We start from the raw sequence: 55,815 nt of genomic DNA on the forward strand, positions 1-55,815 counted from the left end.
TCAACACGGCGCAAAATCTGAGCAGCGCCAAGAAGGCCAGCGACAAACCCGCAAGGCAGCGGTCGGGAGCCTGAGCTGCCGCGCGTCAGCCTGCGGAAGAGCCTTGCGCGTTTTCCGCCAGGATCATCTCCATGGCATTGGCAAAGCCTTCGTCCTGGTTGGACGTGGTGATGCGCTTGGCTTTGCTCTTCACCTCGTCGCTGGCATTGCCCATGGCGATCGACAATCCGCTCACCTCGAACATCGCGACATCATTGTGCATGTCGCCGATGGTCGCGACCTGGTCGAGCGGAACGCCGAGCCGCTTGGCCATCGCCGTGACGAAGGTGCCCTTGTTGCGCCCGGGCGGAGTGATGTCGAGATAGTAGCTCTGCGAGCGGACCGCCGTCGCCTCGGTCCCCAGCGTCTGCTGCATCTGGCTCTCGCAGTGCGCCAGCAGCTCGAAATCGCTGCTGGCGCCGACGATCTTGCAGGCGTTCGACAGATAGGGGGAGAAATCGTCGACGATCGTCGGCTCCGCGCGTATCGCGCGCCGCTCGTTCGGGACGTATTCGCCGTCCGGATTGCGCGTCAGCCAGGCATCATTGGTGAAGACCCAGATGTCGACCCTGGATTGTTGGAGAAGATCGACGCAGCGCGCGGCGGCGGCGGGCGGGATCAGGCTCTGCTCGAGCGGGCGCATATCGGCGTCGATGATCGAGCTGCCGTTGAACGGGCCGACCGGAAGGCTGATCTGCAGCGGCTCGATCAGAAAGCGCATTCCGATCGCTGGGCGGCTCGAGGTGAGCGTGAAGGCGACGCCACATTCGTGCAGCCGTCGCGCCACCTTCGCGGCCCGCTCGGTCAGAACCTTGTCCTTGGTCAGCAGCGTGCCGTCGACGTCGGATACGACGAGAGCGATGCGGGTCATGAGCCAGCCCTTCCTGTTCGCGGGTCAGGCGCAGCCCCGACCGGCGTGAAGCTGTTGCATGATGTCGTCCACGATCGCCGCGACTGGCGCGTCGACCGAGACTGTAATGGGACGCTCGGCGGCGTCAGGTGGTTCCAGGGTGGCGAATTGGCTGGCGAGCAGGCCCGGCGGCATGAAGTGCCCCTTGCGATGGCTCATCCGTCCGCCGATCAGCTCCTGACTGCCTTGGAGATAGACCATGCGGACATCGTTACAGCCGCCGACCAGGATATCGCGATAGGCCTTCTTGAGTGCAGAGCAGGCGATGATGATGTGCTGGCCCGCAGTACGGCAACGCGCGATCTCCTGGGCAATCGCCTGCAGCCAGGGCCAGCGATCCTCGTCCGTGAGCGGGTGGCCGGCGCTCATCTTGGCGACGTTTGCGGGCGGGTGAAAGCTGTCGCCATCCTCGAAGCGCCAGCCGAGGCGTTGCCCCAATGTTTTCCCGATCGTGCTCTTGCCGGAGCCGGACACGCCCATGATGACGAGCGCATGGGGCAGGTCAGATGTCGCCACTTCGCCCCTCCGGCCAGGCCTCGCTGTCGATGAGCAGGATCGTCTCCCGATTTGAGCGGGCGCGATTGGCCGGCAGGTCCTCACCGGCCAGCACCCGCGTCATGATCGCGCGCTTGTCGGTACCGGCGATCTCAAACAGCATGGTTCGGCAGGAGGCGAGCGCAGGCAAGGTCAGGCTGATCCGCGGCACGAAGGGAGCGACGTGAGCCTTGTCGACGCCGACGACCCAGCGATCGGCGACATCAACGGCGGGAAAACCGGGGAATAGCGACGCGACATGGCCGTCGGGGCCGATGCCGAGCAGCACAAGGTCGAACAGCGGCCGCGCGGGGGCGAGCCGCCCGGCGCCGTAGAACGCTTCCAGCGTGCGCTGATAGTCGCGGGCACTGGCCTCCGGGTCCGACCTATCGGTCGCGATCGGGTGGATGTTGGCGGCCGGCGCGCAGGCATCGAGGAACGCGTGGCGGGCCATGGTCATGTTGTGCAGGGGATCTCCGGCCGGAACATAGCGCTCGTCGCCGATGAACCAGTGCACGCGCGGCCATGCAATCCGCTCGCGATAGGCGTCCGTCGCCAGCAGCTGATAAAGCTGCCTCGGGCTCGATCCCCCGGTGAGGCAGACGGCTATGGTCCCCGGATTTGCGTCGATGCGGGCCAGGAGATGTTCGGCCGCGACCCTCGCCATCGTCGCCTGGTCCGCGACTCGCACGAGTTTGCGGTTCTGCGGCCCGACCACGGCTAAACCAGCTTGCGCCAGCTGCGGCCGTCGCGGGCCAGGAGATCGGCCGCCGCCTCAGGTCCCTCGCTGCCGGCCGCGTAGGAATGCAGGCCATCGCGGCCGGCCTTCTTCCACGCCCCGATGAACGGCTCGACGGCCTTCCAGCCGGCCTCGACGCTGTCGGCGCGCTGGAACAGGATGTTGTCGCCGATCATGCAGTCATAGATCAGCGTCTCGTAGCCGGTGGCGGGCTCGGCCTGGAAATAGTCCTTGTAATTGAACTTCATCTGCACGCCATCGGTGCGGATGGTGGGGCCGGGCACCTTGGTGTTGAACTGCAGCGTGATGCTCTGGGTCGGCTCGATGCCGATGACCAGATAGTTCTCGGCCAAGGTCTCGATCGGCGTGCAACTGAACATCGCGAACGGCGCCTGGCGGAACTTGATCGCGACCTCGGTGCGCTTGGCGCCGAGCGCCTTGCCGGTGCGCAGATAGAACGGAACGCCGGCCCAGCGCCAATTGTCGATCGTGAGCTTGAAGGCGGCATAGGTCTCGGTGGTGCTGTTGGGGCGGACGTCCTTGCTCCTCAGATAGTCGGGCAGCTCGGCGTCGCCGATCATGCCAGCCGTGTACTGGCCGCGCACCGAATTGAGCAGCGCCTCCCGTTCGCTCAACGGCTGGATCGCCGACAGCACCTCCGCCTTCTCGGAGCGGACGGTATGCGCATCGAACCGTGCCGGCGGCTCCATCGCCACCAGCGACAGCAATTGGAAGAGATGGTTGGGGACCATGTCGCGCAGCGCGCCGGTCGCGTCGTAGAAGCTGCCGCGCGTGCCGACGCCGAGCTTCTCCTCGACGGTGATCTGCACGTGGTCGATGTGATGCCTGTTCCAGATCGGCTCGAACATGCCATTGGCGAAACGCAGCACCAGGATGTTCTGCACCGTCTCCTTGCCGAGGTAATGATCGATCCGGTAGATCTGGTGCTCGGTCACGAGCTGCAGAAGCTCGTCGTTCAGCTTCTTGGCCGAGGCGAGGTCGGTGCCGAACGGCTTTTCCACCACGAGGCGGCGCCAAGCCTTGCCGTCCTCGCGCAGCAACCCGACGCGCCCGAGCTGTTGCGCGATCGGCGCAAAGGCGCTCGGCGGCGTCGCGAGATAGAACAGCCGATTGCCGTGGGTCTCCCGCGCGGCTTCCAGCTTTTCCAGCTTCGCCTTCAACTGATCGAAGCTTTCCGGCTCCTTCGGATCGGCCTCAATCGCAGTCACGCATTGCAACAGGCGCTGCGCGATCTCATCCTCGATCGGGCGTGTGGCGTATTTGCGTAGGCCTTCCATGAGATTGTCGCGCAGTTGCTCGCTCGACATGCCCTTGCGGGCAATGCCGACGATGCAGAACCTGTCCGGCAGCAGATGATTGGCCGCGAGATTGTAAAGCGATGGCAAGACGAGCCGATGGGTCAGATCGCCGGTCACACCGAAGATCACGAAGGCGCAAGCGTCAGGCTTCTGATGTTGCGGCTGGTGCGGATGCAGCGGGGTCACGCGCGGTCGTCCCTGGGCTTGACGATCTCGGGCGCGCTCTGGCGCGCCGGGTCTGGGTGCTGTTCAGGCTCCTTGTGCCCGCCAAAGCCTTCGCGCATCGCCGAGAGAATCTTTTCCGCGAAGGTGTGCTCCTGGCGCGAGCGGAAACGGGCGAACAAGGCGGCGGTCAACACCTCGGCCGGCACCGCTTCGTCGATCGCCGCATTCACGGTCCAGCGGCCCTCGCCGGAATCCTCGACGTAGCCGGAATATTTCTCCAGACCGGGCTGCCGCGCGAGCGCGCTGGCGGTGAGGTCGAGCAGCCAGGACGGAATGACGCTGCCGCGGCGCCACACCTCGGCGATGTCAGCGAGATCGAAGTCGAAGCGATGCGCCTCGGGCAGCGCCGCGCTGTTCGCATTCCTGAGGATGTCGAAGCCCTCGGCATAGGCCTGCATCAGGCCATATTCGATGCCGTTGTGGATCATCTTGACGAAATGGCCGGCGCCAGTCGGCCCCGCATGGATGTAGCCCTGTTCGACGCGCGGGTCGCGGCCGTCACGGCCCGGTGTGCGCGGGATGTCGCCGATGCCTGGCGCTAGCGTCGCGAAGATCGGATCGAGCCGGTCGACGACCGGCTTGTCGCCGCCGATCATCATGCAGTAGCCGCGGTCGAGGCCCCAGACTCCGCCGGAGGTGCCGACGTCGACGTAGTGCAGACCGCGCTCCTTGAGCGCCTTGCCGCGGCGGACGTCGTCCTGCCAGAAACTGTTGCCGCCGTCGATGACGACGTCGTCTCGGCTCATCAGCTTGGTGAGCTGCTCGACGGTGGCTTCCGTGATCTTGCCGGCCGGCAGCATGACCCAGGCGTGCCGCGGGAGGGCGAGTTTGCCGACGAACTCCTCGAGGCTCGCGGCGCCGGTGGCGCCCTCGGAAACCAGCGCGGCGACGGCCTTTGCGTCGCGATCATAGACCACGCAGGCGTGTCCGGCGCGCATCAGGCGGCGCACGATGTTGCCGCCCATCCGCCCGAGACCGATCATTCCCAATTGCATCGACGATGCCCTTCCTAGCTCAGCGCTTCACTGATCGCGCTGTCGAGCATCTTCAGGCCCGATTTCAGATTGCCCTTGAGATGGACCCGAAGAGCCCTACGCCCGCGCTCGGTGAGTACGTCGAAGTCGCCGCGCGCCTGCGCCGCCTTGATCACGCCGAAGCTCGCCTTCTGCCCGGGGATCGGCAGATCCTGGGCATCGTCGGCCGTGATCTGGAGAAACACGCCGCTGTCCGGACCGCCCTTGTAGGCCTGGCCGGTCGAGTGCAGGAAGCGCGGACCGAACTCGGCGCAGGTGGCGAGGTGCTTGGCATCGCGCAGCCTCAGCCGGATCCGCTGCAGCGTGTCGATATTGCCTGCGTTGCGGTCGATATAGCCGAGCAGGGCGATGTAGTCGCCGTCGCCGGCGCGGCCGAGATGCGCCTTCAGCCAGGACGCGAGCGTGCCGTCGGCGCCATGCTCGCGCAGGCTCTCGACGTTCTGTGCATCCGTGTAGAGCTCGCAGCCCTTGATCGAGACCACCGGCTCCTCGGCCGGCAGCGCGCCGCTCTGCTCGAACGCCGCCGTCAGCTCGCGGGTCTTGATCTTGGCCGATTCGACGTCGGGCTGGTCGAACGGGTTGATGCCGAGCACGGCGCCGGCAACGGCGGTCGCCATTTCGAAGCGGAAGAATTCCTGGCCGAGCTGGTCGATCGACTTCATGACGATGCGCACGACCGGATGGCCGGCCTCCTCGAGCGCGGCGAGCTTTGCATCATGGCCGGCCACGTCGTCGCCGCCGATCCTGATGTCGATGAAGAAGCGATCATGACCGTAGACCTCGGGCGAGGCGACTGGCTCGCCATCGATCGGGATGAGGCCCTTGCCTTCCTTGCCCGTGGACTCCGCGATCAACTGCTCGGCCCAGGCACCGAAATCGGCGATCTTGGGCGAGGCGAAGATCGTTATCTTGTCGCGGCCTTCGAGGCCGGCGAGACCCATCGCCAAGCCGAGCTGAACGCCCGGGTTCTGCGGCGGCGGCACGTCGGGCCCGCAGGAGCGCACCATTGACAGCGCCTGCGTAATCAGCCTGCGCACGTCGATGCCGGCGGTGGCGGCCGGCACCAGGCCGAACGGCGACAGCACCGAATAGCGGCCGCCGATGGTCGGCTCGCCGTGGAAGATGCGGGCGAAGCCTTGCGCCTTGGCCGCCTTCTCCAGCGACGAGCCGGGATCGGTCACGGCAATGAAGCGATGGCCGGCCTTCTTCGGCCCGATCGCCTCGGAGACGCGCGCGAAGAAGTAGTCCTTCATCGCGTTCGGCTCGGTGGTGCCGCCCGACTTCGAGGAGACGATGAACACCGTACGGGTGATGTCGATCGCCTTCTCCATCGCGCGCACCTGCGCGGGGTCGGTGGAATCGAGCACGTGCAGCCTGGGGAAGCCGGCCCTGCGCGGGAACGTCTCGGCGAGCACTTCCGGCCCGAGGCTGGAGCCGCCCATGCCAAGGACCACGGCGTCGGAAAACTTCTGTCCCTTCACCCGCTGCGCATAGTCCTCATAATCGGCGATATCGGCTTTCTCCGCGCTGGTCAGCCAGCCCAGCCATTTGTGCTCGTCATGGCCGGTCCAGACCGTCGCATCCTTATGCCAGAGCCGGCGGATCCTGGCGTCCTTGCGCCAGTCCTCGGTCGCGGAGGCGACCTTCTTCTCGAGATCAGCAGCAACGGCGATCGTCTGCTGCCCAAGTCCTGTCCCCAGCACGACGGCGCGCTTGTGCGCAACCGCGCCGTAGAGCTTGTCGGCGGCGTCCGCGAACTGCCTGACGCCGTCGACCACGAGATCTGCGGTGATGTCGTCGAGCGAGATGCCGGTCTTCGCCAGATCCTCCAGGGCGGCCTGGGCGGCGTCGACGTCTTCCTCCAGGCTGTCGCGCACCTCTCCGTGATCGCGGAAGGCGTCCAGCGTGGCCGGCGGCACGGTGTTGACGGTGTTCGGCCCGATCAGCTCCTCGACATAGAGGACATCGCTGTAATCCTTGTTCTTGGTACCTGTGGAGGCCCAGAGCAGCCGCTGCGGCTTGGCGCCTTGCTCGGCCAGCCGCTCCCAGCGCGCGCCTGCGAACAGCCGCTTGTAATCCTGATACGCCATCTTGGCGTTGGCGATGGCGATCCTGCCCTTGAGCGCCGCCAGCCGCTCCTTCTCCGAGGGATCGTTGGCCTGGGCGATCTTCTCGTCCAGCTGCTTGTCGACCACGCTGTCGATGCGGCTGACGAAGAACGAGGCCACGCTGGCGACGTGCGACGGATCGCCGCCGGCGCCGACGTAGGCTTCGAGGCCGGCAATGTAGGCTTCGGCAACCTGCTGATAGACGTCTTGCGAAAACAGCAAGGTGATGTTGACGCTGATGCCCCTGGAGATCAGGTGCTGAATGGCCGGCAGGCAGGCGTCCGTCGCCGGCACCTTGATCATCAGATTCTTGCGGTCGACCGCCGTCCAGAGCTGCTCGGCCTCGGTGATCGTGCCCTTGCTGTCCATCGCCAGATACGGCGAGACTTCGAGGCTGACGAAGCCGTCATTGCCATCGAAGCGGTCATAGACGGGCCGCAGCACGTCGGCGGCATTCTGGATGTCCTCGACGGCAACGGCCTCGAACAGCTGCGTCGGCGATCGATCGCCGTTCTTCAGCGCCGTGGCGATCGGTGCGTCATATTCGTCGGAGCTGCCGATCGCCTTCTCGAAAATCGCGGGATTCGAGGTGACGCCCTTGACGCCATCCTCGTCGATCAGCCGCTTGAGGTCGCCCCTGGCGACGAAGCCGCGTGCGAGGAAATCGAGCCAGACCGCCTGGCCGTGTTCTTCGAGAGCTTTGACCGGATTCATGATGCCTATCTATGTGCGTCGGCTTGCTTTTTTGGGTTCCCGCCTGGCAGCCTGCCAGGTCGTGGACCTCACATGAACAACTATGCGCCAGCCCACAGGAGAACGCCATTCATAATGGATTGATCCCTCTGGAATCCCAAGAGCTTCGCGCCGGGCTCGACGTGCCGGCGGCGCGCGCCCGCGGGAGACGTGCAGGCAGCCTGAAGCCTGCTGCCGACCGTTCGACCAAGGCGTGGGGAAGGTTCGCCAAGCGCGGCCAGCGTTCGGCTCGCGTCGGCCTCCGCGACACCCGCGCGCCGGAGGTCTCCCATCGTGGCGAGCAAATGCCGTCGATCAAACCTTCTCCGCCTTGCAATGCCGGAAAGCGGCCACATGTGTTCTGGGTAATGGTGCCTCACGTCACGGATCAAGGCGAGCGTCTTGCGATTGTCGCGTCGGCTGCGGCTCGTGATCGGCGGATAACCCATGATGCTTTCTGCTTGCAGACATTCGGTGGCGAGCCGCAACCTGATCATGGCAATGATCAGCATCGAGTGATCCGTCCGGTTTCGGCCGCGCGTTACGTCACGGCATTCGGTTCTAGCGGTGAACATGTGCGAATGGCTGTGAGATGCGCGCGTTCATCGCTCGCCTGATCACGATGGCGTCGCGTGAGCGATGGTTGACGTGCGCGCAGCGGGGCCATCTGTTCGACCACCGTGGCCGGCGCGCATCATGTCGCGCCGCGAATGAGACATTCGCTGCCTGGCGCAGCTGCGCGACCGTTGGCGTTCACTCGCGGTTCACTTCCGGAAGACAGACTGATCCCGGTGCTGTCTCGCCGCCAGTTCACGTGGCTTCACAACACCTTGTGCGGCGCAGGAAGACTACGGTGCCGGGGTATTGCGGATGTTGCGAAGCAGAGACAATGGGGTACAAATGGAGAGAGTCGGCCGGCTTTTGCCGAACTATTGAGCGAAGTGCATGTTGATAGGGCATATGCTGCATGCACTTTGCGTTGCGGAAAAGGACGAAGACGGTGCCCAATGGGGGCTAGCGCGCTTCACTCTGAGTCGGTTCGGGATCAGCAGGAACGTACTTGGATCTCGGCCCGTTGCAGCAGTGCAGCGGAACCTACGTGGAGAGGGATCATGTACAACGATTCGTTGTTCAACGCGTTCGCAAGGTCGTTCGAGGCACGCAGCCAGACCGACATGTCGATGCAGGAATATCTAGAATCGTGTCGAACCGACCCGATGCGATACGCGAACGCCGCTGAACGACTACTAGCTGCGATCGGTGAGCCTCAGATGATCGATACGGCCAAGGACCCACGCCTTGGCCGTATTTTTTTGAACCGGACGGTTCGGCTGTATCCCGCGTTCGCCGGCTTCTACGGCATGGAAGACACGATCGAGCGCATCGTCGGCTTCTTCCGGCACGCCGCGCAGGGTCTCGAAGAGCGCAAGCAGATCCTCTATCTGCTCGGACCGGTCGGCGGCGGCAAGTCGTCGCTCGCCGAACGGCTGAAGCAGTTGATGGAAACTCATCCGATCTACGTGCTCAAGGCGGGAGATGAGTTGAGCCCCGTGTTCGAGTCGCCGCTCGGCCTGTTCGATCCCGACACGCTGGGCCCGATGCTCGAGGAGAAATACGGCATTCCGCGCCGCCGCCTGTCGGGCCTGATGAGCCCGTGGTGCTACAAGCGGCTCGAAGCCTTCGGCGGCGACATCTCGCAGTTCCGCGTCGCCAAGATCCAGCCGTCGCGGCTGCGCCAGATCGGCATCGCCAAGACCGAGCCCGGCGACGAGAACAACCAGGACATCTCCTCGCTGGTCGGCAAGGTCGACATCCGCAAGCTCGAAACCTACGCCCAGAACGATCCCGACGCCTACTCCTATTCGGGCGGCCTCAACCGCGCCAACCAGGGCATCCTCGAATTCGTCGAGATGTTCAAGGCGCCGATCAAGATGCTGCATCCGCTGCTGACGGCGACGCAGGAGGGCAACTATATCGGCACCGAGAACATCGGCGCGATTCCCTACAATGGCGTGATCCTCGCCCACTCCAACGAGGCGGAGTGGCAGAGCTTCAAGACCAACAAGAACAACGAGGCCTTCATCGACCGCATCTGCGTCATCAAGGTGCCGTACTGCCTGCGCGTCACCGAGGAGCGCAAGATCTATGAGAAGCTGATCCAGGGCTCCGAGCTCTCCGCCGCGCCCTGTGCGCCGGCGACCTTGGACACGCTCGCCAGATTCTCGGTGATGTCGCGCCTGCGCAAGCACGAGAATTCGACGTTGTACGCCAAGATGCGGGTCTATGACGGCGAGAGCCTCAAGGAGTCCGATCCGAAGGCGCGCAGCGTGCAGGAATATCGCGACGCTGCCGGCGTCGACGAGGGCATGGACGGCATCTCCACCCGCTTTGCCTTCAAGGTGCTGGCTGCGACCTACAATCACGACACGGCGGAAGTGTCGGCCGATGCCGTGCATCTGATGTACGTGCTGGAACAGTCGATCAAGCGCGAGCAACTGCCCGAGGAGATCGAGAAGCGCTACCTCGAATTCATCAAGGCGGATCTGGCGCCGCGCTACGCCGAGTTCATCGGTCACGAGATCCAGAAGGCCTATCTGGAATCCTACTCCGATTACGGCCAGAACCTGTTCGACCGCTACGTCGACTACGCCGACGCCTGGATCGAAGATCAGGACTTCAAGGATCCCGATACGGGACAGCTGCTCAATCGCGAGCTGCTGAACCAGGAGCTGACCAAGATCGAGAAGCCGGCCGGGATCGCCAACCCGAAGGATTTCCGCAACGAGGTTGTCAAGTTCTCGCTGCGCTTCCGGGCCCAGAATGGTGGCAAAAATCCGTCCTGGACCTCCTACGAAAAGATCCGCGAAGTCATCGAAAAGAGGATATTCTCGCAGGTCGAGGATCTGCTTCCGGTCATCTCGTTCGGTACCAAGAAGGACGGCGAGACCGAGAAGAAGCACGACGACTTCGTCGCGCGCATGGTCGAACGCGGCTACACCGAGCGGCAGGTCCGCCGGCTGGTCGAGTGGTACATGCGCGTGAAGCAGGCGGGTTGATCGTGGTCCGGCGCCGATGTTCACTGCAGGTGCGGCAGGCCATCGGTCTGACGTCGGCGCCAGGGCTACGAAACGAGCGAAACGTTCGACGCTGAGCTTCGCTGGGAGGCGTCGGACAGGCAGAGGGTGCCGTTGCAGTGTCGGGTCCGATACTGCACCGCGGCATCGCGGCGGGGGAGAGCAGGAGTCGAAGCCGCTGCAGCAGGAGGCGTATGGAACGTGGTCATGCACATCATTGATCGGCGCCTGAATCCGGGCGGCAAAAGTCTCGAAAATCGCCAGCGATTTTTGCGCCGCGCCAAGGCCCTGGTTCAGGGAGCGGTCAAGAAGACCTCGCAGGACCGCGACATCAAGGACGTGCTGGAGGGCGGCGAGGTCTCGATCCCGCTCGACGGCATGGACGAGCCTCGCTTCCGCCGCGAGGGCGGCACCCGCGACATGGTGTTGCCCGGCAACAAGAAGTTCGTCGAAGGCGACATCCTGCCGCGCTCCGGCGACGGCAGCGGCCGCAAGTCGGCGCCCGGACAAGGCGACAGCGAGGACGCGTTCCGCTTCGTGCTGAGCAAGGAGGAGTTCGTCAACCTCTTCCTCGACGATCTCGAGCTGCCCGATCTCGCCAAGCGCAAATTCGCCGAGGCCGAGAGCGAGGGGCTGGTACGCGCGGGCTATTCGACCTCGGGTTCGCCGGCCAATATCTCGATCAGCCGCACCGTCACCCGCGCCTTGGCCCGCCGCGTCGCGCTGCGCCGTCCGCGGCCGGAGGCGATTGCCGAACTCGAAGCCCAGCTGGAGCAGGAGACCGACGACGACAAGCGCGCCGCGCTTCTGGCCGAGATCGAGGCGCTGAAGGCGAAGGCCAAGCGCATCCCCTTCATCGATCCGATCGACATCCGCTACCGGCGCTTCGAGGCCGTGCCGAAGCCGATCGCACAGGCCGTGATGTTCTGCCTGATGGACGTGTCCGGCTCGATGTCGGAGCACATGAAGGACCTCGCCAAGCGGTTCTACATGCTGCTCTACGTGTTCCTGACCCGGCGCTACCGCCATGTCGAGATCGTCTTCATCCGCCATACCGATCGCGCCGAGGAGGTCGACGAGCAGACGTTCTTCTACGGACCGGCGTCCGGCGGCACCTTGGTGTCGAGCGCCCTGCAATGCATGCACGACATCGTCCGCTCGCGCTTCCGCCCCTCGGACTGGAACATCTACGCGGCGCAGGCCTCCGACGGCGACAACGCCACCTCGGATTCCGAGAACGTCGCGCGGCTCTTGACCGACAACATCCTGCCGGTGTCGCAGTTCTTCGCCTATCTCGAGGTCGGCGAATCCGGCACCTATTCGTTCGAGATGCCTGACTCGGCGCTGTGGTCGCTGTATGAGCGGCTGCGCGCCAATGGCGAGCCGCTGTCGATGCGCAAGGTCCGCGACCGCAGCGAGATCTTCCCGGTGTTCCACGACCTGTTTCAGCGTCGCGGCACCACGCAGGAGAGGGCGGCGTCATGAGCGGGCTGCTGTTCGAGGGCGCAGACTGGAATTTCCTCACCCTGCAGCGCATCCACGATGCCTGCGAAGCCGTCGCCGAGAAGGAGCTCGGGCTCGACACCTATCCCAACCAGATCGAGGTGATCACGGCCGAGCAGATGCTCGACGCCTATTCCTCGGTCGGCATGCCCCTGTTCTACAAGCACTGGTCGTTCGGCAAACACTTCGCCTATCACGAGGCCTCGTACCGCAAGGGCCTGATGGGCCTCGCCTATGAGATCGTGATCAACTCCTCGCCCTGTATCTCCTATCTGATGGAGGAGAACACGGCGACGATGCAGACCTTGGTGATCGCGCACGCGGCGTTCGGCCACAACCATTTCTTCAAGAACAACTACCTGTTCAAGCAGTGGACCGACGCCGACGGCATCCTCGACTATCTCGATTTCGCCCGCGGCTACATCGCGCAATGCGAGGAGCGTTATGGCCGGCTCGCGGTCGAGCATACGCTCGACGCGGCGCATGCGCTGATGTCGCACGGCGTCGACCGCTATCCGGGCAAGAAGAAGCTCGACTTCCGCGAGGAGGAGAAGCGCGCCGGCAAGCGCAGGCTCTACGAGGAGGGCCAGTTCAACGATCTCTGGCGCACGGTGCCGACCGGCCCGGTCAAGACCAATGCGATGCTGAACGTCGAGCGCCGTCGCGCGCTGCTCGGCCTCCCGCAGGAGAACCTGCTCTATTTCCTGGAGAAGACCGCGCCGCGGCTGGCGCCCTGGCAGCGCGAGTTGCTGCGCATCGTTCGCCACATCGCGCAGTATTTCTATCCGCAGGGCCAGACCAAGGTCATGAACGAGGGCACGGCGACCTATGTGCACTATCGCATCATGAACCGGCTGCACCAGGACGGCCGCCTCACCGACGGCAACTTCCTGGAGTTCCTGCAGTCGCACACCAACGTCGTGTTCCAGCCGGAGTTCGACGATCCGCGCTTCTCCGGCTTCAACCCGTATGCGCTCGGCTTTGCGATCATGCAGGACATCGAGCGCATCGTGAAGGACCCGACCGACGAGGATCGCGAGTGGTTTCCGGACATCGCCGGCACCGGCGACGAAATGGCGGTGCTGCGTGACGTCTGGGCGAATTATCGCGACGAGAGCTTCATCAGCCAGTTCCTCAGCCCCAACCTGATCCGGCGCTTCAAGCTGTTCCATTTGCATGACGATCCGGCCGAACGCGCCGGCATCCTGGTCGACGCCATCCACGACGAGCGCGGCTATCGCCGCATCCGGCGCGAGCTGTCGAAACAGTACGATGTCGGCTACATCGATCCTAACATCGAGGTGGTCGATGTCGATCTCGCCGGCGATCGCCGCCTGATGCTGCGACATACGGTGGTCAAGGGCGCCCAGCTCAACGAGACCGACACCAAGCGCGTGCTGCAGCATCTCGCCGATCTCTGGAGCTACGACGTGTCGCTGGTCGAAGTCGACGCCGCCACCGACAAGGTGCTGAAGGAGTACGTGCTCAATCCCCGGATACAACCGGCGGCCGCCTAGCGCGGCCGCCAAGCCCTGAGCGACGTCAGATTTCCGCGAAGATCTCCAGCAGATTGCCGTCGGGATCCCTGAAGAACAGCGTCCGATGGCCGAAGGGCTGGTCCCTCGGCTGCTCCAGGAGCGCGACGCCCTTCTCCGTCAGCTCGGCCGCGCAGCGGTCGACGTCGTCGCGTCCCACCTTGAAGGCGAGTTGAAGCGCCGCGCTTCCCGGCGGTGTCGGCCGGTCCGATGTCAGCCGCTGCGGCCGAGCGAGCGCGAGCGTGTTGGGGCCGATCTGAAATTCGATCCACCCCTGCGACAGTTCCCGGAGCAGCGGAAAGCCCAGGACCTCCTCGTAGAACTGCCGCATGACGTCCCAGTCGCGGGCGAGGATCACCGTGTAGTCGATGGCGCGAATGGCGCGAAATGCGGACACCCTCTTTACATCATTGGTCACGATCTCTCCCTCCCGGCCGGCCTCACCAAGCTTTTCCATCCCGCGTCGAGTGGCGCAAGGCTGATGAGCCCGCTATGGTGCCCGCCGTTGGCCGGGTGGTTGCAGCCGGCCGTTGCGGACGATGATCAAAGCTCGGGCGTAAGGCGCGTGGTTGGACCAAAGCAGACGGCGGCAACGGATCGGCGGGACCGGTTCATTCCGATACGCAAGTCCGACGTCCTGGACGCCGTCATTTCGCATGGCGGCCTGGAAGACGCCCTGGCGGCCGACCTTCGCCAGCTGGCGCACATGCTCGGCGCCATCCTGCACCACGAATATTTCGACGAGCTCGATCGGCTGCGCGACGTCTATTTCGACTTCGATCCCGAGGTCCCCACCAGCCGCCATCGCTCCGCTCAGGAGCTCGACACCGCCTATTGCAACCTCACCGACGAATTCGTCCGGGTGCTGGGCGAAGCGAACTTCATCGAGATCAGCCACGATGAGATCGAGCGCGCCTTCGCCGAGCACGCGCTTGTCAGGGTCAAGCTGAGGGCGCCGGTCTCCGACTTTCGCGCCGTCCGCATGTTCCGGCGCGGCACGCATCAAGAGACCATCGAGGTCCCCATGCTGTATGGCCTGCGGCGGCGCAAGCAGGAGATCGAGGTCTACGACGACATCATCCTGATGGTCGCGACCAAGCCAGACGAGCCGTCTCAGAAGAAGCGCAAGACCGCCGCCTGGCGTGGCCGCAACAAGATTCGCGGCGGCGCGGTGCTGTTCAAATATTTCCGCCACATCGCGCGCTTCGACCTCGAGGCGCTGCTGCCGAACGTCCGCGTCGTCATGGGCCTGCGCGAGCAACTGACGCTGGGCGTGCCGGCGCTGGTCGGCGGCGTACCGATCCTGCTCAAGCTGGCTTCGACGCTCACCGTGCTGTTCATCGTCGCCGGCTTTTATCTCGGCCTCAGCGGCACCGTGCACGACAACGATACGGAGCAGGCGCTGGCGGCGCTGTCGGGATTGTTCGCGCTCGGCGCCTTCATCCTGCGGCAATGGGGCAACTTCCATCGCCAGTCGCTGATCCATCAGAAGCAGGTCACCGACAACATCTACTTCCGCAACGTCAACAACAATTCCGGCATCTTCAATTATTTGATCGGCGAGGCCGAGGACCAGGACTGGAAGGAAGCGATGCTGGCCTATGGCGGCCTGCTGCTGGCGTCGGTGCCGCTCTCGCGTGCTGCATTGGGCAGCCATGTCGAGGAGTTGCTGCAGCAGATGTTCGGATTGAGCCGCGCGTTCAATGTCGAGGAGGCCTTGATCAGGCTGCGGGAGTTTGGGCTCGTCAGCGGTGATGACGAGGCGCTGTCGGCGCTGCCGCTACGAGAGGCAATCACGCAGCTCGAACGCGTCTGGGCGAAGTCGCTGGGGCCGCAGCCGTAAGAGTGGTCAGAGAGAGAAACCGGCCTCATGGTTCGAGACGCGCCGAAGACGGCGCTCCTCACGATGAGGAGCGAGGGCGCGGCTCACCAGGATATGCCGAGCTGTCGCAACGAACGATCTGACAGTTAGTTACTCCGTCATGGCCGGGCTTGTCCCGGGCATCCACGTGGTTATCAGCGTGCCGAACGACGTAGATGGCCGGGACAAGCCCGGCCATGACGTGGAGATAGACAAGCGCAAAACTCCGATTGTGAAATGCGGTCGCCCCGCCAGAAGCGGGCGCAATGCACTTCACCCTTGTCCTGAGGAGCCCGCCGGAGGCGGGCGTCTCGAAGGACGGCTACAGAGCACACGCTTTCCACGCAGCGGTCTGCCTAGCGCAGACTCGCATTGATTTTGTCGAGCGCGGCCTGCCCAGGGCACAGATCCGCTGCCTCCAGCCGGTTGAGCGGTCGCTCCACCGTGTTGAGGTGGCTGTGCAGATCGTCGGCCTCAGGGTCGACATAGAGCAGGCCGGTCACGATCTGGCCTTGCGCGGCATGTTTCTGGAGGAAGGTCATGGCGCCGAGCCGGTCGTGCGGGTCGTAGTCGGCGTCGATCTTGCGCAGCGCCAGCCTGGAGCCGTCGTGCTGCTCGACGATCTGCACCGTGCCCGGATCCTGGTCGATCTCGATCGGATCGCGTCCGGTCAGCACGTCGAGCCGGTTCACGGCATCGTTGTGCTCGCGGACATAGTCGAAGCTCTTGGTTGAGCCGGCGTGATTGTTGAACGCGATGCACGGGCTGATGACGTCGATGAACGCCGCGCCCTTGTGCCGGATGGCGCCCTCGATGATCGGCACCAGCTGCTTCTTGTCGCCGGAGAACGACCGCGCCACATAGGTGGCCCCGAGCTGCAGCGCGATGCCGACCAGGTCGATCGGATTGTCGGTGTTGGTGACGCCCTTCTTCGACTTCGACCCGCGGTCGGCGGTCGCCGAGAATTGGCCCTTGGTCAGGCCGTAGACGCCGTTGTTCTCGACGATATAGGTCATGTTCACGCCGCGCCGGATCGCGTGGGCGAACTGGCCGAAGCCGATCGAGGCGGAATCGCCGTCGCCGGAGACGCCGAGATAGATCAGCTCGCGGTTGGCGAGGTTGGCGCCGGTCAGCACCGAGGGCATGCGGCCGTGCACGGTGTTGAAGCCGTGCGAATTGCCGAGGAAATAGTCCGGCGTCTTCGACGAGCAGCCGATGCCGGAGATTTTTGCCACCCGATGCGGCTCGATCGACAGCTCGAAGCAGGCCTCGATGATCGAGGCCGTGATCGAATCGTGGCCGCAGCCGGCGCACAAGGTCGAGATCTTGCCCTCGTAGTCGCGATGGCTGTAGCCGAGTGCGTTCTTCTTGATGCCGGGATGCTGGAATTTCGGCTTTGCGATGTAGGTCATGAGAGCACCCTGTCGCCCAGTGCCGTCATGGCCGGGCTTGTCCCGGCCATCCACGTGGGAGTCCGAGGAAAGAGAGGCGTGGATGCCCGGGTCAAGCCCGGGCATGACCGTGGAGAGAGTGGCTGTAAAGTCATGACACCGCCTTGCGCAGCGGTGTGACCTTGATGTGGTCCTGGTGGTCGCCGATCGCATCCGCGATGAAGCGCGCCGTGATCGGCGTGCCGTCATAATGCAGGATCGGCACCAGCCGGACCGGGTCGATGCCGTTCTCGGTGACGATCAGCTGGCGCAGCTGCGCGTCGCGGTTCTGCTCGACCACATAGACGAAGTCGTGCTCGGCGATGAAGCTCGCCACGCTCGAATGGAACGGGAAGGCGCGGATGCGCAGGCGGTCGAGCTGACAGCCGCGCGCCTCCAGCAGTCCGATTGCCTCGTCCATCGCCGGCGCGGTCGAGCCGAAATAGATCACGCCATATCTGGTCGGCTTGCTCGCATTGGCCTGCAGCGGCCGCGGCACCATGTCCTGCGCGGTCTGGAACTTGCGCAGCAGGCGCTGCACGTTGTCGGCATAGACGGCGCCTTCCTCGGAATAGCGCGCGTAGCGGTCACGCGACGTGCCGCGGGTGAAGTATGAGCCCTTCGTCGGATGCGTGCCGGGGTAGGTGCGGAACGGAATGCCGTCGCCGTCGACGTCGAGATAGCGGCCGAAGTCGCGGCCTTCGTCGAGCATTTCCGCCGTCATCACCTTGCCGCGGTCATACTGCTTGGCATCGTCCCACTTCAGCGGCCGGCATAGCCGCTGGTTCATGCCGATGTCGAGGTCGAGCATCAGGAAAACCGTGGTCTGCAGCCGCTCGGCAAGATCGAACGCCGCAGCGGCAAACTCGAACGCCTCCGCCGGATCCTCGGGGAACAGCATCACGTGCTTGGTATCACCGTGCGAGGCATAGCCGCAGGCGATCAGGTCGCATTGCTGCGTCCGCGTCGGCATGCCGGTCGAGGGGCCGGCGCGCTGCACGTTCATGATCACGGCCGGGATCTCGGCAAAGTAGGAGAGGCCGATGAACTCGGTCATCAGCGACACGCCGGGGCCCGATGTCGTGGTAAAGGCGCGGGCGCCGTTCCAGGACGCGCCGACCACCATGCCGATCGAGGCGAGCTCGTCCTCGGCCTGCACGATCGCGTATTTGGCCTGCCCGGTTTCCGGATCGTGTCGCAGTTTCTTGCAGTGGTTGCTGAACGCTTCGGCCAGCGACGACGACGGCGTGATCGGGTACCAGGCGCAGACCGTGGCGCCGCCATAGACGGCGCCCAGCGCGGCGGCGTTGTTGCCCTCGATGAAGATGCGGTCGCCGACCTTGTCGGCCTTCTTGATGCGCAGGCCGATCGGGCACTTCAAATTCTGCAGCGCCCAGTCGCGGCCGAGATGCAGCGCGTGGACGTTGGAGGAGAGCAGCTTCTCCTTGCCCTTGTACTGCTCGCCGATCAGTTGCTCGATCAGCTTCGGATCCATGTCGAGCAGCGCCGACAACGCGCCGAGATAGATGATGTTCTTGAACAGCTGGCGCTGGCGCGGATCCGAGTAGGTCGAGTTAGTGATCGCGGTCAGCGGGACGCCGATGACGGTGATGTCGTCGCGGAACTTGGTTGCCGGCATCGGCTTGGTGGAATCGTAGAACAGATAGCCACCCGGCGCGATACCGGCGACGTCCTTGTCCCAGGTCTGCGGGTTCATCGCCACCATCAGATCAGTGCCGCCGCCGCGGGCGCCGAGATGGCCCGCTTCGGTGACGCGCACCTCGTACCAGGTCGGCAGGCCCTGGATGTTCGACGGGAAGATGTTGCGCGGGCTGACCGGCACGCCGTGGCGGAGCACGGCGCGCGCGAAGAGTTCGTTCGCGCTGGCCGAGCCGGAGCCGTTGACGTTGGCGAAGCGGACGACGAAGTCGTTTACGCTGCTGAGCGGCGCTTGCTGGGACATGCGTTACCTGCGTGAGTCGTCTCGATGAAATATTTCTGCATGTCCCACGCACCGGTGGGACAGCGCTCGGCGCACAGGCCGCAATGGAGGCAGACGTCCTCGTCCTTCACCATCACCCGCCCGGTCTTCAGATCCGAGGACACGTAGAGGCTCTGGTCGACATGCGGCGCCGGCGCCTTCAGGCGCGAACGCAGATCCGCCTCCTCGCCGTTGTCGGTGAAGGTGATGCAGTCCATCGGACAGATGTCGGCGCAGGCGTCGCATTCGATGCACAGCGTGTCGGAGAACACCGTCTGCACGTCGCAATTCAGGCAGCGATGCGCCTCGCCGAGCGCGAGCTTGACGTCGTAGCCGAGCTCGACTTCGGCGCGGATGTCCTTCAGCGCGACCACCTTGTCGCGGTGCGGCACCTTGAAGCGCTTCTCGGACGAAACGTCGTTGTCATAGCTCCATTCATGGATGCCCATCTTCTGCGAGGAGACATGCACCTCGGGCAGCGGCCGCTCGGTGATGTCCTCGCCGGACAGCAGGCGGTGGATCGACAGCGCCGCCTCGTGGCCCTGGGCGACCGCCCAGATGATGTTCTTCGGACCGAACGCCGCATCGCCGCCGAAGAACACTTTCGGGTTGGTCGAGACGAAGGTTGTCGGATCGACCACCGGCATGTGCCATTTGTCGAACGCGATGTCGCAATCGGCCTCGATCCAGGGGAACGCGTTCTCCTGGCCGACGGCGACCAGCACGTCGTCGCAGTCATAGGTCACATCGGGCTCGCCCGACGGCACCAGCGAGCGACGGCCGCTGGCGTCATATTCGGCCTTCACCTTTTGGAAGGTGACGCCGGTGAGCCTGCCATTGTCGTGATCGAAGGCGACCGGCACGAGATAGTTGAGGATCGGAATGTCCTCGTGCAGCGCGTCCTCCTTCTCCCAGGGCGACGCCTTCATCTCCTCGAAGCCGGAGCGCACGATGACCTTGACGTCCTCGCCGCCGAGCCGTCGCGCGGTGCGGCAGCAATCCATCGCGGTGTTGCCGCCGCCGAGCACGATCACGCGCCTGCCGATCTTGTCGGTGTGTCCGAACGAGACGCTGGAGAGCCAGTCGATGCCGAGATGGATGTTCGCGGCGGCTTCCTTGCGTCCGGGAATGTTCAGCTCCCGGCCGCGTGGCGCGCCGGAGCCGATGAAGATGGCATCATAGTTCTCGGCCAGCAGCGTCTTGAGGCTGTCGACGCGATGGCCGGCCTTGTAGTCGACGCCGAGGCCGAGCACGTAGCCCGTCTCCTCGTCGATGACGCTGTCGGGCAGGCGGAATTTGGGGATTTGCGAGCGCATCATGCCGCCGGGCTTTGGGTCGGCATCGAACACGGTGCAGTGATAGCCGAGCGGCGCGAGATCGCGCGCCACCGTCAGCGAGGCCGGGCCGCCGCCGACCAGCGCGATGCGCCGGCCGTTCTTCGGGGCAGGGCGCGGCAGGCGCTGATGGATGTCGTCCTTGAAATCGGCCGCAACGCGCTTCAGGCGGCAGATCGCGACCGGGCTTTCCTCGACACGCCCCCGTCGGCAGGCGGGCTCGCAAGGGCGATCGCAGGTGCGTCCGAGAATGCCCGGGAATACATTCGATTTCCAATTGATCATGTAGGCGTCGCTGTAGCGACCCTCAGCGATCAGGCGGATGTATTCAGGGACCGGAGTGTGTGCGGGACAAGCCCATTGGCAGTCGACCACTTTGTGAAAGTAGTCGGGGGCCGAGATATCAGTCGCTCTCATTCATACCCTGTCCGCGCGGCGAACCATGAGCGCGCGGCCTTCCTGACGTGAGGACGACTGCTTGTTCAGGATCGGCTAGGGATCGATGTGGGTCCGGAGCAGGTCCTGTTCGTCGCCCTTCTGTTTTTTGAATGGCTCAATTGAATAGTCTTATCAGACTAGAGCCATTCCAAGGCGCGCACAAAGGCAATTTTGCAAAGCTGCCCCTCATGCACAGTGTGCGGCGCCGCATTGCCGGCCTGATGCTGCCACGTGTTGCGATGCGGTATGTTCGGTGACGATAAATTGCGAGGACGATGATAAAATAAAGAATGGAGGGTGGAGCACGCGGGCTGCCACGCGCTCCACCGTCATGCCCGGGCTTGTCCCGGGCATCCACGGCGTTCCCAGGATGCCGCACAACGTGGACGCCCGGGACGAGCCCGGCCAGGACGATGTGGAGAGAGGCGGGATCTAACTCACTTCGCCGCCGCGATGTCGGCGCGGCTCAAGTCCCACATCAGGCGATAGATGCCGGCCGAGATCTGCGTCGCCAGCGGACCGTCGATCGCCGCGAAGCGGGTGGTCATCAAGGTGGCGATGGCATGACTGTCGGTACCGTCGATGAGGATGAACCAGTCGGCATCGCGCGAGCTCGCAGGAACTCCGGCCGCGGGACCGGAGAGGTCGGCATCGCCTTCGAGCAGATGCATTGAGATGATGCCCCTCAGCTTGCTTGGGTCGAGCTCGACCTGCAGCGCGTCGCGCAACGCTTTGTCCTGCCCGGGTTTGGGCCGCAGGCGGATGATGCCCAGCACGGCGCCGCGACCGGCGCCGATCGAGATCGTGATGCGCGCGACGCTGCGGATCATGTTCTTGAACCGCGCCATCACCGCCTTCGACCATTCCGTCGGCGACTCCAGCCGGGCGCGGTAGGCCGCGCTGTCGAGCACGTCGATCGTTTCGGTCGAATACAGGCAGAGATATTTCGGGCTGCCCTGCTCGGCGACATAGCGTCGCGCCTCGATGAAGCCGGGGATGGCCACGCGCTCTTCGAGATGCTCGCTGTCATACCAATGGTTGAAATCGGCTTCATGCTCAGCATCGATGTTCATCGATGTCAAAAGCATGCCTTTCCCGGCGATGGGCATTGCAGATGTCCTTGTTCAGCGGCCAATTCCTCATGGTGAGGGCGTCACTTGGCGCGTCTCCCGGACAATGCTGCGCATTGCCTGGTGAACCATGAGGCGGGGGATGTCTGGGGCCTCATCCTTTGAGACGCCATGCTGCGCATGGCTCCTCAGGACGAGGAGAGATGACCATGTGTTTAAGGCGCAGTCGTGCGCGTCGCCATATCGCAGATGGCTTTCATGACCGCATCGCGGATGCCGGGATCATAAAGATTGTGACCTGCGGCTTCGACGACACGGATTTCGGCGTCGCGCCAGATTTCGGCCAGGCGCGCGGAGGTGGAGGGCGGACAGAGCAGGTCATAGCGGCCCTGCACGATGATTCCGGGAATCCCGCTGAGCCTGCTCGCATCACGCAGCAACTGGCCTTTCGCCATGAAGCTGTCCTGCGAGAAGTAATGCGCCTCCATGAACGGCGTCGCCGGCAAGGCGGTGCCGGAGCGGATGGCGAGCCGATCCAGATGGGCGCGGGCCGGTTTGATCTCGGACAGCGCCCGCTCGGTGTCGTGCCAGGCGCGCGCAGCCGGGCCATGAATCGCCGGATCGGGATCGAGGATGCGGCGGAAATAGGCGTCGCACGGGTTGGCGCGTTCGTTCTCCGGCAGCATCTCCAGGAAGTCGCGGTGCAGGGCAGGGTGAAAGCGCGCCAGCGTCTCGCCGAAGGCCGTCTCCACTTCCGCACGGGTGCCGAGGAACGTTGCCCGCAGCACCAGCCCCGTGACGCGCGTCGGGTGCGCCTGCGTATAGGCCAGCGCCAAGGTGGCGCCCCAGGAGCCGCCGGCGACGATCCAGCGGTCGAAACCGAACTTTTCGCGGATCGCCTCCATGTCGGCGATCAGGTCGGGCAGGGTGTTGTTGTCGCGGCTGCGCGCAGGACGCGAGCGGCCGGCGCCGCGCTGGTCGAACAGCACGGCATGGAAGCGCTCGGGATCGAACAGGCGGCGGTGATCCGGCTGGCATCCGGAGCCCGGCCCGCCATGCAGATAGACCGCGGGAATGCCGCCAGCGCAGCCGCTGCTCTCGACATAGATCTGGTGACCGCCGGAGACATCCAGCCATTCCGACGTCAGCGGCGCGAACGGATCGCTGCGGCGCGCGGAGGCGCGGCCGGCTTCGGCGTCAGGCATCATTGCTCTCGGGCGTGCCGCCGGCGAAGTTGCGATAGAGGAAGCGGTCCTTGCCCGAGGCCGCGTCACGCTCGGCCTGCTTGAAGATGCTCTCGTGCAGCGGCGACAGCGTGCAGGCCGGATCGGTATTCCCCGCATCGCCGGTCAGCGCGAACGCCTGGCAGCGGCAGCCGCCGAAATCGATCTCGCGGAACTCGCAGGATTTGCACGGCTCCTTCATCCAGCCGGTGCCACGGTAGCGGTTGAAGGCCTCGGAGTTCTGCCAGATCCAGGCGATCGAATGGTTCGACCGCACGGACATGAAGTCGAGCCCGGTGATGCTCTCGGCAGCGTGGCAGGGCAGGATCTTGCCCGAGGGAGAGATGTTGAAGAACTGCCGGCCCCAGCCGCCCATGCACTTCTTCGGCCGCAGCGCGTAGTAGTCCGGCACGACGTAGTCGATCGTCAGCGTGCCCTTCAGCCGCTCGCGCGCCTCCTCGACCATGCGGTCGGTCTCTTCGAGCTGGGCGTAGGTCGGCATCAGGCTGGCGCGATTCTTCAGCGCCCAGCCGTAATATTGCACGTTGGCGACCTCGAGCCGGTCGGCATCGAGATCGATCGCCATCTGGATGATGTCGGGCAGCTGATGCAGGTTCTGCCGGTGCATCACGGCGTTGACCGTCAGCGGCAGGTCGAGCTCGCGGGTCCAGCGCGCGACCTCGAGCTTCTTGACGTGGCCGCCCTTGTAGCCGCCGACGCGGTCGGCGATGCCGGCCTCGCTGCCCTGGAAGCTGATCTGGACATGGGACAGCCCGGCATCGGCCAGCTCCTTCAGCCGCTCCCGCGTCAGCAGCACGGCCGAGGTGATCAGGTTGGTGTAGAGGCCGACGTCGTTGGCATGCTGCACCAGCTCGACCAGATCCTTGCGCGCGGTCGGCTCGCCGCCGGAGAAGTGGATCTGCAGCACGCCGATCTCGGCGAGCTCGGACAGCACCTTCTTCCATTCCGTGGTGGTCAGCTCCTGTCCGGCGCGATCGAGTTCCAGCGGGTTGGAGCAATAGGGGCATTGCAGCGGACAGCGATGCGTGAGTTCGAGCAGCACGGCGAGCGGAATGCCGTAGGTTTCGGCCACGGAACCGCGCCGCTCCAGCACGGCGAGACCGTCATTGCTGTCGATGGGCGGTGAGGTGTCGGTCAGCTCGGTCATGATGTCGTCTCCCGAACCTCGGTCAGGAATCCCTTGTCGGCGAGATCCTGCAGCATGGCAACCACATCGGTCGCGATGACGTCGCGAGGCGCGGCATATTTCGCCGCGAGCTCGTCGATGATATCAGCGACGCTGCGCGCGCCATCGCACAGCTTGAGCACCTCGACTGAGATCTCGTCCGGCGCCAGCACGCGCTCCGGCGCCAGGATCACCCAGACCTGCCGGGTCTCGTCGAACTTCAGCTTGGCATGCCGCGGCAGCACCACGCGGCTGGTCTCGGCAACTTGGATGTGACGCGGGGCCATGGCGGGTCTCTAGCCGATGATTGTTGCGTTCTGTCCGATGCCGCGGCATCGGCGGTGCCCACCCTCCCCTGGAGGGGGAGGGTCGTTGCGCATCGCCCGCGATGCGCAACGGGGTGGGGCGATCTCTCCATGCGCACCGCGGCAGGTGGCTTCACCCCACCCCGCCTCGCGCTTCGCGCGAGCCGACCCTCCCCCTCCAGGGGAGGGTGGCACCGGTACCCTTGAGAGAGCCGCGAAGACCACGCTCAGCCCTCCTTCGGCACGAAGGCGCCGGGCGGGATGTGGCCCTCGACATAGGCATGATACAGCGCGTCGAGCTGCACCCACAGCACGTTGGTCTTGAAGATCAGCGCGTTGCACACGGCGGCGCGCTGCTCCGGCGTGGTGGCGTGCTCCTTGACGTAATGCAGCGCGAAGTTCGCGTCGCGCGGCGCCTGGGTGAGACGGCGCTTGAAGTAGCTCATGGTGTCGTTGTTGACGAAATCGTAGTGCTCGAGCATGCCCGAGATGCGCTCTTCATGGATGCTCGGCGCGAACAGCTCGGTCAACGACGAGGCGATCGCCTCCAGCGGCGAGCGGTCGCGGCAGAAATGCACATAGGCTTCGACCGCGAAGCGGGTGGCCGGCAGGATGCCTTCGGTCGATTCGACGTAGGCCGTGTCGAGGCCGAGACCTTCGGTCAGTTTGATCCAGCGCTCGATGCCGCCCTCGCTGCCGACATCGCCATCATGATCCTCGATGCGGTGCCGCCATTCCAGCCGCGTGGCGCGGTCGCGGAAGCGCGTCATCACCATCGCGTCCTTCAGCGGGATCGTCGACTGGTAGTAGTAGCGGTTGAGCGCCCAGGCCTGCACCTGGCCCTTGTTGAGCTTGCCGCCGTGCAGCAGCTTATGAAACGGGTGGTGGTTGTGATAGCGCGTCGCGCCGATATGGCGAAGTGCTGCTTCCAATTCGCTTGCACTGTTCAGCGTCACGCCGCGTCCGATCGACAGCGCCGTCATTCCGCTCAGATTGACCTCACTCACAGTACGATCTCCATCCCTTCAGCGGGGATTTCCCATCCCTCGCGTTCCAACGTTTGCCGCTCGGGTGAGGCGTGCAGCCACGCCGGATTGGAGTTGTTGATGTGCAGGAAGACCTTCCTGCCGATCGCGAGGTCCGCCAGCTGCTTGATCGCGCCGCTTTCTCCGGACATCGCGATATGTCCCATGCTCTGCCCGGTCTTGTTGCCGAGTCCGGCCTGGATCATCTCGTCGTCGCGCCACACCGTGCCGTCGAACAGCACCAAGGGCGCGCCCCTCAATCTCGTTCTCAGATCATCGTCCACGCCGGCACAGGCGGCGATGACGTAGCAATATTGCCCGCCTTCGAGATCGGCGATCTTCAGGCCCAGCGTGTCGCCGGTCGAGGAGCTGCCGCCGGGATGCTGCTTGTCGCGCAGATACCACGCGCTCGTTCCCGAGACGGCGAAGGCCGTGATCTCCAGGCCCGAGGGCCGGCCGTCCTGCAGCAGCGGCCGGAACGGTACGTCGATCACGATCGGCACGCGCTTGACGGTCTCGTCCTTCAGCACATCGAAGATGTTGTTCGATCTGAGGATCGCAAGCACCTTGGGGTGCGCATGGATCGAGAAAGGTGAACTCTCGCGCATCGACAGCAGCCCCGTGACCGCGTCGATCTCGCCATTGGTCAGGATCACGCCGGCGATCGGACTGTGGCGCAGGGCGCCGGGCTTCGGATGCAGTTGCGGCGTGCGGGTAACCTGCTGGCGCAGATCGGGCGAGGCGTTGATCAGGAACCAGTTGGCGCCATCAGCGCTGACCGCGACCGAGGCCTGGCTGTTGCTGATCTCGGGATGATCGGTGCGCGCGGCACGGCACACGGCGCAGCCGCAATTCCACTGTGGCACTCCACCGCCCGCGGCGGCGCCCAGGACGACGAGGCGAAGCATGAGCCGTCTCCTGGAATTCAGCTGTGGTGGCGCACGCGATTACCAGCGGCAGGATCTCCGACAGGCAGGCTGACCAACGGTCAGGACCGCCCGCAGGGAAGGTGACGAGGGTGGGACATCCGACCAGCGTACGGGCTGGCACATACGCGGTCGCTGATCCCCACCCTCAAGCGTCGACGTCCTGATCGCCGAGACCTGGACGTCACACCCGCGAATTATTTGCGGGCCGCGCAGGCGTACATGTTGATTTCCATGCCGACCGGCACTTCAACGATCTTCGGTGCTTTCCAGGCCATTGTCCTCTCCTTCAAGTCGGGACGGTTATCGTCCTCAGCAATAAACTACCGTGCTACGAAAAGTTCGCCAGTGGAATCTTTTTGTTTGAGCCTCTCAGGCCTGTTTATTGCAGTGCGAAGTTGCAGATGCGAGTTGCTGCCGTTTTCGTCGGAACGAGCCGTGAAAACAACGAATTCGTGATCGATGGCTTCGCAACACCGTTCAATTCGGTCCCTAGCTTGGGGGGCTGAGCTGGCCGGATAAAGCAGTCGTGAGATGTTCGAGACTTCAAAACCCCAGCGCGCGACCCCATTGGAAGCTGATGATGCCTAGATATTTCTTCAACACACGGATCGGCGAGGAACTGGTCTCCGACACCGACGGCGAGGTGCTGCGCAGTCCCGACCGCGCCTGGGAAGTCGCGCGCGACATGATCAAGGAACTGCTGCGGACCGAAGGCGGCAACGCGGCGCTGATGACGGCCGTCATCGAGGTGACCGACGAGGACGGTGAGATCGTGCTGGAGTTCCCGTTCTCCGAAGCGATCTTCAACATGCCGGCGCAATCGATGACGCGCCATTGAGCGCAGAACGGCCGCATGGCCGTTTCCCGAACGCCCGCGTGCTTGCGGCCGAGATCAGACCGAATGGCGCGGGCGCGCGATGTCGCCGCGCGTGCTGGCGATGCCCATCTCGAAACTGTCGGCGATGCGGCGGGCGCGGACGATGAAGAGCTCCGCGAGCTCCGGCGCGAACAGGTCCTTCGCCGTCGCCTCGAACAGTTGCAGCCAGCGGTCGAAATGCGGCCCCTGCAACGATAGCAACAGATGCGGCCGCATCGGCGCGCCGCTGTAGCGGCCGGTCTTCAGGAACATCGACGACCAGAAATCGCTGATCCTGCCGATATGGTCGTCCCAATCCTCCACGGTACGGTTGAAGATCGGGCCGATCAGCTCGTCCTCCCTTGCGCGCCCGTAGAAGGTCTCGACCAGCAGGCGGATCGAGGCGTCGTCGAGTTCCGGATGTTGAACTGCGAGGGGATGGCGGTCAGGCTGGGCGGCAGGCATCGTCATGGCGTTGTATATAGGCACTCGCAGCGCCGATGGAAACGCCGGGCCGCCACGTCCGATCTTGTGGCGGCCCTGTCGTTCGCTCACGGCAGGCTGACGAACTCCACCCAGTTCGGCTTCTTGCCCACGGCGTAGGATTTCAGGCTCGTGAGCGCGCCGCTGGCCGGGTCGATCCGATACACCGTCATCCCGTTCGACACTTCGCCGACGGCGGCGAGATAGCGCCCGGTGGGATCGATGGCGAAGCCGCGTGGCTGGGTCTCGGTCGGCACGCTGCCGATCAGGCTCACGCGCCCGCTGGCCGCATCGACCTTGAAGCCGGCAATCGTGTTCGAGCCGCGCTCCGAGGCGTAGAGGAACTTGCCATCCGGCGTCACGTGCAGATCGGCCGCCCAGGGCTTGCCGGTGAAGCCTGAGGGCAGGGCGGTGGTGCGCTGCTGCTCGCTCCAGGTGCCGTTCTCCGCGTCATAGGCATAGACCGCGAGATCCGCGTTGAGCTCGTGCAGAAGGTAGATGAACTTGCCGTTCGGGTGGAAGATGAAGTGGCGCGGCCCTGACTTCTCCGGCGTCTTCACCGTCAGCGCCTCCTTGGCCGTCAGCGTGCCCGTCGCGGCGTCGAAGGCGAAGCCGAGCACCTGGTCGGAGCCGAGATTGGTCGCGAACACGAAGCGGTTGTCGGGCGAGGGCAGGAAGGCGTGGGCGTTCAGGCCGGTCGGGATCACCTGGCTCGGCGCCGCGACGACGCCATTGGCCTGGATCGGATTCACCGCCACCTTGTTGCCGCCATAGGAGGCGCTGAACAGCACCTTGCCGGTGCGGTCGAAGGCGATGTTGGCCATGCTGTCGGCGAGCGGGCCGTTGCCGATGTGGCTGAGCTGACCGGTCTTGGCATTGATCGCAAAGCTCTCGGCCTGGAACGGCTGCGAGCGGATTCCGGCGATCAGCACCGTCTTGTCCGGGCTGACCGCGAGCGGGGTCGACGAGCCCGGCTTGTCGACGCCGACGAAGGAAGCCGTCTGCGCCGGGGTCATCTCGCCGGTGGAAGCATCGAACTTGAAGACGCTGATGTCGTTGCTGTCGGCGTTGCCGACATAGGCATAGGTCTCGGCGTGGCCCGCGCGCGGCGCCAGCGTTGCTGCAGCGGCGAGAACGAATGTTGCGGCCATGATGGTGCCCGGTCTGATCATATGGTTTCCCCCTTTTGTGATGTGCTTGCTTCAGCTCTTAAAGTCGAACGTGAAGCTTGACCAAGCCTGATTCCGGATCGATCGATGCAGGATGGGTATTGATCGCGACCGCACTTCGCACCCCTAACACGCGGCCAGTTTGGCTCTCCGTCATGCCCGGGCTTGTCCCGGGCATCCACGTCGGTCCACGCGCGCTGCACGACGTGGATGCCGGGACAAGCCCGGCCATGACGAGGAGGAGAGGGCGAGTGCAACAAGACCCATGCGGTTTGCTGCCGAAGCTATGCTGGAGTGCCGCGCCGCGACGGCTTTCTCCCGACAAGTGCTCGCGCTAGAACAAGCCCCGACACCACGGAGCTCCCCATGACCGATCTCTGGCGCCTGCCGGCTGCCGACCTCGCCGCCCTCATCAAGTCGAAGCAGGTCTCCGCCCGCGATGCCGCGACCGCGGCGCTGGCGCGGCTCGATGCGGTGAACCCCGCGATCAACGCCGTGGTCGACCATCGCCCCGAGGACGTGCTGCAACAGGCCGACGCCATCGACTCCCGGCTGGCGCGCGGCGAGGATCCGGGGCCGCTCGCCGGCGTGCCGGTGACGATCAAGGTCAATGTCGACCAGGCCGGCTTCGCCACCACCAACGGCCTCAATCTGCAGAAGGACGCGATCGCCTCGGCTCACAATCCGGTCGTCAACAACCTGGTCAAGGCCGGCGCCGTGCTGCTCGGCCGCACCAACACCCCGGCGGTGTCCTATCGCTGGTTCACCAGCAACCTCATCCACGGCCACACCAAGAATCCGCGCGACCCCGGCATCACGCCGGGCGGCTCCTCGGGCGGCGCAGGATCGGCCACCGCGGCGGGCATCGGCCATATCGGCCACGGCACCGACATCGCCGGCTCCGTCCGCTATCCCGCCTATGCCTGCGGCATCCACGGCCTGCGCCCCACGGTCGGGCGCATCCCCGCCTTCAATACACAGTTCCCCGAGCGCCCGATCGGCCCGCAGATCAGCGCCGTCTCCGGCCCGCTCGCCCGCACGGTCAACGACGTCAGGATCGCGCTGGCCGCGATGTCGGCGCGCGACGTCCGCGATGTCTGGTGGATGCCGGTGCCGCTCGAGGGCCCGCCGCTGCCGAAGCGCGTCACGCTGTGCGTCAACCCGGACGGGCTGAACCCTGTGCCGGAGGTCGTGGCCGCCTTGCGCGATGCCGCCGGGCGGCTGGAAGCCGCCGGCTGGACCGTCGAGGAGATCGCGGACACGCCGCCGATGCAGGAGGCCGCGCTGCTGCAGACCCGTCTCTGGCTCGGCGACGGCTACGAGGCGCAGCTCGCGGCGGCCGAGAAGGAGGGCGACCCGGGCGCGCTGGCCTGCCTGCGCGGCGTCAGTGACAAGGTTCACCCATTCGACCTGTCGCAGACGCTCGCGCGCCGCGCCGCGCTGACCCGGCAATGGCTCCTGTTCATGGAGCAGCATCCGCTGCTGCTGATGCCGGTGTCGGGCATGCTGCCGTTCGCCGATCAGCTCGACCGCAAGGGCGAGGAGTCGTTCCAGCAGGTCTGGCACGCGCAGCTCACGCAGATCGCGATTCCGTTCTTCGGCCTGCCGGGCCTGACGGTCTCGACCGGCATGGTCGGCCGCGTCCCGGTCGGCGTCCAGCTGGTCGGCCAGCGCTTTCGCGAGGACGCGTGCCTTCTCGCTGGCGAAGCGATCGAGGCTGGCGGTACCCCGCCGTCGCCGATCGATCCGGTGCTGGGCTGATGGCCAGCATCTATGATTTCACCGCGACCTCGCTGAAGGGCGAGGAGGTGCCGCTGAAGCGCTTCGCAGGCCAGGTGCTGCTGATCGTCAACACCGCCAGCGCCTGCGGCTTCACGCCGCAATATCGCGGCCTCGAGGCGCTGCACCGCGCCTATGCGGACAGGGGCTTTGCCGTGCTCGGATTTCCCTGTAACCAGTTCGGCGCCCAGGAGCCCGGCACGGCCGAGGAGATCGGCGCGTTCTGCGCCGGCAAGTACGACGTCACCTTCCCGCTGTTTGCGAAGATCGACGTCAACGGTACCGATGCACATCCGCTCTACAAGTTCCTGAAGGGCGAGAAGACCGGCCTCTTGGGCTCGGCGATCAAATGGAATTTCACCAAATTCCTGGTCGATCGCCATGGGAATGTGGTGTCGCGCCATGCGCCGACCACCACGCCCGAGGCGTTGAAGAAAGAGATCGAGGCACTGCTGTGAGCGACAACGAGACGACTGCGACCCCATTTCCTGACCGGCTGTCGGTCGATCCGAAGAGCCCCTATTACAATGCGGAGATCCTGTCGCGCGACGTCGGCATCCGCTTCAAGGGCGCCGAGAAGACCAATGTCGAGGAATACTGCATCAGCGAAGGCTGGATCCGCGTCGCCGCGGGGAATGCCAAGGACCGCCACGGCAACCCGCTGACCATCAAGGTCCACGGCCCGGTCGAGCCGTATTTCAAGGATTGAGGCGACTGCGCCGCGGGCCTGTGGTGGTCGTATCCGCCAACCTCTGCCCTCAGCGATGAGGCAAACCGCCAACCCAGGACTCGTCATGCCCGGGCCTGTCCCGGGCATCCCCGTCGTCATTCCAGGTGCACGACATGGATGGCCGGGACAAGCCCGGCCATGACGGTGTGGAGAAGGGCGGGGTCGAAGCAGCTTTAGCCCCCGCGTCGCGATGGGTATTTTAGAACGTTGGTCGTAGATATTTGAGCGTCGTTCAAAATTATATTGAACGTCGCTCACAATCCGCTACACTCACCCATATCCGCCCCGTCGGCACCGGTCCCGAGGCGCGAAGTCCCCAGGCGTTTGCGCGATCGGACCCCTGCGTGCCGTCTCCCGGCGGGGTCACAGAGGGTGATGACGATGGCCTATTCGGAACAAGATCTGCGCGCCGCCGCCGGGGCAGGCGCGATCGGGCCCGACGAGTTGCAGCGGTTGCTGACCTACCTCGAGCAACAGGCGAAGGCGGGTCCGGCGGCGCACGCCAAATTCGATGCCGCGCATCTGCTCTGGTACGCCGGCGCGCTGATCGTGATCGGCGCCATGGGCCTGTTCTCGACGGTGGCCTTCTCGCAGATGGGGGGCCGCGCCCTGACGGCCTGCGCGCTCGCCTATGCCGCCGCGTTCGGCTTCGCCGGCGACCACCTCTGGCGCCGGAGCTTGCGCGTCCCCGGCGGCCTGCTGATCGCCATCGCCGTGTCGATGGCACCGCTCGCCGTCTACGGCGTCCAGGCCGAATTCGGCTGGTGGGGCAAGTTCGGCAAGCCCGGCACGGTTCATGACTTCTACGTCTGGATCAAGGGCAGTTGGCTGTTCATGGAGATCGCCACCATCGCGGCGGGCGCGATCGCGCTGCGCTTCTATCGCGTACCCTTCATCGTCGCGATCATGTCGGTCGCGCTGTGGTTCATGTCGATGGACCTCACGCCCTGGATCTTCAACGTCAGCCATTTCGACTGGGAGATGCGCCGCGTCGTGTCGATCTGGTTCGGCCTCGGCATTCTCGCGGTGGCGTGGATCGTCGACTACACCAGCCACAGCCGCGACTTCGGCTTTTGGCTGCACTTGTTCGGCCTGATGGCCTTCTGGGGCGGCGTCAGCGCCACGGAAGGCGCGACCGAGCTGGGCAAGGCGATCTACTGCCTGCTGAACGTCGGCCTGCTCGCGATCGCCGTCATCATCGTCCGCCGCGCCTACGCCGTGTTCGGCGCCATCGGCATCACGATGTATCTCGGCCACCTCGCCGACGTCGTCTTCAAGGACTCGCTGCTGTTCCCGTTCGCACTGTCCCTGATCGGCATCGCGGTGGTCGCGGCCGGGCTGGCGTATCACCGAAAGCAGAAGGTGATTGCGGAATGGCTGGCAGCGAACCTCCCGCCGGCGATACTGCGGCTGAGGCCGCAGGGGGCGGTCGGGTGAGGCGCGGCGACAGCATACACCCTCATGGTGAGGAGTGCCGCGCGCGGCGCGTTCAGGCGGTGCTCTCGCATCGCCTTGAGAACAATGAGGCCCGAATGCTCAAGTGAGCAAGCGGGGCCGGAGAGCACGACTATGAGTGCTTGTGATCAAGTTGTGCGCCTCTTCCGGATCAACTCACCTTCAGATCGCTCGCGCGAGAGGGCTCAGCGCCGCGTCGTCTGATCCGCCAGCAGGGTGTCGAGCATGAAACGACACGCTTCATCCTCGCTGGCAAACTGCCGAACTCCCGCCTGCTCGCCGCGCTCATAGTAGTAGAATTTCCAGAGGGGGCCGTCCCGGTCCAGTCTGTACTGCTCTTCGCAGGCCCCAACCCCGTCGATGCTGAAAGCCTGTCTTGAGATTCCGTGACCAGCCAGCAGTCGTATCAGCTCTGAAGTCCTCACGTCATGCATCCTCAGGCGAAGCCTATGTCACTATGCCCCACATGGCGAGACCGTGTCACGAATTTTGCGTGAGACAGCGCATCACGTGTGTCCGTGAAATCTTAACGACAGTGCATGAATCGTTGCGCAGAGAGCAATGATGAATCGCCAGTGTGCCGCGGGAGCTTCGGACGCAGTGCTATGCTGGACAGGAGGCGAGGGCCGGTGGATGCTAGCGTTCGACTGACAGCAACGACATGAGCCCGCCATGAATCTTGATCACGAGAACGGCCACACGTTGGACGAGGTCATCCAGCATCTGGCCGAGACCATCGCCTGGTGCGCCTCGCGTCCGCGCCCGTGGTGGCCCTCGACGACATTCCGGAGCGCCGACATCGCGCCCGAATTCGGCAGCCGAACGCGGAAGGCCTGGGTTCAGTCGGTCGCCCAGCAGCGCCGTTGCCGCCTGGGTGGCGGCAACATCACCCCCCCCCAAACATCTGCAGCTTTCAAGGCCGGTTGCTTGCGTTTTTTCCTGACGATAGTCTCGATTGTGGCGTGGCCCACGACGAGACCGAAGGCTTTTTCACCGAAGGCAACGTGCCGCCCTGGGATACGTGGGTGGCCTACCTGCAGGAGGGGCCCACTACCAGCCATATCCTTGCGTGGGCTCCGGGCCCGCTGGCGCGGATGGTCAATGACGGCATTCGTGTCATTCCCGAACAGTGCGTCGAATGGATCGACGAGCGCCGGCCGCATCTGATCGAGGCGCTGGCGGCGCGAGGACTTCATATCGACAAGCCGAGGATGTGATCAGCGATGTCGCACGGCAAGCCGTCTGATCTGTCGACGGCGCCCATGCAATCAACGCTCCGGCGCGGTCGCAAGGCTATCGCATACGGACATGCGGAGCTGTCGCGACGAATAACGTTTGACGTTAGTGACGCCGTCATGCTCGGGCTTGTCCCGCCTGCGCGGCCGAAGCCGCTTCGGTGCGGCGAAGGCCCGGGCATCCACGTGGTTCTCAGCGCGCAGGACAACGTGGACGGCCGGGACAAGCCCGGCCTTGACGACGTAGAGATGGACGAGCGCACCACTCCGAGCGCCAAATGCGGTCGCACGAGCCCGGGTCGGGAACGCCGCACGCGGCTGTCGACACGTCTGCAGGTCATGCTGGCGTGTCTGCTGCTGTGCGGCTGCGTCGTTGCTGGCTGGACCGCGGAGTCGCGCGCCGACGATCTTCAGGCCCGCCTGTTGGCGCAGACCGACAGCTACCAAGCCTATACCAACCAGATCATCGCTGTCGAAAAGGATTTCAGCGGGGTGTTCTCTCCGACTGTAGGCCTCCTTCTGAGCGGGCCGTCGAAACCCTGGCTTGATATAGCGAGTTTCAAGAGGCTGCAGCAGCTGTCAGTCCAGCATCCAGATTTCGCTATCCGCTTCATCGCCGAACCCGATCAGCAAACCGTCCGCCGCGCGATCGCCGTCTGGCCGAAACTCGAACTCAGCACCGAGGACTATGTTAGCTTCCTTCGAGAGATGGTCGATTTGCGTGACCGGGACCTGATCTCTTCGGATGATCTTGCTTGGGCCTTTCGGCCATTTCCTCCGGTCGCGATCATTTGCGACTACGCGTCGCCTCAGTTGCAATCTGTGCTCCAGCGTGTCCTCGCGCTCGGCGATCTTACGCCCGAATTCAGATCAAATCTCGAAGACGGTCTTTCCGGAAAGTCGTCCAGGATCTGGAGGCGAGATGACGGCGGCAAATGTTCGGTCCGCCGATAAAAGCACCGTCAGGTGTCGTTCAGGCGTTGGGGCTCCTGCTTAGTCCGGAGCAGGACCTTGGCGAGTTGGACGCCCGCCCAAATTCCAAGGAGGCCGCCGAGACCGACACCAACCACGACACCCAACAGCGCGAGCATGCTCCAGTCGCTGTGAATGCCCCCAGGCGCGAAACTGAGAGCAAAGAAGCCGACTGCCAAGGCCGCGTAGCCGAGACCGACCGCTCCAAAAGCGCCGCCTGTCAGCGCTGCGGCGGCAACGAATGACACTCGTATCGCTTTTCCCATCGAAAATCCTGCGGTATCCCAAGAGGCAAGATTTGTCCTACCGTCTGTCGGGACCGGCCGGTCCCCATCGTCCTTCGAGCATCACTCCTGCACAAGTGCAGTGATCGTTCAACACGAACTAGGAGCAATGTTCATGAGGATCACCGTCGAAACCAACGTCGCAGCCCCGATCGATCAGGTCTGGCGTGCCTATACGACGCCGGCCGACATCGTGAGATGGAACGCGGCCTCCGACGATTGGCATACGACCAAGGCCACGGTCGACCTGAGAGAGGGCGGCGCGTTCTCGTCGCGGATGGAGGCCAAGGACGGCAGCATGGGCTTCGACTTCGCCGGCACCTACACGAAGATCGTCGAGCACAAGCTGATCGAATATGCCTTCGGCGACCGGAAGGCCGAGGTCCACTTCGAGCCCGGCCCGAATGGCGTTGTCGTTCGTGTCGCCTTCGATGCCGAAACGACCCATTCCGTCGAGCTGCAGCAGGGCGGCTGGCAGGCCATTCTCGACAGCTTCGCGCGCCATGTGGAAGCGAAACGCAAGGCGTCGTGAGGGCGAGGGGGCCGAGGTCCCGGCGGGCACCGCGAGCGGTGCCCGAATCTTTCACCTTGACAAATTCCGAAAATCAGCAATGATGCGCATGTCCTGTCCTTTTCGCAGAGGGGCGTACGCGTCGTCACGAACGTCGGGATAGGGATGCGGTGGCCGCAGCGGCGACGGTGGACGACCGGCGTCGCTACGGACGGAGAAGTCGTGTGGTCCTGGCCTCTCGACGCTGAGGTCTGCGCAACGCGCCAAAGGCGCGTTGTCGCAAAATGGGGGCAAGAACGCCGATCCCCAGGGAGAGCACGAAGGACACCGTTCAAACCATCGCGCAGGGAAGGCCGGAATGCACCGGTCGTACCTGTGGTTCCTGCCCCGTGCACTTTCTCACGCACGGGGGCCATGGGTTGCGGCCAGCACCCGGTCTTCCCTGCGCCCTCTGTATTTGTCGGAGGGACATGCTTCGCAGCAACTCGGGCGCCATGCGCCGCGAGGCTATGATCGCGCGTCCCCAAGCTGTTTGAAATGTGAAACCGGTCCAACCTCATCGTCGTCCCGGCGAACGCCGGGACCCATACGCCGCGGCGGATGTGGCTTGGCGAGGTCTAACGACTGGCCTGCCTCAAACGACGACCTGTGGTTATGGATCCCGGCGTTCGCCGGGATGACGATGGTGGCTGTGGCGTAAGCACAGTCTCTCACCGGCGTCATTGCGAGCGAAGCGAAGCAATCCAGGGCGACGCGAAAGACTCTGGATTGCTTCGTCGCTTCGCTCCTCGCAACGACCGAGTGGGCGGCGTGCCCAGCAATGGCGCGAGGTGGATGTGAGACAGTGCTGCAGTCTGCCGCAAGTCCTACGACGACAGCCGCATATCCAGCAGCCGCCGGCCCTCGGCGCGCAGCAGCTTCTTGACCGCGCTCGAGGCCACGACCTCGCCGTCATTGGCATAGGCTTCGTGGTTCTTCTCGATGTCCTCGAGCCGATACAGGTAGTTCACCATCACGGTCGCGGATTCGCGCTGGCCCTTGGACGAGAGGTCGCCGAGCCAGTTGATGCGCTCGAGTCTCGCGCCGTTGCCGAGGTGGAAGCGGGCGACGGGATCGATCACCTTGCCCTTCGACGTCCGCGCCTTCAGGAAGTAGTGCGCGGCGAGCGGCTCGATCACCGGGCGCAGCTCGGCGGTCATCTCGGCATCCTCGACCCAGCGCGGCTCGTTCAGCAGCTTGAGCACGTTGCGATCCTCTTCGGTCGCATCGGTCGTCGACTTCAGCCAGTGCATGAAGCCGGGCACCGGCGACAGCGTGACGAAGGTGTCCAGCTTCGGCAGCTCGCGCCGCAGCTCCTCGACCACCTGCTTGATCAGGAAGTTGCCGAACGAGATGCCGCCGAGGCCGCGCTGGGTGTTGGAGATCGAATAGAATACGGCGGTGCGGGCGCGGTCGGCCGGCACCGGCGGACGATCGACGGCGAGCAGCGGCGCGATGGCGCCGGGGATGGTCTCGGTCAGCGCGATCTCGACGAAGATCAAGGGCGCATCGGGCATCGCGGGATGGAAGAAGGCGTAGCAGCGGCGATCGACCGGATCGATGCGGCGGCGCAGATCGTCCCAGTCGTGGATCTCGTGCACTGCCTCGTAGCGGATGATCTGTTCCAGAATGTTCGCCGGCGTCGACCAGTCGATCTTACGCAGCACGAGAAACCCCCTGTTGAACCATGAGCTCAAGAGATGCACGACGTCGCGATCGAGCGCGGCGAGTTCCGGATTGCCCTTGATGAGATCCAGGAGATCGGTGCGCATCGCCACCAGCTCGGGCGTGCCGCCCGGCGCGCGGTTGAGCCGGCGGATCAGCTCCTGCCGGCGCGGCTCGGAGGCGAAATGCAGCGCGCTCGCGCCTTCGTCCGATGGCGTCGCGCGCCAGTCGTCGATCGCCTTGGCGAGCCTGGCCTTGTCCGGCCCGAAATCATGCACCAGCGCGGTGAAGAACGCCTTGCGGCCCTCGGGGTCGAGATCGTGATAGCCGTCGAGAACGTCGCGGGCCATCGCCGTGCCCGAGGCCTCGCCGGCGCCGGACACCAGCGCCTCGCACAGCTCGGCCAGGCTTTTCGCATCATGCTTGTCGACAGGGGCGCCGCCGCCGCGCAGCAGCGTCCGGCCTCGCTCGGAAATTGTGGTGATCAGGTCGGTGAAAAAGGCGTTGGCCATCTGATGTCGGTCGAATCCCGGAGCGTGATGAGGGCGATGTTACATGGATTTATGGCAAAGCTGGCGACATTCAAACATAACAAATCGTCAACGCCGCCGTCGCGGCGTGCATATGCGGCCGGCGAGTCATGCACCTGTCTGCTCCGCGAATTCGGTCGGAGTGCGGCCGGTGACCTGCCTGAAGGCATGCGAAAACGCCGGCACGCTGGCATAGCCGAGATCGGCGGCGAGCTGCTTGACGGAGAGGTGACGGTCGGTGGACAGCCGCTCGATCGCGGCGGCGATCCGGGCGCGCTGGCACCACGCCTTGAAGCTCAGCCGCGTCTCCGCCGCGAACAGCCGCGACAAAGTGCGGGCCGAGCTGCCGACCTTGCCCGCCAGGGTCGCCAGGTCCTCCTCGCTCGCGGGAGAGGCGAGGACGAGCTGGGCGGCACGTCTCGCGCGCGGATCCTGCGGCAAGGGGATGAAGGTCGAGGAATCCTCGGCGCGGCGCAATTCGAGCAGAGCGAGCCGCACCAGCAGCGCCGTGCGCTCGGGCCCGCCGTCCGCCGCGAACAGCGCCAGGATCGCCTGGTGCAGCAGCGGCGAGACCTGCACCACGAACTCGCGGTCGAGCCGCGCGCCCCGCGTCTCCCGCTTCAGCCAGTCCAGCTCGAAATACAGCGTCCGCATCTGGCTGTCGGCCAGCATGTCGATGGCGTGGCCATGGCGCGCCGGCACCCAGACCGCGCGGTCCGGTGGCACCAGCCAGCGTCCCCGCGGCGTCGTCACCTGCATCGTGCCGCGCGAGGCGTAGATCAACTGGGATTCACGGTGCATGTGCGGATCGAGCCGCGCACCTTTTTGATAGAGGCGCGCGATCAGATGGACGCCGGGCTCGGTCGTCACCCGGTCGGCGCCGAGCGGCTTCAATGGCGTGTCCACGATGGTCATTGGCGGCTTCTCGTTGGTCGCGTCGACTATAACCGATCCGTCAGGAATCGAGGACAGCTCCCATGAACAGCGCCCGCCGCGTCATCGGCTTCGTCAACGCGGCCCATTTCATCGACCATTATGCGATGCTGATCTTCGCAGCCGCGGTCATCATCATGGGCCCGGCGCTCGGCATGGCCTATGCGGACCTCTTGCCCTATGCGACGCCGGGCTTCATCGCCTTCGGCGCCGGGTCGCTCCTGACCGGCTGGCTCGGCGACCGCTGGAGCCGGCGGCACATGATGCTGATCTTCTATCTCGGCATCGGCTTGTCGATGATCTCGGTCGGCTTGGTGCGGACGCCGTGGCAGCTCGGCGCGGCGCTGCTTTCGATCGGACTGTTCGCCTCGATCTATCATCCGGTGGGAACCGCGATGCTGGTGTCCTATGCCGACCGGCTCGGCCGCGACATGGGGCTGAACGGCGTGTTCGGAAATCTCGGCGTCGCCTCGTCTGCGCTGGTGACCGGCGTGGTCGGGCAATATCTCGGCTGGCGCTTCGCCTTCGTCGTACCCGGGGTGATCACGGTGGCGATCGGCGTGGTATTCGCGCTGGCGGTTGCGCATGAGGACCGCCGGGGATCGAAGCAGGCGGCGGCGCAGGCCCGCGTCGCGCGCGACCAGATGTGGCGCGTGGTGCTGGCGCTGCTGCTGGTGGTGATCGCGATCTCGACGACGTTCAACGCGATCACCGTGGCGCTGCCAAAGCTGTTCGCGGAGCGGCTGGCCGGGTTGACGCAGAGCCCGGCGCTGCTCGGCGTGATCGCGGCCGGCGTCTACGTGTTCGGCGCGATGACGCAGTACACGATCGGGCGGCTGCTCGATCGCTACGCGCTGAAGACGATCGCGCTGCCGCTTTCCCTGGTGCTGGCGCCGCTGCTCTATCTCGCCGCCGATGCGCGCGACTGGGCGCTGATCGTGGCCTCGATCGGCATCGTCATGGGCGCGTTCGGACAGGTCACGGTCAACGACGCGATGGTCGGCAAGTACACGGCGGAGGAATGGCGCTCGCGCGCCTATGCGGTGCGCTATTTCATCGGCTTCACCGCGGCAGGCGCCTCGGTCGGCCTGGTCGCCTGGCTGTATGAGCGCGGCGGCTTCGTCACCATGCTGCAGGCCTTCGCCGCGCTCTGCCTGGTTGCGGTCATCGCCGCGCTGATCCTGCCGCCGGAGCTTCCGGCGGCGCAGCCGGCGCTGCGGCCGGCGCCGGCGGAGTGAGAATGCGATCCACCCAAATTTTCCCAATTGCCAGGCATCCGCCGCCGGCGCAGCCTGGGCCGATATGCGCGTGCGCATACTGATGAGACCCGATTGGCCACCATGCGGGCGGCTGCGCTGGCGACAAGTCATTGAAGCACGACACCATTGAGGATCGACCGATGATCAATCGCTTCAGGAGAATGCTGGTGCTCGGGATGGCCGCGGCGGCCGGCCTTGCAGCCACGCAGGCGCTGGCGCAGAGCGATGCGCAGCGCAACGCGATCAAGTCGGCGTGCCGGTCCGACTACATGGCGAAATGCGCGAGCGTGCCGCCCGGCGGCACGGCGGCGTTCCAATGCCTGCAGAAGAACATCGCGAGCCTGTCCTCATCTTGTCAGACGGCGGTCAAGGCGCTCGAGCCTGCCGCGGAGGCCAAGCCCGCGGCAGAGGCCAAGCCCGCGGCAGAGGTCAAGCCCACGGCAGAGACCAGGCCCTCGGCGGAAGCCAAGCCGCCGGCGGAAACCAAGCCTGCCGCGGAAGCCAAGCCGGCTTCGGTACCGTCCGCCCCGACCAAGCCGGCCGTCGCCGAGGCGAGCAAGCCTCCCGAGCCTCCGAAGGCCGCGGCGCAGCCGGCCGCGGCCGTTGCGGCCGTGCCTACGCAGTCCCCGGCGGCCAAGCCGGCTGCAGCGGCGTCAGCGCCCGCAGCCCAACCGAGCGAGGCGCAGGTGGCCGCGATCCGGAGTGCCTGCGGCTCCGATTACCGCAAGGTCTGCAGCAGCGTGCCGCCGGGCGGCGCCGCGGCGCTGCAATGCCTGGAGCAGAACAAGGCCAAGCTGTCCGCTCCCTGCGCCCAGGCGATGGCGTCTTCGCGCGGCGGCGCCGCGCCGGCGACTGCGGCTGTCGCCGCGCCCGCGGTGACAACCACTGCTGCACCGCCGGCGCTGGTGCTGCGACCGCTGCGGCCGCTCGAGGAGTTGCGCATCGTGAGGGCCGCCTGCGGCGCCGACGCGCGGGCGTTGTGCAGCGGCATCGAGCCGGGTGGCGGTCGAATCGCGCAGTGCCTCGCGGCCAATGCCGGCGCGCTGACGCCTGGCTGCAAGGGCATGCTCGCGCAGTTCGCGGCCAATCGCTGATGCGGAGCGGCTGCCGTCCATGGTTACCATCCGAGATGCATACGAGCGCGATCCACCCAAATTGTCACAATTGTCGGGCGGGGAAGTCCCAGGCAAGGTCGCGACGGGGTGGATATTTGACCAATGAGATCATGATCAGGAGTTTGAAGATGAGCGCCATTGTCTCACGTGCCATTATTTCCACGCTGTGCGGATTGTTCATCCTGGCGGCGATGCCGTTCGTGTCGATGTCGGATGCCAACGCCGTGGTCTGCGCTCGGGGCGTCGTGCGGGCCGGCTGCGCCGGTGCGGCGGGCGCCGTGGTGGTTCGCAAGCCGCCGGTGGCGGCTGCGGCGTGCCGCACGGTCATCGTCAATGGCGTCGCGGTTCGGCGCTGCGTTTAAGCGACGCTTAATCGGTTTTCGGTATCGAGTTATTTGAAACCGTAATTGCGACGCGCAAGTTTTGCGCGTCGCATGCTGCTTTGCGCAAGCGAGGTAAGTTGTATTTAACGGTGCTCCCGGCAAGGTGCGGCTCGTATCCAACCTGCAATCCAATGGGAGAGGGCCATGGCGTTTTGGCGCTGGCTGCGTGACGCAGCCCTGGCAGCTGCGGTAGTCACGTTTGCCGGCAACGCCGCCGGCGCAGCCGGCTTGAAGGAAGAAATCGCGCCGACCGGCAAGCTTCGTGTCGCCATTGCCGTTGGCCCCGCCGGCGGTGCGTTCTGGTGCGTCAAGTCGGACAGCGGCTATTCAGGCGTTCCGGTCGAACTCGGCAAGGCCATGGCCGCGCAGGTCGGTGTGCCCGTCGAGTTCGTCGAGCATCCGAATTCCAATGCGATCACCGATGAAGCTGCTCGGGGCGTCTGGGATGTGGCCTTCATGCCGAAGGACGCGGAGCGCGAAACCAAGGTCTCGTTCGGTCCGGTCTACGATTCGGTCGAGACCACCTTCATCATCCGCGCCGGTCTCGACGTCGCCAACATCGCCGCGCTGGACCAGGCCGGCACCGAGGTTGCGGCCATCAACGACACGACCGTGCTGCGCGGTGCCAAGGCTTTCCTGAAGAAGGCGACCGTCACCGGCTTCAAATCCTACGAGGAAGTCTATGCGCTGCTCAGCGCCGGCGAGATCGACGCGCTCGCGCTGGCGCGCGATCAATTGAATCTCATCGCCAAGCAGATTTCCGGCACCAAGGTGCTCGCCGAGACCTTCAAGAAGACGGACACCGCGGTCGCGGTGCCGCTGAAGCATCCGCAGTCGCTGGCCTTCGTCACCAAGTTCATGACGGATTCCAAGGCGAACGGTTTGCTCAAGAAGGCCTACGGCGCCAACAATCTGAGCGAGTCGACTTTGCTCACCCAGTAAGCGCACCCGACGCTGCTTGGCCGACTCTCCCACGCCACCGGCGGGGGAGAGCCATCGTCTCAGCCGGCACGCTTCATCGTCAGTTCGGCGCCCGCCTCACAATCGGATCGAGGCCGCTTTCCGCGATGACGTGACGCGCGTCCGGTGATTGCAGGAACTTGATGAGCGCCTCGCCGGCCTCCGGCTCCTTGGCGGCCGTAGCGATGCCGGCGGAGAACACGGTGATCTTCTGCAGTCCGGCCGGCAGCGGCCCGACGATGTCGATGCCCTTCACCGGCTTGAGCTCGCCGATCTGCTGAAAGCCGATCTCCGCTTCGCCCTGGGCGACGATCTCGCCGACGGGAGTGGCCGGAATCATCCGCGCCTTGCCTTTCATCTCGTCCTTGATGCCAAGCTTGTCGAACATCTCGGTGGAGACGTAGACGCCGCTCGCGCTGTCCGAATAGGCGATGGTCTTGGCGGCGATCAGCATGCGTCTCACGGCTTCCGCGTTCGAAATATCGGGATGCGGCGTCCCCGACTTGACCGCGACGCCGATCGGCGAGTTGGCGAGGTCCGCGCGGCTATCCGGCGTCACCTTGCCCTTGGTGGTGAGATCGCTGAGCGCGTAGCCCACCATGATGAGGACATCGGCCGGTTCGCCGCGCTCGAGGCGAACGGGAATCGCATTCGTGGTTGTTCCCATCGACGGGCCGTAGGCAATCGTGACCTTGTGACCCGAGCGCCGCTCGAATTCCGGCACCAGGGATTTGAACGCAGCGGTCATGCCGCCGGAGATCATGACGTGGACTTCTGCGGCTTGGGCCGCGGTGGTCAGGAGGAACGCGGCCGAAGCGGCGAGACCGATGGTGCGGAGATGGGTCGAGAGGATCATGGCAGGCTCCGAGGCGAACGGCTGGAGGCCGGGGCGCCTTGGATAGCCCGACTGTGTCGGGAAGGCCAGCGCTCCACAGGGCCGGCCATCCCTCTGCAATGCGTCGCGCTTGCGGCGTCACTGTGTCTGCAGCGCGGCGAGACTGTTCGCCGCCACCTCAGCCGGCCTGATAGGCCGGCGCGGATGCGAGAAAGTCGTTATACGCGTCCGCATCGGGCGGCGTGAACATCTCGGCCAATGGATTGCGCCGTCGGCGCTGAGCGCCGATGTCGGCAAGCAGTTCATCGAAATGCTTGAAGTGATAGGGCGCGACGCAAAGTCCGCCATACACGCCCGCGGCAGGGCGCTCGATCCGCTTGAAATGCAGCATCATCTCGATGTTGTCGCGCATCTCGCGCTCGCTCGGTTGATGCGCCAGCTGTTTGTCGGCATACCGCACCAGCCAGTTGGCGGCCATGTCCGCACAGAGCACGGTGCAGAAGCTCGAATTGAAGCCGACGAATCCCATGTCGGGAAGATCGGGATTGGCGATCAGCCGATAGAGCCGGTACTGCCCGTCCGGATCGACCAGTCTGGCGCGGTCGGCATCCGACAGAAACGGGACCCCGAGCTTGTAGCCGATGGCGAGGATCGCGACGTCGGCCGGAATTCGTTCGCCGCCGCTGGTCACGATGGTGTTCGGCTCGTAATGGCCGAAGGTGCCGTAGACGGCCTTGATCCGGCCGTCTGCGACCATCGGGAAGAAGTCGGGCGTCGCGATCGGGACTGAGCAGTTCACGCCGTCCTCGATCCTGCCCTTCGGCACCATGTTGCATTTGGCGAGCTTCAACTGCATCTTGAGCAGGCTTTCCAGGCCGCGCCAATTGGCCCAGACGAGCGGCTTGGCCAGCAGATGGGCAAGGCGCGAGAGCGGGCCCATGCCCCAGCTTGGGAACATCTGCTCCTGGGCGCGGATATAGAGGATGCGCTTGAAGTTGATCAGACCGCCGATGAAGTAGGGAATGCGCCACACCGCTTCACGAAGCACGATCGTGACCGAGCGCGCGCCGGAGCGCACGGCGTTGACCGCGATGTCGGTTGCCGATTTCGAGCCGCCGAGGACCACCACGTCGCGCCCCTTCGTGAGCGCGGCATCGTTGTATTTCGAGGAATGCAGGATCAAGCCGCCGGCGGCCGCGAATTGATCTTCGCCGCCAAGCGACAACGTCTGCGGCTCGTTGAACTGACCGGTGCAGACGGCGACGAAATCGAAATCCTCCCGGCGCGTCCGGTCTCCTGTTTTGAGGTCGAGGCTCCATCCAGGCTTGCCGTCACTGCGGCGCTGCATCGCAAGCACGGTCGTGTTCAACCGCATCAGGCGGATGAGGTCGTGGGATTTCGCGTAGTCGGCAAGATAGGCATGGACCTGCGGTCCCTTCGGCCATTCGGGGTAGTGATCCGGCATCGCCTTGTCGGTGTAGCGATAGAGCTCCTTGGGGCTCTGCGTCTGCACGTCGGGATAGGACCGCGCGGGCTCCCAGACGCCGCCGAGATCGACGCTCCGCTCGACGATGGTGACGTGGTGCCCGCGGGCGGTGAATGCTTTGGCTGCAGCCAGGCCGGAGACGCCGGCGCCGATCACACAGACATTCTTTCGGCTGATCATGGGACCTCCTTGTTGTCGAGCGCGCAGCCGCGTTCGGGCGGCATTCGCCCGCCGCGCTGCAGAAGCCCGCGAGAGTTTGATGGTGACGAAGGTTGCCCGGCGCGACCGAGGCGTGCGATGCCGACGGATGCGGCAGCATCGAAATCAGGGCGAGAAGGATCTCGCCGATCGCATCTCGTTCGAGCGCAGCCGCTGCTCATGCCGCAGGCGCACGGAGCCGATAGCGATGATCGCGCGCCGTTCGTACCGCAACAAAAGGGCGGGGGCGCCCGCTGGGGCCCGCGCTGCCGCCTAGTCGTTGGCCTCCGGGGGCAGGAAGTCGACCTCGTGTTCCGCCGAGATCCGCACCACTTCGGCTGGGTCGGCGAGATTGTCGAGCATGTTGAACAGCGCTTCCAGCTTCTGCATCGGGGAGACCCAGAACAGCGCGCGCGCCGGCTTGTCGGATTTGTTGAAGTAGCCATGCGGAATGCCGCGCGGCATGCGCACGAGGTCGCCGGCATTCGCCTTGACCCAGACGCCGTCGAGCTTGAGGTCGAGGACGCCTTCCTGCACCAGGATGAACTCGTCCTGGGTGGGATGAACGTGAACCGGCACGAACTGCCCGGGCTCGCTGTTGGTCTCGAAGGCGAACGTGGAGTCGGTGACGGCTTTCGGATAATAGAGCTGACCCAGGATATTCCAGGTCTTGCCGGCATAGCCGGTACCTGCGCGCGTGATGCCTTTTTCGAGTGTGATCATGCCGGATCTCCTTGCTGCACGCGTGGGAGGATCAAGCCGGGGCGACGCCGAGTCTATCCAGAAAACGAATCCCTCGACGTCAGTTGCTAATTATTATAGGTTTCAAACGATCTCGACGGGCGACGTAGGCCATGACTGCAGATGCAGCCGCTGATCGTAGTTGGAAGTCTCCGGCTGTGCCGCGGCTTACAGCCTATGGCCGTGTTGCAACGCACGATGTCGATGAGGCGGCTGAACAAATAGGCCGCATCTTCTGTCCGCATGGGCTGCAACCGGAGGCGGATACTGCGCGCGATTTCCTCGCTCTGCATAATTGCGCGGCATTCGATGGCTTTTCCATTAACTACGTCGCCTATGGCGGTGCGGTAACCATCGATCCGGGCTGTCTCGACCGCTTCTTTCTGCTGCAGCTCCCGCTGGCGGGGACCGCGCGGGTCTTTGCCGGGGCCGGCGAGGTCGCGACGGCGCCAGACCATGCGGCATCACTGCTGTCGCCGACATTGCCCACGCGGATGGTCTGGGACGCTTGCGCTCAGTTGATCCTGTTGCTCGACCGCCGTCTCGTGGAACAGCGCGCAGCAGCGCTGTCCGGGCGCGCGGTGCAACCGATCGAATTCGATCCCGCAATCGCGTTGTCGGGATGTCCTGGCTCGCGGCTCCGGGCTCACATGCTCGGGCTCGCGGACCTCGCCGAGCGTCTCGGCGGTGGGCGCGGCCTGCCACCGGTTGCGGCAGCCAATTGGCGCGAGACGCTGCTGGACATTCTGTTCGAGCAGCCCGGCAATGGCCTGGCGGAAGCGATCAGGCTGCATTCCGGCCGGGTCGAGACATTGCCGCAGGCCGTCCGCCGGGCGCGTGATCTTCTGGCAGCGCACGCAGCCGAACCGCTCGATCTGGCGCAACTTGCGGCGTCGTCAGGCGTGGGGATCCGGGCGCTGCAGGGCGGCTTTCGCCGCCATTTCGGGATGTCGATCTCCGACATGCTGCTCGACATCCGGCTGGCGCGGCTCAATGCGCAATTGATGGCGGCTCCACCGGAGGCGCGGATCATCGACATCGCCTTCGACCTTGGCTTCACCCATCTCGGGCGGATGGCGGGGGCCTATCGCAACAAGTTCGGGGAGGCGCCGTCGGCCACGCTGCAACGCGTGCAGCGCAGTCGCTTCACGAATTGACGTGCACGAAATCCCGCAGCAGCGGATAGATCTCGTTATTCCACTTCTTGCCGCTGAACACGCCGTAATGGCCGACGCCGGCCTGCATGTGATGGACGCGGCGATAGGCGCGCACATTGGTGCAGATGTCCTGCGCCGAGAGCGTCTGGCCGATCGAGCAGATGTCGTCACGCTCGCCCTCGACCGTCATCAGGCCGATGCGCCGGACTGCCTTCGGGTCGACGGGACGGCCGCGATGCATCAGTCTGCCTTGCGGCAGCAGATGCTCTTGGAAAACGTCGCGCACCGTCTCGATGTAGAACTCCGCCGGCAGATCCATCACCGCGAAGTACTCGTCGTAGAAGGTCTTGATCGTTTCGGCCTTCTCGACCTCGCCTTTGGCGAGATGGTTGGCGAGATCCATGTGCTGCTTGACGTGGCGCTCGAGATTCATCGAGACGAAGGCCGTGAGCTGCACGAAGCCCGGATAGACCTTTCGGAAGGCGCCCCTGCATTGAAAGGGCACGTAGTGGATCAGGTTGTCCTCGAACCAGTCGATCGGCTTGCTCTTGGCGAACTCGTTGACCTTGGTCGGCTGGATCCGCGTGTCGATCGGTCCGGCCATCAAGGTCAAGGTGGCGGGGCGCGACGGATGGTCGTCCTCGCACATCACGGCGGTGGCCGCGAGTGCCGACACCGACGGTTGGCAGATCGCGACCATGTGCGGCCGCGGACCGAGCTGGCTGAGAAAACTGATGAGATGATCGGTGTAATCTTCCAGACCGAAGCGGCCGTGATCGCGCGGGATGTCTCGCGGATTGTGCCAGTCTGTGATATAGACGTCGTGATCCTGCAGTAGCGTCTTCACGGTGCCGCGCAGCAGGGTGGCGAAATGGCCGGACATTGGCGCGACAAGCAGCACCTTGGGCTGCTCCGGCGCAGCGTCCTTCTTGAAGTGCAGGAGCGAGCCGAACGGCGTCTTGAACGTGACCTCTTCGGTGACGGCGAGTTCGCGGTTGCCGACCATTACGCTATCGATGCCATACGCCGGGCGGGCGTAGGTCAAGGCTGAGCGGGAGATCAGCTCAAGCGCGGCGGACAGACGCCGCATGGCGCGGCTGGATAGCCCTGATGGGATCAGGTTGAGATAGCGCATGGCGGCTGCCGCGCTCTGGCGCCACGGCTCGGTCAGGTCCATGTGGTTCTGATAGGCTTGGTACAGCAGCGCCATCGCGTCCGATCCATTACATGCATTGCTGTATGCAATATCGGAGCCAGAACGGCCGAGTCTTGCCTGAAAAACTGGCATGTCGCTTGCTCGATGATATCTCCGACGTATCCGGCTCCGCGCATGATGCCGGTCGCACGAGCGGCACGATGGGCGAACGACAAACGACAATGCGGCAAGAGGGTAGGGCGACATGGCCAAAGCGACGTTGACCATCAGCAGCAAGAATTACTCGTCGTGGTCGCTGCGCGGCTGGCTGCTCGCCAGGTTTGCCGGACTGGATTTTGACGAGGTGATCGTCGGTCCGGACGACGCATCGGCTCGCGCCGAGATCCTGCTGCTGTCGTCCTCGATCCTGGTGCCGTGCCTACGCCACGATGGTGCGACGATCTGGGATACGCTGGCGATCGGCGAGTATCTCAACGAGACCTTTCCGGAGGCGGGCCTGCTGCCAGCCGACCGCATCCAGCGCGCGCATTGCCGCTCGATTTCGGGCGAGATCCATTCTGGCTTCACGACCCTGCGGGCGTCGCTGCCGGTCAATCTCAAGGGCCACTTTCCGGGCTTCAAGGTCTGGACGCGGGCGCAGGCCGACATCGATCGCATCTGGGCGATCTGGCGCGACTGCCTGGACATATCCGGCGGCCCATTTCTGTTCGGCCAGCGAGGCATGGCGGATGCGATGTATGCGCCGGTGGTGACGCGCTTCGTGACTTATTACGTGAAGCTCGAGCCGCGGCTCAGGGCCTATGCCGACCTGATCATGGCGATGCCGGAGATGCAGCAATGGATCGAGGCCGCCAAGGCCGAGCCCGAGGAGATCGAGGAGCTGGAGGTCGAGTACTAGGTGTACTGCCGTCAGCGGCGCGTGCCCGCGGCCCTTTGCAGCCGCGGCTCCAACGGCTCACGCCGCGGGCAGCGGCTGCTCAATTTGAAGCCGGATTTGCGTCTTCTCGGCGCGTGGCGCGGGCTGTCAGCACCTCACCATTGCCGTGTGGCGTCGGCCAAAACCCGGTTGTCGGCAATCAGTTCGGCTCGCGATGCCGCCCTGGCCTACCGATCTCTGCGTTGCAGACAGGGCGTGGCGTGGTTTTCGCATGGCACAATCCGCTTTCGGACGTGGTGGCCGCTGTGGCCGATCGATGGGCCGCAACGGTCGCCGATGTCGCGATCAACCGGTGGAGGCCGTCATGAACCAGCATGCAGTGGTGACCAAGTTCTCGCACGTGAAGCCCGAGGACACCGACTACAAGGGCGGTGGGTTGCGCGACTTCTTCCTGTACCGCGATCTCGGCATCGCCGACGCCACCGGCGGCCAGGTGATCTGCCACCTCGTCAAGGCCAATCCGGATTGTCCGCCGGTGGATGGCACAGGTTGGCATCGCCATGATTGCGATTTCCAGATCGTCATCATGATGAAGGGCTGGGCCCGCTTCATGTACGAGGACAAGCCGACCCTGGTGAAGGCCGGCGACGTCGTGCACCAGCGTCCCGGCATCGTGCACTACCTCTACGATTATTCCCCTGACATGGAATATATGGAGATCGTCAGCCCGGCCGACTTCAAGACGGTCGAGATGCCGCCGGCGACCGACAACGTGCCGCCGGTCACGCCCTGGACCTGAGCGCCAGATCTGCCTCTCCGTTAGTCTTTGGCATCCGGTTGCGGCAAGCGGCCGGAGGCTTCCCCTCACGATGTGGTGGGTCGTCTCCGATGTGTCCGACATCTAGCGTGAACAGATCGCGCACCAGATGCGGCATCCGATTCGGACGCGATTCGTTCCAGCAGCGTTCCAAGGATTAAGACTGCAAGGAAGCGCCGTCGCATTTTGAAACACGGCACGCGCGCTGCCCGTCTCGCGCCTTGGTGCTCTACATTGCCCCTTGCGACCGGTCTGGCGCCGGTCCATCACCCGCGAGGGGAGCATCGATCATGACATTGACCACATTGGCTTGGCTCGCGCTCGCGGCCTACGGCGCGCATATTCTCGAGGAATACACGTTCGATTGGCGCAATTGGGCGCGGACGGTGATGAAGCTGCCGGTCGAGTGGAGCGACTTCTACGTGACGAACGCGCTGGTGGTCGTGCTCGGCGCGGTGCAGGCAGAGCTTGCCGAGACGTGGCCGCCGGCCGCGCTCACCTACGCGGCGCTGATGATCATCAACGCCGTCTTCTTCCACATCCTGCCGTTCCTGCGCAGCGGAGGCAGATTCTCGCCGGGGCTGGCGACGGCGCTGATTCTGTTCTTTCCGATTGCAATTGCGATGTGGCGGCGAGCGTGGGGTGACGGTGTGCTCGACGTTGGAACGGCTGCCCTCGCGATCGTCGCCGGCTCGCTGCTGATGGCCTATCCGGTCGTGATGCTCAATCTGCGTTCAAAACCATATTTTCGGCAAGACCGGCCCTGAGCAGAACTCAGGGCCCGGCATGATCAATAAGACGAAGCGCGATCGGCAACGAAGCTCGGCTGCGGACGGCGTCCATTGCGCTCGTCAAATCGCGCGCGCGGGAACCGCCAGCCGATGACGGTGGCTTCGAGCGCGCCGCCGGATTCCTTGTTGTGCCATTTGCCATCAATGTAGAAGCAGGGGAACGGCAGTTGATAGGTGCCGCTGTGATCCTCGCACAGCACCTCGACCGTCTGTCCGGGCGGCGGCTCACCGCTGCCGTCGAATTGCGCCAGCCGTTTTTCGCGCGTAGCCATTCTGTCCATCTCCCTAAAAACGGGTCCCAGCCGGAACTTCAATGCGCGATTGAGGTCTCAGTATGGTATCAATCAGGAAACTCCGTCAGTTCCACGCAAAATCATGTGTTGGGCAAGCCAATGAGAAAATTGTGATGCGAAAATTCATTGCCGCGCGAATCATCTTTGCCGCGAGCGCGCTCGCGACAGGTGTGAGTTCTGCCGGACATGCGCAGGATATTCCGGGCATCGAAATCTGCACTGCAGAAAAGGCGATGGATCGACGGACATCATGTCTGCAGAGCAATATCGATTTCCTGCAGAAGACGATGACCAAGCAATCGCTCGATCAGCAGCAGAAGCTCGATGCGGCGAATCGGCAGATCCAGGCGCTGAAGGCTGCGCTGATCTCGCAGCAGGGCCTGATCGACGAACTCAAGGCGTCGCAGGCGAAACTTGCGGACGAGCTGAGGAAGAAGGCCGATGCGCCGGCCGCCAAGGACGCGGCGCCGGCGAAGCCGGCCGGCAAATAGTACGGCCCGCAGCGCAACAACGATCAAGCGCATGTGGATCTCCGCGCGCAGGATCGGGCGCTTCGACAGGAGAGAGGCGTGTCCACCAACCCGGCCCAGAAAGCGCTCTGGTTCATCGAGAGCCATCTGTCGGCGCCATTGACGCTGGATGAGGTCGCGGCCATCGCCGGCGTGTCGCGCTTCCACATCGTGCGCGCGTTCGCGGCGGCGACCGGCGTCTCGGTGATGCGCTATGTCAGGCTGCGCCGTCTCAGCGAGGCGGCACGGGCTCTTGCCTCTGGCGCACCCGACATTCTCAGTCTCGCGCTCGAGGCTGACTACGGCTCCCACGAAGCGTTCACGCGCGCGTTCCGCGACCAGTTCGGCGTCACGCCGGAAGCGGTGCGCGCCCGTGCGCGCCTCGACGGCCTCGCACTGCAGGAGCCGATCCTGATGGACCAGACCCCGCTCGATGATCTCGCCGCCCCACGCTTCGTCACCGCGCAGCCGCTGCTCGTCGCCGGCCTCGGCGACCGCGTCAGCGTCGACAATGGCGCCGGCATCCCGGCCTTGTGGCGTCGCTTCAACGAGATCGTGGACGAGGTTCCGGCGCGCCGCGGCGTGGTGGCTTATGGCGTGTGCTGCAACGGCGACGATGCCGGCAATTTCGACTATATCGCCGGCGTCGAGGTGGCCGATTTTTCCGACCTGCTTCGGACCTTCAGCCGCGTGCGGGTTCCGGCGGCGACGTTCGCCGTGTTCACCCATGCCGGCCACGTCTCGTCGATCCGCCGCACTGTACACACGATCTGGAATCGCTGGTTGCCGCAGTCGGGCTATGAGGTCGCCGATGCGCCGAACTTCGAGCGCTATGACCAGCGTTTCGACCCGCTCACCGGCAATGGCGGCCTGGAAATCTGGCTGCCGGTGATCCGCTAAACATCGCGCGCGGTACCAACTTGCGTCGACACGCTGCAAGCGTCTCCCTCAGCAGGGCTGCTCTGCGGTCTCGCGCTCAGCCGCTTGCTTGGCAAGCCGTGGCGGCTTTGCGATAACCTCACGCCTAACAACCATGCGCCGCATGCGCGGCGACGAAAGCGGGAGGTCGTCCGATGTCCGACATGCGCGTGCTCGCCACAGATCTGGAATTTCCGGAAGGGCCCGTGGTGATGCCCGACGGCTCGGTGGTGCTGGTCGAGATCCGCGGCAAGCGCCTGACGCGGGTGTTTCCCGACGGCCGCAAGGAGATCGTGGCGCAGATTCCGGGCGGGCCGAACGGCGCAGCCCTCGGGCCCGACGGCAAGATCTACATCTGCAACAATGGCGGCTTTTCCTGGATTCCGACCGGCAAGATGATCATGCCGGGCCCACAGCCCGAGGACTATCTCGGCGGCTCGATCCAGCGCGTCGATCTGCAGAGCGGCAAGATCGAGACCGTCGTCAGCCGCTGCGGCGAGCACGCGCTGCGCGGGCCGAACGATCTGGTGTTCGACCGTCACGGCGGCCTGTGGTTCTCGGACCTCGGCAAGCGCCGCGCCCGCGACATGGACGTCGGCGCGTTCTATTACCTCAAGCCCGGCATGAGCGAGATCATCGAGGCCGTCCACGGCATTCTGCCGGCCAACGGCATCGGGCTATCGCCGGACGAGAAGACGGTCTACATCGCGGAGACGCCGACCGCACGTCTCTGGGCCTACGATCTCGCCGAGCCCGGCACCGTGAAGCCGCGCGAGGTGATCTATCGCGGCGAGCGCGGCCGCCCGATCGCGGGGCTCGGAGGCTACCAGATGTTCGATTCGCTCGCGGTCGAGGCGAACGGCAATGTCTGCGTCGCCACGCTGGTGACCGGCTGCATCAGCGTCATCGCGCCCGACGGCACGCTGGTAGAGCAGGTGCCGACCGGTGACCGAGTCACGACGAACATCGCCTTCGGTGGTCCCGAGCTGAAGACGGCCTACATCACGCTGTCGGGCAGGGGTGAGCTGGTGGCGATGGACTGGCCGCGACCGGGCCTGGCGCTGAATTTTCTGAACAAGTGACGCTCTACGTGATAGTTCCGTCATCGCGAGCGTCAGCGAAGCCATCCGGAGCGGCACATGCGACTCTGGATTGCTTCGTCGCTCGCTCTCCTCGCAATGACGGACACTGCTGATGCCCTTTCTTGAACCAGTCACCCTTCGCGGCCCGCATGCGAGCCTTGTGCCGCTGTCGGCGGACCATCACGACGCGCTGGTCGAGGCCGTAAGTGACGGCGAATTGTGGAAGCTGTGGTACACCGCAGTTCCGAAACCCGAGACCATGGCCAAGGAGATCGAGCGGAGGCTCGGCCTGTTCGCCACGGGAAGCATGCTGCCGTTCACGGTGCTCGATGCCGACGGCCGTGTCGCCGGCATGACCACCTACATGAACGTCGATGCCGCCAACCGCCGCGTCGAGATCGGCTCGACCTGGTATGCGAAGCGGGTGCAGCGCAGCGCGCTCAACACGCAGTGCAAGCGGCTGCTGCTGGCGCACGCCTTCGAGGCGATGGACTGTATCGCCGTCGAGTTCCGCACCCATTTCTTCAACCACCAGAGCCGGCGCGCCATCGAGCGGCTCGGCGCCAAGCAGGACGGCATTTTGCGCAGCCACCAGATCGCGCCGAACGGCACGCTGCGGGATACCGTCGTCTACAGCATCACCGCGGCCGAATGGCCGACCGTGAAGGCGCATCTCGACTACCAATTGAATGACAAGCCGCGCTGACCGCGCTATGGCCGCTTGCCGCCTCGCGCGGCTGATGATGACGAGACCGGGACGAACGACCAGATGGATACCTTCGACTATGTGATCGTGGGCGCCGGCTCCGCCGGCTGCGTGCTGGCGAGCCGCCTCAGCGAGGACCCTGAGGTCACGGTGTGCGTGCTGGAGGCGGGGCCGCGCGACTGGCATCCCTACATCCATCTGCCCGCCGGCTTCATCAAGACCTTCTACATGAAGAGCATCAACTGGGGCTATCAGCAGGAGCCGGGGCCGTACACGGCGGGGCGCAGCATCTATGCGCCGCGCGGCAAGACGCTCGGCGGCTCCTCCTCGATCAACGGCCATGTCTACAATCGCGGCCAGCGCCAGGATTTTGACACCTGGGCGCAGATGGGCAATCGCGGCTGGAGCTATTCCGACGTGCTGCCGAATTTCAAGCGCATGGAGAAGCGCATTGGCGCCGGCGAGGACCAGTATCGCGGCCGCGACGGCAACCTCATCGTGACCACCATGGAGTGGAAGGACACGCTGTGCGAGGCTTTCATGGATGGCGCTGTCTCGCTCGGTATCCCGCGCAACCCGGACTACAACGGCGCCATCCAGGAAGGCGTCTCATACGTCCAGCGCACCATCCAGAACGGCCGCCGCGTGTCGTCGGCGACCGCATTCCTGCGTCCGGCCAGCAAGCGGCCGAACGTCGAGGTTCGCACCCACGCCCATGCCACCGGCGTTGTGCTGGAAGGCAAACGCGCGGTCGGCGTGCGTTACAGCCGCGGCGGGCGCGGCGGGGCGCCGGTCGAGGTGCGCGCGCGAAAAGAGGTGATCCTGTCCGGCGGTGCCTACAACTCGCCGCAGCTCTTGCAGCTCTCGGGCATCGGCGCGCCCGCGCTGCTGCAGGAGCATGGCATCGAGGTGCGCCATGCGCTCAACAGCGTCGGCGAGGGCCTGCAGGACCATTACGCGCCGCGCACGGTGGCGCGTGTCAAGAACATCAAGACCGTCAACGAGCTCGCGCGCGGCCTCAATCTATGGGGCGAGGCGCTGAAATGGGCGGTGACGCGGCGCGGCATCCTGTCGCTGTCGCCGACCATGGTCTACTGCTTCTGGCATTCCGGCGAGACCGCCGAGCGCTCCGACCTGCAGCTCACCTTCACGCCGGCGAGCTACAAGGAGGGCGTGCAGGGCCAGCTCGAGGACGAGCCCGGCATGACGGTCGCTTCCTGGCAGCAGCGCCCGGAGAGCCGCGGCTACGTCCGCATCCGCTCCGCCGACCCGTTCGCGCCGCCGCTGATCCAGACCAACTATCTCACCGCCGAGCTCGACCGCCGCGTGGTCGTCGCCGGCATGAAGCTGGCGCGCC

General features: G+C 64.8%; 55 protein-coding genes (2 of these 55 running past the window's edge). 26 read left to right on the plus strand and 29 right to left on the minus strand.

Annotated features, from left to right (window positions below; genetic code table 11):
• Positions 1-74, plus strand: the final stretch of a protein-coding gene (locus tag ACQR1E_RS13635) for a glycoside hydrolase family 15 protein (RefSeq protein WP_434897168.1). The gene continues 1,738 nt to the left of window position 1, outside the view; only the last 74 of its 1,812 coding nucleotides appear in the window; the start codon falls outside the window, past its left edge; it ends in the stop codon at positions 72-74.
• A gap of 11 nt (positions 75-85) precedes the next feature.
• Here the strand turns inward: ACQR1E_RS13635 and ACQR1E_RS13640 are convergent, their stop codons facing one another.
• From ACQR1E_RS13640 to ACQR1E_RS13670, 7 genes are all read right to left on the minus strand, one after another.
• The gene (locus ACQR1E_RS13640) at positions 86-910 is read right to left on the minus strand and encodes an HAD family hydrolase (RefSeq protein WP_316226454.1); all 825 of its coding nucleotides are present in this window, start codon (positions 908-910) and stop codon (positions 86-88) included.
• A gap of 24 nt (positions 911-934) precedes the next feature.
• Positions 935-1,429, minus strand: coding sequence for a gluconokinase (locus tag ACQR1E_RS13645; protein WP_315718004.1), 495 nt, complete (start codon positions 1,427-1,429; stop codon positions 935-937).
• A gap of 22 nt (positions 1,430-1,451) precedes the next feature.
• Positions 1,452-2,201: a 6-phosphogluconolactonase gene (gene pgl, locus ACQR1E_RS13650; protein WP_316172474.1), complete on the minus strand. Its 750-nt coding sequence runs from the start codon at positions 2,199-2,201 to the stop codon at positions 1,452-1,454.
• 2 nt (positions 2,202-2,203) lie between these two features.
• Positions 2,204-3,727 carry a glucose-6-phosphate dehydrogenase gene (gene zwf / locus ACQR1E_RS13655; RefSeq protein WP_316172473.1) on the minus strand — a complete coding sequence of 508 codons (1,524 nt, stop codon included), beginning with the start codon at positions 3,725-3,727 and terminating at the stop codon, positions 2,204-2,206.
• Positions 3,724-4,761, minus strand: a complete 1,038-nt coding sequence (gnd, locus tag ACQR1E_RS13660; RefSeq protein WP_315718007.1) for a phosphogluconate dehydrogenase (NAD(+)-dependent, decarboxylating) — start codon at positions 4,759-4,761, stop codon at positions 3,724-3,726. Before gnd ends, zwf begins: the two co-directional genes overlap by 4 nt.
• Positions 4,762-4,775: 14 nt before the next feature.
• Complete coding sequence (locus ACQR1E_RS13665; RefSeq protein WP_434897169.1) at positions 4,776-7,622, minus strand: bifunctional transaldolase/phosoglucose isomerase; 2,847 nt, start codon at positions 7,620-7,622, stop codon at positions 4,776-4,778.
• Positions 7,623-7,702: 80 nt separating this feature from the next.
• Complete coding sequence (locus tag ACQR1E_RS13670) at positions 7,703-8,152, minus strand: hypothetical protein (protein WP_434897170.1); 450 nt, start codon at positions 8,150-8,152, stop codon at positions 7,703-7,705.
• 600 nt (positions 8,153-8,752) lie between these two features.
• Here ACQR1E_RS13670 and ACQR1E_RS13675 point away from each other — a divergent pair.
• The 3 genes from ACQR1E_RS13675 to ACQR1E_RS13685 all read left to right on the plus strand — a co-directional run bounded on the left by ACQR1E_RS13675 (position 8,753) and on the right by ACQR1E_RS13685 (position 13,734).
• Entirely contained in the window at positions 8,753-10,696 is a 1,944-nt protein-coding gene (locus ACQR1E_RS13675; protein ID WP_315718010.1) for a PrkA family serine protein kinase, read from the plus strand.
• 225 nt (positions 10,697-10,921) lie between these two features.
• Positions 10,922-12,199 carry a YeaH/YhbH family protein gene (locus ACQR1E_RS13680; protein ID WP_315718011.1) on the plus strand — a complete coding sequence of 426 codons (1,278 nt, stop codon included), beginning with the start codon at positions 10,922-10,924 and terminating at the stop codon, positions 12,197-12,199.
• The gene (locus ACQR1E_RS13685) at positions 12,196-13,734 is read left to right on the plus strand and encodes a SpoVR family protein (RefSeq protein WP_315750207.1); all 1,539 of its coding nucleotides are present in this window, start codon (positions 12,196-12,198) and stop codon (positions 13,732-13,734) included. The genes ACQR1E_RS13680 and ACQR1E_RS13685 overlap by 4 nt, the downstream gene beginning before the upstream one ends.
• Positions 13,735-13,759: 25 nt before the next feature.
• On the opposite strand, the gene ACQR1E_RS13690 is transcribed toward ACQR1E_RS13685, so the two are convergent.
• Positions 13,760-14,170: a VOC family protein gene (locus tag ACQR1E_RS13690; RefSeq protein ID WP_315718013.1), complete on the minus strand. Its 411-nt coding sequence runs from the start codon at positions 14,168-14,170 to the stop codon at positions 13,760-13,762.
• A gap of 147 nt (positions 14,171-14,317) precedes the next feature.
• On the opposite strand from ACQR1E_RS13690, the gene ACQR1E_RS13695 reads away from it, so the two are divergent.
• Positions 14,318-15,595 (plus strand): TMEM143 family protein, encoded by a 1,278-nt coding sequence (locus ACQR1E_RS13695; protein WP_434897171.1) that lies wholly within the window; start codon positions 14,318-14,320, stop codon positions 15,593-15,595.
• A gap of 374 nt (positions 15,596-15,969) precedes the next feature.
• Here ACQR1E_RS13695 and ACQR1E_RS13700 read toward each other — a convergent pair whose 3' ends face one another.
• The 10 genes from ACQR1E_RS13700 to pqqA form a co-directional block, all read right to left on the minus strand.
• A complete protein-coding gene (locus ACQR1E_RS13700; protein WP_315718016.1) occupies positions 15,970-17,025 on the minus strand; it encodes a 2-oxoacid:ferredoxin oxidoreductase subunit beta in 1,056 nt (351 codons plus the stop codon).
• Between the two features lie 130 nt (positions 17,026-17,155).
• Positions 17,156-19,006: a 2-oxoacid:acceptor oxidoreductase subunit alpha gene (locus ACQR1E_RS13705; protein ID WP_316169168.1), complete on the minus strand. Its 1,851-nt coding sequence runs from the start codon at positions 19,004-19,006 to the stop codon at positions 17,156-17,158.
• Positions 18,976-20,775 (minus strand): FAD-dependent oxidoreductase, encoded by a 1,800-nt coding sequence (locus ACQR1E_RS13710; protein WP_316174845.1) that lies wholly within the window; start codon positions 20,773-20,775, stop codon positions 18,976-18,978. Before ACQR1E_RS13710 ends, ACQR1E_RS13705 begins: the two co-directional genes overlap by 31 nt.
• A 458-nt stretch (positions 20,776-21,233) precedes the next feature.
• Positions 21,234-21,905 (minus strand): DUF4286 family protein, encoded by a 672-nt coding sequence (locus tag ACQR1E_RS13715; RefSeq protein WP_315750210.1) that lies wholly within the window; start codon positions 21,903-21,905, stop codon positions 21,234-21,236.
• A 176-nt stretch (positions 21,906-22,081) separates the two neighbouring features.
• Positions 22,082-23,071, minus strand: a complete 990-nt coding sequence (pip, locus tag ACQR1E_RS13720) for a prolyl aminopeptidase (RefSeq protein ID WP_316172470.1) — start codon at positions 23,069-23,071, stop codon at positions 22,082-22,084.
• Positions 23,064-24,257, minus strand: coding sequence for a pyrroloquinoline quinone biosynthesis protein PqqE (gene pqqE / locus ACQR1E_RS13725; protein WP_315750211.1), 1,194 nt, complete (start codon positions 24,255-24,257; stop codon positions 23,064-23,066). Before pqqE ends, pip begins: the two co-directional genes overlap by 8 nt.
• A complete protein-coding gene (gene pqqD, locus ACQR1E_RS13730) occupies positions 24,254-24,562 on the minus strand; it encodes a pyrroloquinoline quinone biosynthesis peptide chaperone PqqD (protein WP_315718023.1) in 309 nt (102 codons plus the stop codon). Before pqqD ends, pqqE begins: the two co-directional genes overlap by 4 nt.
• A gap of 245 nt (positions 24,563-24,807) precedes the next feature.
• Complete coding sequence (pqqC, locus tag ACQR1E_RS13735; protein ID WP_409977980.1) at positions 24,808-25,563, minus strand: pyrroloquinoline-quinone synthase PqqC; 756 nt, start codon at positions 25,561-25,563, stop codon at positions 24,808-24,810.
• Between the two features lie 20 nt (positions 25,564-25,583).
• Positions 25,584-26,513, minus strand: a complete 930-nt coding sequence (gene pqqB, locus ACQR1E_RS13740) for a pyrroloquinoline quinone biosynthesis protein PqqB (protein WP_315718025.1) — start codon at positions 26,511-26,513, stop codon at positions 25,584-25,586.
• A gap of 215 nt (positions 26,514-26,728) precedes the next feature.
• On the minus strand, positions 26,729-26,809 hold the full coding sequence (gene pqqA, locus ACQR1E_RS13745; protein ID WP_012029362.1) for a pyrroloquinoline quinone precursor peptide PqqA: 81 nt from the start codon (positions 26,807-26,809) through the stop codon (positions 26,729-26,731).
• A 305-nt stretch (positions 26,810-27,114) separates the two neighbouring features.
• On the opposite strand from pqqA, the gene ACQR1E_RS13750 reads away from it, so the two are divergent.
• Positions 27,115-27,372 carry a DUF6894 family protein gene (locus tag ACQR1E_RS13750; protein WP_315718026.1) on the plus strand — a complete coding sequence of 86 codons (258 nt, stop codon included), beginning with the start codon at positions 27,115-27,117 and terminating at the stop codon, positions 27,370-27,372.
• Between the two features lie 54 nt (positions 27,373-27,426).
• Here ACQR1E_RS13750 and ACQR1E_RS13755 read toward each other — a convergent pair whose 3' ends face one another.
• On the minus strand, positions 27,427-27,861 hold the full coding sequence (locus ACQR1E_RS13755) for a group III truncated hemoglobin (RefSeq protein WP_315828337.1): 435 nt from the start codon (positions 27,859-27,861) through the stop codon (positions 27,427-27,429).
• An 80-nt stretch (positions 27,862-27,941) separates the two neighbouring features.
• Complete coding sequence (locus ACQR1E_RS13760; RefSeq protein WP_315828309.1) at positions 27,942-29,045, minus strand: lactonase family protein; 1,104 nt, start codon at positions 29,043-29,045, stop codon at positions 27,942-27,944.
• Positions 29,046-29,408: 363 nt separating this feature from the next.
• Between ACQR1E_RS13760 and ACQR1E_RS13765 the strand changes: the two genes are divergently transcribed.
• The 4 genes from ACQR1E_RS13765 to ACQR1E_RS13780 all read left to right on the plus strand — a co-directional run bounded on the left by ACQR1E_RS13765 (position 29,409) and on the right by ACQR1E_RS13780 (position 32,988).
• On the plus strand, positions 29,409-30,803 hold the full coding sequence (locus ACQR1E_RS13765) for an amidase family protein (RefSeq protein WP_434897172.1): 1,395 nt from the start codon (positions 29,409-29,411) through the stop codon (positions 30,801-30,803).
• On the plus strand, positions 30,803-31,279 hold the full coding sequence (locus ACQR1E_RS13770; RefSeq protein ID WP_316172464.1) for a glutathione peroxidase: 477 nt from the start codon (positions 30,803-30,805) through the stop codon (positions 31,277-31,279). The genes ACQR1E_RS13765 and ACQR1E_RS13770 overlap by 1 nt, the downstream gene beginning before the upstream one ends.
• Positions 31,276-31,530, plus strand: a complete 255-nt coding sequence (locus ACQR1E_RS13775; protein ID WP_315718031.1) for a DUF3297 family protein — start codon at positions 31,276-31,278, stop codon at positions 31,528-31,530. Before ACQR1E_RS13770 ends, ACQR1E_RS13775 begins: the two co-directional genes overlap by 4 nt.
• Before the next feature lie 402 nt (positions 31,531-31,932).
• Positions 31,933-32,988, plus strand: coding sequence for a hypothetical protein (locus tag ACQR1E_RS13780; protein ID WP_434897173.1), 1,056 nt, complete (start codon positions 31,933-31,935; stop codon positions 32,986-32,988).
• 203 nt (positions 32,989-33,191) lie between these two features.
• On the opposite strand, the gene ACQR1E_RS13785 is transcribed toward ACQR1E_RS13780, so the two are convergent.
• Positions 33,192-33,431 carry a hypothetical protein gene (locus tag ACQR1E_RS13785; protein ID WP_315828305.1) on the minus strand — a complete coding sequence of 80 codons (240 nt, stop codon included), beginning with the start codon at positions 33,429-33,431 and terminating at the stop codon, positions 33,192-33,194.
• Between the two features lie 537 nt (positions 33,432-33,968).
• Here ACQR1E_RS13785 and ACQR1E_RS13790 point away from each other — a divergent pair.
• Both ACQR1E_RS13790 and ACQR1E_RS13795 read left to right on the plus strand, forming a co-directional pair.
• The gene (locus tag ACQR1E_RS13790) at positions 33,969-34,223 is read left to right on the plus strand and encodes a hypothetical protein (RefSeq protein WP_434862884.1); all 255 of its coding nucleotides are present in this window, start codon (positions 33,969-33,971) and stop codon (positions 34,221-34,223) included.
• A 6-nt stretch (positions 34,224-34,229) separates the two neighbouring features.
• Entirely contained in the window at positions 34,230-35,195 is a 966-nt protein-coding gene (locus ACQR1E_RS13795) for a hypothetical protein (RefSeq protein ID WP_434862885.1), read from the plus strand.
• Between the two features lie 8 nt (positions 35,196-35,203).
• Here ACQR1E_RS13795 and ACQR1E_RS13800 read toward each other — a convergent pair whose 3' ends face one another.
• On the minus strand, positions 35,204-35,479 hold the full coding sequence (locus tag ACQR1E_RS13800) for a hypothetical protein (protein WP_434862886.1): 276 nt from the start codon (positions 35,477-35,479) through the stop codon (positions 35,204-35,206).
• Between the two features lie 133 nt (positions 35,480-35,612).
• On the opposite strand from ACQR1E_RS13800, the gene ACQR1E_RS13805 reads away from it, so the two are divergent.
• Complete coding sequence (locus ACQR1E_RS13805; RefSeq protein ID WP_434862887.1) at positions 35,613-36,029, plus strand: SRPBCC family protein; 417 nt, start codon at positions 35,613-35,615, stop codon at positions 36,027-36,029.
• An 845-nt stretch (positions 36,030-36,874) separates the two neighbouring features.
• On the opposite strand, the gene ACQR1E_RS13810 is transcribed toward ACQR1E_RS13805, so the two are convergent.
• Positions 36,875-38,224, minus strand: coding sequence for a malonyl-CoA decarboxylase (locus ACQR1E_RS13810; RefSeq protein ID WP_315718038.1), 1,350 nt, complete (start codon positions 38,222-38,224; stop codon positions 36,875-36,877).
• A gap of 126 nt (positions 38,225-38,350) precedes the next feature.
• Positions 38,351-39,157: an AraC family transcriptional regulator gene (locus ACQR1E_RS13815; RefSeq protein WP_315750222.1), complete on the minus strand. Its 807-nt coding sequence runs from the start codon at positions 39,155-39,157 to the stop codon at positions 38,351-38,353.
• A gap of 62 nt (positions 39,158-39,219) precedes the next feature.
• Here ACQR1E_RS13815 and ACQR1E_RS13820 point away from each other — a divergent pair, with 62 nt between their 5' ends.
• The 4 genes from ACQR1E_RS13820 (at position 39,220) to ACQR1E_RS13835 (ending at position 42,874) form a co-directional block, all read left to right on the plus strand.
• The gene (locus tag ACQR1E_RS13820) at positions 39,220-40,413 is read left to right on the plus strand and encodes an MFS transporter (RefSeq protein WP_434897174.1); all 1,194 of its coding nucleotides are present in this window, start codon (positions 39,220-39,222) and stop codon (positions 40,411-40,413) included.
• A 161-nt stretch (positions 40,414-40,574) separates the two neighbouring features.
• The gene (locus ACQR1E_RS13825; protein WP_434897175.1) at positions 40,575-41,528 is read left to right on the plus strand and encodes a hypothetical protein; all 954 of its coding nucleotides are present in this window, start codon (positions 40,575-40,577) and stop codon (positions 41,526-41,528) included.
• A gap of 149 nt (positions 41,529-41,677) precedes the next feature.
• Positions 41,678-41,911, plus strand: a complete 234-nt coding sequence (locus tag ACQR1E_RS13830; protein ID WP_315718042.1) for a hypothetical protein — start codon at positions 41,678-41,680, stop codon at positions 41,909-41,911.
• 165 nt (positions 41,912-42,076) lie between these two features.
• Positions 42,077-42,874 (plus strand): transporter substrate-binding domain-containing protein, encoded by a 798-nt coding sequence (locus tag ACQR1E_RS13835; protein WP_315718044.1) that lies wholly within the window; start codon positions 42,077-42,079, stop codon positions 42,872-42,874.
• A 79-nt stretch (positions 42,875-42,953) separates the two neighbouring features.
• Here the strand turns inward: ACQR1E_RS13835 and ACQR1E_RS13840 are convergent, their stop codons facing one another.
• The 3 genes from ACQR1E_RS13840 to ACQR1E_RS13850 all read right to left on the minus strand — a co-directional run bounded on the left by ACQR1E_RS13840 (position 42,954) and on the right by ACQR1E_RS13850 (position 46,134).
• Positions 42,954-43,748: a substrate-binding domain-containing protein gene (locus ACQR1E_RS13840; protein WP_434897176.1), complete on the minus strand. Its 795-nt coding sequence runs from the start codon at positions 43,746-43,748 to the stop codon at positions 42,954-42,956.
• A 157-nt stretch (positions 43,749-43,905) separates the two neighbouring features.
• Complete coding sequence (locus ACQR1E_RS13845; protein WP_434897177.1) at positions 43,906-45,393, minus strand: flavin-containing monooxygenase; 1,488 nt, start codon at positions 45,391-45,393, stop codon at positions 43,906-43,908.
• Between the two features lie 291 nt (positions 45,394-45,684).
• A complete protein-coding gene (locus ACQR1E_RS13850) occupies positions 45,685-46,134 on the minus strand; it encodes a cupin domain-containing protein (RefSeq protein WP_315718048.1) in 450 nt (149 codons plus the stop codon).
• Positions 46,135-46,265: 131 nt separating this feature from the next.
• Between ACQR1E_RS13850 and ACQR1E_RS13855 the strand changes: the two genes are divergently transcribed.
• Positions 46,266-47,309 (plus strand): AraC family transcriptional regulator, encoded by a 1,044-nt coding sequence (locus ACQR1E_RS13855; RefSeq protein ID WP_316226440.1) that lies wholly within the window; start codon positions 46,266-46,268, stop codon positions 47,307-47,309.
• On the opposite strand, the gene ACQR1E_RS13860 is transcribed toward ACQR1E_RS13855, so the two are convergent.
• Positions 47,299-48,519: a polyhydroxyalkanoate depolymerase gene (locus tag ACQR1E_RS13860; protein WP_316169159.1), complete on the minus strand. Its 1,221-nt coding sequence runs from the start codon at positions 48,517-48,519 to the stop codon at positions 47,299-47,301. The genes ACQR1E_RS13855 and ACQR1E_RS13860 overlap by 11 nt on opposite strands.
• Before the next feature lie 190 nt (positions 48,520-48,709).
• On the opposite strand from ACQR1E_RS13860, the gene ACQR1E_RS13865 reads away from it, so the two are divergent.
• The 3 genes from ACQR1E_RS13865 (at position 48,710) to ACQR1E_RS13875 (ending at position 50,926) form a co-directional block, all read left to right on the plus strand.
• Positions 48,710-49,363, plus strand: coding sequence for a glutathione S-transferase family protein (locus ACQR1E_RS13865; RefSeq protein WP_434897178.1), 654 nt, complete (start codon positions 48,710-48,712; stop codon positions 49,361-49,363).
• Between the two features lie 343 nt (positions 49,364-49,706).
• Positions 49,707-50,141 (plus strand): cupin domain-containing protein, encoded by a 435-nt coding sequence (locus tag ACQR1E_RS13870; RefSeq protein WP_315718052.1) that lies wholly within the window; start codon positions 49,707-49,709, stop codon positions 50,139-50,141.
• A 308-nt stretch (positions 50,142-50,449) separates the two neighbouring features.
• Positions 50,450-50,926: an HXXEE domain-containing protein gene (locus tag ACQR1E_RS13875; protein ID WP_315718053.1), complete on the plus strand. Its 477-nt coding sequence runs from the start codon at positions 50,450-50,452 to the stop codon at positions 50,924-50,926.
• 23 nt (positions 50,927-50,949) lie between these two features.
• On the opposite strand, the gene ACQR1E_RS13880 is transcribed toward ACQR1E_RS13875, so the two are convergent.
• A complete protein-coding gene (locus ACQR1E_RS13880; RefSeq protein ID WP_315718054.1) occupies positions 50,950-51,222 on the minus strand; it encodes a hypothetical protein in 273 nt (90 codons plus the stop codon).
• Between the two features lie 134 nt (positions 51,223-51,356).
• Here ACQR1E_RS13880 and ACQR1E_RS13885 point away from each other — a divergent pair, with 134 nt between their 5' ends.
• From ACQR1E_RS13885 to ACQR1E_RS13905, 5 genes are all read left to right on the plus strand, one after another.
• On the plus strand, positions 51,357-51,734 hold the full coding sequence (locus ACQR1E_RS13885) for a hypothetical protein (protein ID WP_315718055.1): 378 nt from the start codon (positions 51,357-51,359) through the stop codon (positions 51,732-51,734).
• Positions 51,735-51,812: 78 nt separating this feature from the next.
• Positions 51,813-52,652, plus strand: a complete 840-nt coding sequence (locus ACQR1E_RS13890; RefSeq protein WP_316226439.1) for an AraC family transcriptional regulator — start codon at positions 51,813-51,815, stop codon at positions 52,650-52,652.
• Positions 52,653-52,825: 173 nt separating this feature from the next.
• A complete protein-coding gene (locus ACQR1E_RS13895) occupies positions 52,826-53,752 on the plus strand; it encodes an SMP-30/gluconolactonase/LRE family protein (RefSeq protein WP_315828293.1) in 927 nt (308 codons plus the stop codon).
• A 112-nt stretch (positions 53,753-53,864) separates the two neighbouring features.
• Positions 53,865-54,458, plus strand: coding sequence for a GNAT family N-acetyltransferase (locus ACQR1E_RS13900; protein ID WP_316186792.1), 594 nt, complete (start codon positions 53,865-53,867; stop codon positions 54,456-54,458).
• A 63-nt stretch (positions 54,459-54,521) separates the two neighbouring features.
• Positions 54,522-55,815 carry the 5' portion of a GMC family oxidoreductase gene (locus ACQR1E_RS13905; protein WP_316167553.1) on the plus strand. It continues 341 nt past the right edge of the window, so the window shows 1,294 of its 1,635 coding nt (coding positions 1-1,294); the start codon lies at positions 54,522-54,524; its stop codon lies off the right edge, out of view.

The organism is Bradyrhizobium sp. HKCCYLRH1030, from assembly GCF_051168395.1.
Taxonomy (GTDB): Bacteria; Pseudomonadota; Alphaproteobacteria; order Rhizobiales; family Xanthobacteraceae; genus Bradyrhizobium.

Coding starts and splice junctions, on each gene's coding strand:
- ACQR1E_RS13700 (WP_315718016.1), bottom strand. CDS start 17,025: ATGACCTACATCGCAAAGCCGAAATTCCAGCATCCCGGCATCAAGAAG.
- pqqE (WP_315750211.1), bottom strand. CDS start 24,257: ATGACCGAGCTGACCGACACCTCACCGCCCATCGACAGCAATGACGGT.
- ACQR1E_RS13850 (WP_315718048.1), bottom strand. CDS start 46,134: ATGATCACACTCGAAAAAGGCATCACGCGCGCAGGTACCGGCTATGCC.
- ACQR1E_RS13805 (WP_434862887.1), top strand. CDS start 35,613: ATGAGGATCACCGTCGAAACCAACGTCGCAGCCCCGATCGATCAGGTC.
- ACQR1E_RS13645 (WP_315718004.1), bottom strand. CDS start 1,429: ATGGGCGTGTCCGGCTCCGGCAAGAGCACGATCGGGAAAACATTGGGG.
- ACQR1E_RS13780 (WP_434897173.1), top strand. CDS start 31,933: ATGGCCTATTCGGAACAAGATCTGCGCGCCGCCGCCGGGGCAGGCGCG.
- pqqB (WP_315718025.1), bottom strand. CDS start 26,513: ATGCTTCGCCTCGTCGTCCTGGGCGCCGCCGCGGGCGGTGGAGTGCCA.
- ACQR1E_RS13705 (WP_316169168.1), bottom strand. CDS start 19,006: ATGTCCCAGCAAGCGCCGCTCAGCAGCGTAAACGACTTCGTCGTCCGC.
- pqqA (WP_012029362.1), bottom strand. CDS start 26,809: ATGGCCTGGAAAGCACCGAAGATCGTTGAAGTGCCGGTCGGCATGGAA.
- ACQR1E_RS13750 (WP_315718026.1), top strand. CDS start 27,115: ATGCCTAGATATTTCTTCAACACACGGATCGGCGAGGAACTGGTCTCC.
- ACQR1E_RS13795 (WP_434862885.1), top strand. CDS start 34,230: ATGTCGCACGGCAAGCCGTCTGATCTGTCGACGGCGCCCATGCAATCA.
- ACQR1E_RS13810 (WP_315718038.1), bottom strand. CDS start 38,224: ATGGCCAACGCCTTTTTCACCGACCTGATCACCACAATTTCCGAGCGA.
- ACQR1E_RS13665 (WP_434897169.1), bottom strand. CDS start 7,622: ATGAATCCGGTCAAAGCTCTCGAAGAACACGGCCAGGCGGTCTGGCTC.
- ACQR1E_RS13880 (WP_315718054.1), bottom strand. CDS start 51,222: ATGGCTACGCGCGAAAAACGGCTGGCGCAATTCGACGGCAGCGGTGAG.
- ACQR1E_RS13755 (WP_315828337.1), bottom strand. CDS start 27,861: ATGACGATGCCTGCCGCCCAGCCTGACCGCCATCCCCTCGCAGTTCAA.
- ACQR1E_RS13800 (WP_434862886.1), bottom strand. CDS start 35,479: ATGGGAAAAGCGATACGAGTGTCATTCGTTGCCGCCGCAGCGCTGACA.
- pip (WP_316172470.1), bottom strand. CDS start 23,071: ATGCCTGACGCCGAAGCCGGCCGCGCCTCCGCGCGCCGCAGCGATCCG.
- ACQR1E_RS13815 (WP_315750222.1), bottom strand. CDS start 39,157: ATGACCATCGTGGACACGCCATTGAAGCCGCTCGGCGCCGACCGGGTG.
- pqqC (WP_409977980.1), bottom strand. CDS start 25,563: ATGACGGCGCTGTCGATCGGACGCGGCGTGACGCTGAACAGTGCAAGC.
- ACQR1E_RS13685 (WP_315750207.1), top strand. CDS start 12,196: ATGAGCGGGCTGCTGTTCGAGGGCGCAGACTGGAATTTCCTCACCCTG.
- gnd (WP_315718007.1), bottom strand. CDS start 4,761: ATGCAATTGGGAATGATCGGTCTCGGGCGGATGGGCGGCAACATCGTG.
- ACQR1E_RS13765 (WP_434897172.1), top strand. CDS start 29,409: ATGACCGATCTCTGGCGCCTGCCGGCTGCCGACCTCGCCGCCCTCATC.
- ACQR1E_RS13830 (WP_315718042.1), top strand. CDS start 41,678: ATGAGCGCCATTGTCTCACGTGCCATTATTTCCACGCTGTGCGGATTG.
- ACQR1E_RS13870 (WP_315718052.1), top strand. CDS start 49,707: ATGAACCAGCATGCAGTGGTGACCAAGTTCTCGCACGTGAAGCCCGAG.
- pqqD (WP_315718023.1), bottom strand. CDS start 24,562: ATGGCCCCGCGTCACATCCAAGTTGCCGAGACCAGCCGCGTGGTGCTG.
- ACQR1E_RS13670 (WP_434897170.1), bottom strand. CDS start 8,152: ATGCTGATCATTGCCATGATCAGGTTGCGGCTCGCCACCGAATGTCTG.
- ACQR1E_RS13760 (WP_315828309.1), bottom strand. CDS start 29,045: ATGATCAGACCGGGCACCATCATGGCCGCAACATTCGTTCTCGCCGCT.
- ACQR1E_RS13845 (WP_434897177.1), bottom strand. CDS start 45,393: ATGATCAGCCGAAAGAATGTCTGTGTGATCGGCGCCGGCGTCTCCGGC.
- ACQR1E_RS13840 (WP_434897176.1), bottom strand. CDS start 43,748: ATGATCCTCTCGACCCATCTCCGCACCATCGGTCTCGCCGCTTCGGCC.
- ACQR1E_RS13825 (WP_434897175.1), top strand. CDS start 40,575: ATGATCAATCGCTTCAGGAGAATGCTGGTGCTCGGGATGGCCGCGGCG.
- ACQR1E_RS13640 (WP_316226454.1), bottom strand. CDS start 910: ATGACCCGCATCGCTCTCGTCGTATCCGACGTCGACGGCACGCTGCTG.
- ACQR1E_RS13855 (WP_316226440.1), top strand. CDS start 46,266: ATGACTGCAGATGCAGCCGCTGATCGTAGTTGGAAGTCTCCGGCTGTG.
- ACQR1E_RS13895 (WP_315828293.1), top strand. CDS start 52,826: ATGTCCGACATGCGCGTGCTCGCCACAGATCTGGAATTTCCGGAAGGG.
- ACQR1E_RS13715 (WP_315750210.1), bottom strand. CDS start 21,905: ATGCCCATCGCCGGGAAAGGCATGCTTTTGACATCGATGAACATCGAT.
- ACQR1E_RS13885 (WP_315718055.1), top strand. CDS start 51,357: ATGCGAAAATTCATTGCCGCGCGAATCATCTTTGCCGCGAGCGCGCTC.
- ACQR1E_RS13835 (WP_315718044.1), top strand. CDS start 42,077: ATGGCGTTTTGGCGCTGGCTGCGTGACGCAGCCCTGGCAGCTGCGGTA.
- ACQR1E_RS13675 (WP_315718010.1), top strand. CDS start 8,753: ATGTACAACGATTCGTTGTTCAACGCGTTCGCAAGGTCGTTCGAGGCA.
- ACQR1E_RS13875 (WP_315718053.1), top strand. CDS start 50,450: ATGACATTGACCACATTGGCTTGGCTCGCGCTCGCGGCCTACGGCGCG.
- ACQR1E_RS13680 (WP_315718011.1), top strand. CDS start 10,922: ATGCACATCATTGATCGGCGCCTGAATCCGGGCGGCAAAAGTCTCGAA.
- ACQR1E_RS13900 (WP_316186792.1), top strand. CDS start 53,865: ATGCCCTTTCTTGAACCAGTCACCCTTCGCGGCCCGCATGCGAGCCTT.
- ACQR1E_RS13865 (WP_434897178.1), top strand. CDS start 48,710: ATGGCCAAAGCGACGTTGACCATCAGCAGCAAGAATTACTCGTCGTGG.
- ACQR1E_RS13710 (WP_316174845.1), bottom strand. CDS start 20,775: ATGAGAGCGACTGATATCTCGGCCCCCGACTACTTTCACAAAGTGGTC.
- ACQR1E_RS13770 (WP_316172464.1), top strand. CDS start 30,803: ATGGCCAGCATCTATGATTTCACCGCGACCTCGCTGAAGGGCGAGGAG.
- ACQR1E_RS13820 (WP_434897174.1), top strand. CDS start 39,220: ATGAACAGCGCCCGCCGCGTCATCGGCTTCGTCAACGCGGCCCATTTC.
- ACQR1E_RS13860 (WP_316169159.1), bottom strand. CDS start 48,519: ATGGCGCTGCTGTACCAAGCCTATCAGAACCACATGGACCTGACCGAG.